Origin of the sequence: Pseudomonas sp. TKO26 (assembly GCF_003225665.1) — a bacterium.
GTDB lineage: Bacteria > Pseudomonadota > Gammaproteobacteria > Pseudomonadales > Pseudomonadaceae > Aquipseudomonas > Aquipseudomonas saponiphila.
Window position 1 is genome coordinate 55,880 of sequence record NZ_QKLN01000008.1, and the last position, 56,607, is coordinate 112,486.

The 56,607-nt window shown below is 65.1% G+C and carries 56 protein-coding genes (2 of these 56 only partly in view); 45 read left to right on the plus strand and 11 right to left on the minus strand.

Annotated elements, in window-relative coordinates:
• Together DNK59_RS13930 and DNK59_RS13935 are read right to left on the minus strand one after the other, a co-directional pair.
• Nucleotides 1-331, minus strand: partial view of a methyltransferase gene (locus DNK59_RS13930; protein ID WP_110723556.1) — the 5' end (the start) only. The gene continues 419 nt to the left of window position 1, outside the view; only the first 331 of its 750 coding nucleotides appear in the window; its start codon is at nucleotides 329-331; its stop codon lies off the left edge, out of view.
• Entirely contained in the window at nucleotides 328-633 is a 306-nt protein-coding gene (locus DNK59_RS13935; protein WP_022642072.1) for a MazG-like family protein, read from the minus strand. Before DNK59_RS13935 ends, DNK59_RS13930 begins: the two co-directional genes overlap by 4 nt.
• 184 nt (nucleotides 634-817) lie before the next feature.
• Here DNK59_RS13935 and DNK59_RS13940 point away from each other — a divergent pair, with 184 nt between their 5' ends.
• Complete coding sequence (locus tag DNK59_RS13940; RefSeq protein ID WP_110723557.1) at nucleotides 818-1,111, plus strand: hypothetical protein; 294 nt, start codon at nucleotides 818-820, stop codon at nucleotides 1,109-1,111.
• A 67-nt stretch (nucleotides 1,112-1,178) separates the two neighbouring features.
• Nucleotides 1,179-2,525 carry an MATE family efflux transporter gene (locus tag DNK59_RS13945; protein WP_092319256.1) on the plus strand — a complete coding sequence of 449 codons (1,347 nt, stop codon included), beginning with the start codon at nucleotides 1,179-1,181 and terminating at the stop codon, nucleotides 2,523-2,525.
• Here DNK59_RS13945 and DNK59_RS13950 read toward each other — a convergent pair.
• From DNK59_RS13950 to DNK59_RS13970, 5 genes are all read right to left on the minus strand, one after another.
• A complete protein-coding gene (locus DNK59_RS13950; protein ID WP_110723558.1) occupies nucleotides 2,519-3,388 on the minus strand; it encodes an alpha/beta hydrolase in 870 nt (289 codons plus the stop codon). The genes DNK59_RS13945 and DNK59_RS13950 overlap by 7 nt on opposite strands.
• A gap of 117 nt (nucleotides 3,389-3,505) precedes the next feature.
• Nucleotides 3,506-5,419 (minus strand): arginine decarboxylase, encoded by a 1,914-nt coding sequence (gene speA, locus DNK59_RS13955; protein WP_092319252.1) that lies wholly within the window; start codon nucleotides 5,417-5,419, stop codon nucleotides 3,506-3,508.
• A gap of 223 nt (nucleotides 5,420-5,642) precedes the next feature.
• Nucleotides 5,643-6,014 carry a translation initiation factor Sui1 gene (locus DNK59_RS13960; RefSeq protein WP_015634001.1) on the minus strand — a complete coding sequence of 124 codons (372 nt, stop codon included), beginning with the start codon at nucleotides 6,012-6,014 and terminating at the stop codon, nucleotides 5,643-5,645.
• Nucleotides 6,015-6,212: 198 nt separating this feature from the next.
• Complete coding sequence (locus DNK59_RS13965) at nucleotides 6,213-6,749, minus strand: NUDIX hydrolase (protein ID WP_092319250.1); 537 nt, start codon at nucleotides 6,747-6,749, stop codon at nucleotides 6,213-6,215.
• Nucleotides 6,750-6,752: 3 nt separating this feature from the next.
• On the minus strand, nucleotides 6,753-7,820 hold the full coding sequence (locus tag DNK59_RS13970; protein WP_092319248.1) for a DUF2333 family protein: 1,068 nt from the start codon (nucleotides 7,818-7,820) through the stop codon (nucleotides 6,753-6,755).
• A gap of 288 nt (nucleotides 7,821-8,108) precedes the next feature.
• Between DNK59_RS13970 and gcbA the strand changes: the two genes are divergently transcribed.
• From gcbA to DNK59_RS14050, 16 genes are all read left to right on the plus strand, one after another.
• Nucleotides 8,109-9,779, plus strand: coding sequence for a diguanylate cyclase GcbA (gene gcbA, locus DNK59_RS13975; protein WP_092319246.1), 1,671 nt, complete (start codon nucleotides 8,109-8,111; stop codon nucleotides 9,777-9,779).
• Between the two features lie 971 nt (nucleotides 9,780-10,750).
• Nucleotides 10,751-11,794, plus strand: coding sequence for a methyl-accepting chemotaxis protein (locus DNK59_RS32500; RefSeq protein WP_371920286.1), 1,044 nt, complete (start codon nucleotides 10,751-10,753; stop codon nucleotides 11,792-11,794).
• Between the two features lie 311 nt (nucleotides 11,795-12,105).
• Nucleotides 12,106-12,558: a type II 3-dehydroquinate dehydratase gene (gene aroQ, locus DNK59_RS13985; RefSeq protein WP_092319242.1), complete on the plus strand. Its 453-nt coding sequence runs from the start codon at nucleotides 12,106-12,108 to the stop codon at nucleotides 12,556-12,558.
• A 48-nt stretch (nucleotides 12,559-12,606) separates the two neighbouring features.
• A complete protein-coding gene (gene accB, locus DNK59_RS13990) occupies nucleotides 12,607-13,068 on the plus strand; it encodes an acetyl-CoA carboxylase biotin carboxyl carrier protein (RefSeq protein ID WP_060837344.1) in 462 nt (153 codons plus the stop codon).
• A 17-nt stretch (nucleotides 13,069-13,085) separates the two neighbouring features.
• Complete coding sequence (gene accC, locus DNK59_RS13995) at nucleotides 13,086-14,447, plus strand: acetyl-CoA carboxylase biotin carboxylase subunit (protein WP_060837343.1); 1,362 nt, start codon at nucleotides 13,086-13,088, stop codon at nucleotides 14,445-14,447.
• 241 nt (nucleotides 14,448-14,688) lie between these two features.
• Nucleotides 14,689-15,567 (plus strand): 50S ribosomal protein L11 methyltransferase, encoded by an 879-nt coding sequence (prmA, locus tag DNK59_RS14000; RefSeq protein ID WP_092319240.1) that lies wholly within the window; start codon nucleotides 14,689-14,691, stop codon nucleotides 15,565-15,567.
• Nucleotides 15,568-15,597: 30 nt separating this feature from the next.
• Nucleotides 15,598-16,902: a DUF3426 domain-containing protein gene (locus DNK59_RS14005; protein ID WP_110723560.1), complete on the plus strand. Its 1,305-nt coding sequence runs from the start codon at nucleotides 15,598-15,600 to the stop codon at nucleotides 16,900-16,902.
• Between the two features lie 196 nt (nucleotides 16,903-17,098).
• Nucleotides 17,099-18,112, plus strand: coding sequence for a tRNA dihydrouridine synthase DusB (dusB, locus tag DNK59_RS14010; protein ID WP_016968220.1), 1,014 nt, complete (start codon nucleotides 17,099-17,101; stop codon nucleotides 18,110-18,112).
• Nucleotides 18,109-18,429 (plus strand): DNA-binding transcriptional regulator Fis, encoded by a 321-nt coding sequence (gene fis, locus DNK59_RS14015; RefSeq protein ID WP_003186237.1) that lies wholly within the window; start codon nucleotides 18,109-18,111, stop codon nucleotides 18,427-18,429. The genes dusB and fis overlap by 4 nt, the downstream gene beginning before the upstream one ends.
• A gap of 81 nt (nucleotides 18,430-18,510) precedes the next feature.
• Nucleotides 18,511-20,118 (plus strand): bifunctional phosphoribosylaminoimidazolecarboxamide formyltransferase/IMP cyclohydrolase, encoded by a 1,608-nt coding sequence (gene purH, locus DNK59_RS14020; protein ID WP_092319234.1) that lies wholly within the window; start codon nucleotides 18,511-18,513, stop codon nucleotides 20,116-20,118.
• 169 nt (nucleotides 20,119-20,287) lie between these two features.
• Complete coding sequence (gene purD / locus DNK59_RS14025) at nucleotides 20,288-21,577, plus strand: phosphoribosylamine--glycine ligase (RefSeq protein WP_110723561.1); 1,290 nt, start codon at nucleotides 20,288-20,290, stop codon at nucleotides 21,575-21,577.
• Nucleotides 21,578-21,676: 99 nt separating this feature from the next.
• Entirely contained in the window at nucleotides 21,677-24,463 is a 2,787-nt protein-coding gene (locus DNK59_RS14030) for a hybrid sensor histidine kinase/response regulator (protein ID WP_110723562.1), read from the plus strand.
• Between the two features lie 63 nt (nucleotides 24,464-24,526).
• The gene (locus tag DNK59_RS14035) at nucleotides 24,527-25,123 is read left to right on the plus strand and encodes a MarC family protein (RefSeq protein WP_092319228.1); all 597 of its coding nucleotides are present in this window, start codon (nucleotides 24,527-24,529) and stop codon (nucleotides 25,121-25,123) included.
• A 33-nt stretch (nucleotides 25,124-25,156) separates the two neighbouring features.
• Entirely contained in the window at nucleotides 25,157-25,609 is a 453-nt protein-coding gene (locus DNK59_RS14040; protein ID WP_110723563.1) for a hypothetical protein, read from the plus strand.
• Between the two features lie 23 nt (nucleotides 25,610-25,632).
• On the plus strand, nucleotides 25,633-26,178 hold the full coding sequence (locus DNK59_RS14045; RefSeq protein ID WP_110723564.1) for a CPCC family cysteine-rich protein: 546 nt from the start codon (nucleotides 25,633-25,635) through the stop codon (nucleotides 26,176-26,178).
• Complete coding sequence (locus tag DNK59_RS14050; RefSeq protein WP_110723565.1) at nucleotides 26,175-26,624, plus strand: SMI1/KNR4 family protein; 450 nt, start codon at nucleotides 26,175-26,177, stop codon at nucleotides 26,622-26,624. The genes DNK59_RS14045 and DNK59_RS14050 overlap by 4 nt, the downstream gene beginning before the upstream one ends.
• Before the next feature lie 67 nt (nucleotides 26,625-26,691).
• Here the strand turns inward: DNK59_RS14050 and cobJ are convergent, their stop codons facing one another.
• Genes cobJ through cobG form a run of 4 tightly spaced genes read right to left on the minus strand, consistent with a single transcriptional unit; the run spans nucleotide 26,692 to nucleotide 31,076 of the window.
• Nucleotides 26,692-28,413, minus strand: coding sequence for a precorrin-3B C(17)-methyltransferase (gene cobJ / locus DNK59_RS14055; RefSeq protein WP_110723566.1), 1,722 nt, complete (start codon nucleotides 28,411-28,413; stop codon nucleotides 26,692-26,694).
• A complete protein-coding gene (locus DNK59_RS14060; protein ID WP_110723667.1) occupies nucleotides 28,413-29,144 on the minus strand; it encodes a precorrin-2 C(20)-methyltransferase in 732 nt (243 codons plus the stop codon). Before DNK59_RS14060 ends, cobJ begins: the two co-directional genes overlap by 1 nt.
• Nucleotides 29,144-29,770, minus strand: a complete 627-nt coding sequence (locus tag DNK59_RS14065) for a precorrin-8X methylmutase (protein ID WP_110723567.1) — start codon at nucleotides 29,768-29,770, stop codon at nucleotides 29,144-29,146. Before DNK59_RS14065 ends, DNK59_RS14060 begins: the two co-directional genes overlap by 1 nt.
• A complete protein-coding gene (cobG, locus tag DNK59_RS14070; protein ID WP_110723568.1) occupies nucleotides 29,763-31,076 on the minus strand; it encodes a precorrin-3B synthase in 1,314 nt (437 codons plus the stop codon). The genes DNK59_RS14065 and cobG overlap by 8 nt, the downstream gene beginning before the upstream one ends.
• 132 nt (nucleotides 31,077-31,208) lie before the next feature.
• Between cobG and cbiE the strand changes: the two genes are divergently transcribed.
• The 27 genes from cbiE to DNK59_RS14205 form a co-directional block, all read left to right on the plus strand.
• Nucleotides 31,209-32,423: a precorrin-6y C5,15-methyltransferase (decarboxylating) subunit CbiE gene (gene cbiE / locus DNK59_RS14075; RefSeq protein ID WP_110723569.1), complete on the plus strand. Its 1,215-nt coding sequence runs from the start codon at nucleotides 31,209-31,211 to the stop codon at nucleotides 32,421-32,423.
• 93 nt (nucleotides 32,424-32,516) lie between these two features.
• Nucleotides 32,517-33,614 (plus strand): cobalt-precorrin-5B (C(1))-methyltransferase, encoded by a 1,098-nt coding sequence (locus tag DNK59_RS14080; RefSeq protein WP_110723570.1) that lies wholly within the window; start codon nucleotides 32,517-32,519, stop codon nucleotides 33,612-33,614.
• Complete coding sequence (locus DNK59_RS14085) at nucleotides 33,611-34,339, plus strand: cobalt-precorrin-6A reductase (RefSeq protein ID WP_110723571.1); 729 nt, start codon at nucleotides 33,611-33,613, stop codon at nucleotides 34,337-34,339. Before DNK59_RS14080 ends, DNK59_RS14085 begins: the two co-directional genes overlap by 4 nt.
• A gap of 173 nt (nucleotides 34,340-34,512) precedes the next feature.
• A complete protein-coding gene (locus DNK59_RS14090; RefSeq protein WP_110723572.1) occupies nucleotides 34,513-34,815 on the plus strand; it encodes a type II toxin-antitoxin system RelE/ParE family toxin in 303 nt (100 codons plus the stop codon).
• Between the two features lie 3 nt (nucleotides 34,816-34,818).
• Nucleotides 34,819-35,109 (plus strand): addiction module antidote protein, encoded by a 291-nt coding sequence (locus DNK59_RS14095; protein ID WP_092319208.1) that lies wholly within the window; start codon nucleotides 34,819-34,821, stop codon nucleotides 35,107-35,109.
• A 99-nt stretch (nucleotides 35,110-35,208) separates the two neighbouring features.
• Nucleotides 35,209-35,607, plus strand: a complete 399-nt coding sequence (locus DNK59_RS14100; protein ID WP_110723573.1) for a DUF2946 domain-containing protein — start codon at nucleotides 35,209-35,211, stop codon at nucleotides 35,605-35,607.
• 49 nt (nucleotides 35,608-35,656) lie between these two features.
• The gene (locus tag DNK59_RS14105; protein WP_110723574.1) at nucleotides 35,657-36,151 is read left to right on the plus strand and encodes a copper chaperone PCu(A)C; all 495 of its coding nucleotides are present in this window, start codon (nucleotides 35,657-35,659) and stop codon (nucleotides 36,149-36,151) included.
• 57 nt (nucleotides 36,152-36,208) lie between these two features.
• The gene (locus DNK59_RS14110) at nucleotides 36,209-36,619 is read left to right on the plus strand and encodes a DUF2946 domain-containing protein (RefSeq protein ID WP_110723575.1); all 411 of its coding nucleotides are present in this window, start codon (nucleotides 36,209-36,211) and stop codon (nucleotides 36,617-36,619) included.
• An 88-nt stretch (nucleotides 36,620-36,707) separates the two neighbouring features.
• Nucleotides 36,708-38,840 (plus strand): TonB-dependent copper receptor, encoded by a 2,133-nt coding sequence (locus tag DNK59_RS14115; RefSeq protein WP_110723576.1) that lies wholly within the window; start codon nucleotides 36,708-36,710, stop codon nucleotides 38,838-38,840.
• Between the two features lie 99 nt (nucleotides 38,841-38,939).
• The gene (locus DNK59_RS14120; RefSeq protein WP_110723577.1) at nucleotides 38,940-40,322 is read left to right on the plus strand and encodes a PepSY domain-containing protein; all 1,383 of its coding nucleotides are present in this window, start codon (nucleotides 38,940-38,942) and stop codon (nucleotides 40,320-40,322) included.
• Between the two features lie 155 nt (nucleotides 40,323-40,477).
• On the plus strand, nucleotides 40,478-42,613 hold the full coding sequence (locus tag DNK59_RS14125; RefSeq protein ID WP_110723578.1) for a TonB-dependent siderophore receptor: 2,136 nt from the start codon (nucleotides 40,478-40,480) through the stop codon (nucleotides 42,611-42,613).
• 29 nt (nucleotides 42,614-42,642) lie between these two features.
• Entirely contained in the window at nucleotides 42,643-43,431 is a 789-nt protein-coding gene (locus DNK59_RS14130) for an ABC transporter ATP-binding protein (protein WP_092319196.1), read from the plus strand.
• Complete coding sequence (locus DNK59_RS14135) at nucleotides 43,428-44,387, plus strand: ABC transporter substrate-binding protein (RefSeq protein ID WP_110723579.1); 960 nt, start codon at nucleotides 43,428-43,430, stop codon at nucleotides 44,385-44,387. The genes DNK59_RS14130 and DNK59_RS14135 overlap by 4 nt, the downstream gene beginning before the upstream one ends.
• Nucleotides 44,384-45,394, plus strand: coding sequence for an iron ABC transporter permease (locus DNK59_RS14140; RefSeq protein ID WP_110723580.1), 1,011 nt, complete (start codon nucleotides 44,384-44,386; stop codon nucleotides 45,392-45,394). The genes DNK59_RS14135 and DNK59_RS14140 overlap by 4 nt, the downstream gene beginning before the upstream one ends.
• Nucleotides 45,395-45,486: 92 nt before the next feature.
• On the plus strand, nucleotides 45,487-45,786 hold the full coding sequence (locus DNK59_RS14145) for a hypothetical protein (protein ID WP_110723581.1): 300 nt from the start codon (nucleotides 45,487-45,489) through the stop codon (nucleotides 45,784-45,786).
• A 226-nt stretch (nucleotides 45,787-46,012) separates the two neighbouring features.
• Nucleotides 46,013-47,278 carry an urea ABC transporter substrate-binding protein gene (gene urtA, locus DNK59_RS14150; protein WP_110723582.1) on the plus strand — a complete coding sequence of 422 codons (1,266 nt, stop codon included), beginning with the start codon at nucleotides 46,013-46,015 and terminating at the stop codon, nucleotides 47,276-47,278.
• A 147-nt stretch (nucleotides 47,279-47,425) separates the two neighbouring features.
• Nucleotides 47,426-48,928, plus strand: a complete 1,503-nt coding sequence (urtB, locus tag DNK59_RS14155; protein WP_110723583.1) for an urea ABC transporter permease subunit UrtB — start codon at nucleotides 47,426-47,428, stop codon at nucleotides 48,926-48,928.
• On the plus strand, nucleotides 48,928-50,007 hold the full coding sequence (gene urtC / locus DNK59_RS14160) for an urea ABC transporter permease subunit UrtC (RefSeq protein WP_110723584.1): 1,080 nt from the start codon (nucleotides 48,928-48,930) through the stop codon (nucleotides 50,005-50,007). Before urtB ends, urtC begins: the two co-directional genes overlap by 1 nt.
• Nucleotides 50,004-50,864: an urea ABC transporter ATP-binding protein UrtD gene (gene urtD, locus DNK59_RS14165; protein WP_110723585.1), complete on the plus strand. Its 861-nt coding sequence runs from the start codon at nucleotides 50,004-50,006 to the stop codon at nucleotides 50,862-50,864. Before urtC ends, urtD begins: the two co-directional genes overlap by 4 nt.
• Before the next feature lie 125 nt (nucleotides 50,865-50,989).
• Complete coding sequence (urtE, locus tag DNK59_RS14170; protein ID WP_092319180.1) at nucleotides 50,990-51,688, plus strand: urea ABC transporter ATP-binding subunit UrtE; 699 nt, start codon at nucleotides 50,990-50,992, stop codon at nucleotides 51,686-51,688.
• A gap of 30 nt (nucleotides 51,689-51,718) precedes the next feature.
• Nucleotides 51,719-52,558 (plus strand): urease accessory protein UreD, encoded by an 840-nt coding sequence (locus tag DNK59_RS14175; protein WP_110723586.1) that lies wholly within the window; start codon nucleotides 51,719-51,721, stop codon nucleotides 52,556-52,558.
• Nucleotides 52,559-52,601: 43 nt separating this feature from the next.
• Nucleotides 52,602-52,904, plus strand: coding sequence for an urease subunit gamma (locus DNK59_RS14180; protein ID WP_060837311.1), 303 nt, complete (start codon nucleotides 52,602-52,604; stop codon nucleotides 52,902-52,904).
• A 9-nt stretch (nucleotides 52,905-52,913) separates the two neighbouring features.
• Entirely contained in the window at nucleotides 52,914-53,447 is a 534-nt protein-coding gene (locus DNK59_RS14185; RefSeq protein ID WP_110723587.1) for a GNAT family N-acetyltransferase, read from the plus strand.
• A 7-nt stretch (nucleotides 53,448-53,454) separates the two neighbouring features.
• On the plus strand, nucleotides 53,455-53,988 hold the full coding sequence (locus DNK59_RS14190; RefSeq protein WP_092319174.1) for a GNAT family N-acetyltransferase: 534 nt from the start codon (nucleotides 53,455-53,457) through the stop codon (nucleotides 53,986-53,988).
• Nucleotides 53,985-54,290, plus strand: coding sequence for an urease subunit beta (locus DNK59_RS14195; RefSeq protein WP_092319172.1), 306 nt, complete (start codon nucleotides 53,985-53,987; stop codon nucleotides 54,288-54,290). The genes DNK59_RS14190 and DNK59_RS14195 overlap by 4 nt, the downstream gene beginning before the upstream one ends.
• Before the next feature lie 123 nt (nucleotides 54,291-54,413).
• Nucleotides 54,414-56,114: an urease subunit alpha gene (gene ureC / locus DNK59_RS14200; RefSeq protein WP_110723588.1), complete on the plus strand. Its 1,701-nt coding sequence runs from the start codon at nucleotides 54,414-54,416 to the stop codon at nucleotides 56,112-56,114.
• A gap of 98 nt (nucleotides 56,115-56,212) precedes the next feature.
• On the plus strand, nucleotides 56,213-56,607 hold the 5' end (the start) of the coding sequence (locus DNK59_RS14205; RefSeq protein WP_110723589.1) for a sensor histidine kinase KdpD. It continues 739 nt past the right edge of the window; the window shows 395 of its 1,134 coding nt (coding positions 1-395); the start codon lies at nucleotides 56,213-56,215; its stop codon lies beyond the right edge, outside the window.

Consider the following 56,607-nt stretch of genomic DNA (forward strand, 5'->3'; position numbering starts at 1 on the left):
CCAGGTCGTAGGGCTCGGTCAGTTGCCCCAGCAGTTCCTGCCAGGGCGCCTGGATGAAGGTCGCCTGCTGCCCGGCCTCGGCAAAGCGCTGGCGGGCGCCTTCGAGCATCGGCGCGGCGGGCTCGGCCAGGGTCACCTGGTGCCCGTGTTCGGCCAGCCACAGGGACATGTGCCCCAGCCCCGCGCCGATATCCAGTACCCGCAACGGTCGCTCGGGCAGGCTTTCCTTGAGGTCGGCCTGCAGCACCGCGAGACGGATCGCGCCCTTGGCGCCGCCATAGATCTTCTCGGCGAAACGGGTCGCCAACTGGTCGAAATGCCGATCGCTCATGGGCAGAACCGCCGTTCGCTGTCCGCCAACTTGCTGCGCACCACCTGGTCCATGTCCAGCCCCAATTCGCTGCACAGCAACAGCAGGTAGAGGACGATGTCGCCCACTTCCTGGCCGGCATGGGCCAGCTTGTCAGCCGGCAGTTGCCGGGACTGGTCCTCGGTCAGCCACTGGAAGATTTCCACCAGTTCGGCCATCTCGACGCTGGCGGCCATGGCCAGGTTCTTCGGGCTGTGAAATTGCCGCCAGTCGTTGTGGTCACGGATGGCATGCAGGCGTTGGGTCAGTTGCTCTAGGTTCATCGGGGTCTCCTGAAGGGGTATAGCTTCCGGGGGATGGGCGTGGGACGCAAGAGCGCTTTCGCCGGCAAGTCGGCTCCTACAGAATGTGCCCGCCCTGGCAGCTTCTATGCTTGGCAGGGAACTCGCCACGGGCATCCATGGCCCAAGGCTCAGCTCAGGCCCCTTCTTTGATCAGGACGCATCCATGCAGGTAGAAAGCTTCTTCGAATGGCTTGGCCAGGCCATAGGTTCGGTCATCCGTTTCATCGTCGACCTGCTCAGCGGGTTGTTCAGCAGCCTGACCCACGCTGGCGGCAACTTCGTCGATGGGCTGGCCCGGGCCCTGGGCATGGATACTTCGATCGTCAGCCTCATCGGCCTGATCATCGGCCTGATGTTCCTTTACTGGGCGATCCGCGCCTTCATGCGCGCCTCGATCATCCTCGGCATCATCTGGCTGGTGCTGGGCCTCTGGCTGCTGAGCTGGCTCATCCACTGACGCGGCGCTAAACCCTCGGCGCATCCCGGCGCCGGGGCTACAATGCCGGCTCTCGCAAGGAGCCCGCATGTCCCCCCTGATCACCGATTGGCGTCATCGCCCCACCCATCGCCGCGTCTGGGCCCTGGCCGCGCCGATGATCCTGTCGAACATTTCCGTGCCGCTGGTGGCCCTGGTGGACAGCACCGTCATCGGCCACCTGCCCCACGCCCATCAACTGGGTGCGGTGGCAGTCGGCGCCAGCCTCTATACCTTTCTGGCCTGGGCCATGGGTTTCCTGCGCATGGGCGCCACCGGTTTCGCCGCCCAGGCCGCCGGACGCGGCGACGGTGCGGCGCTGCGCCAGATCCTGCTCCAGGGCCTGCTGCTGGCCCTGGGCCTGGCGCTGCTGCTGGGGGCGATTGGCGTGCCGCTGAGCGGTGCGGCCCTGCACCTGATGCAACCCTCGGCGGACCTGGACCAGATGACCCGGGCATTTTTCCACACCCGCCTGCTGGGCCTGCCCGCGGCCCTGGCCAGCTTCGCCCTGGTGGGCTGGTTCCTCGGTACGCAGAACGCCCGGGCACCGCTGAGCATCCTGCTCAGCACCAACCTGGTGAACATCGCCCTCAACCTGTGGTTCGTCCTCGGACTGGACTGGGGCGTGGTGGGTTCGGCGCGGGCCTCGGTGGTGGCCGAATGGACCGGCGCACTGATCGGCCTGGCCATGACCCGGCCAGCCCTGCGCGCCTACCCGGGGCAGATTGCCTGGGCCGCCCTGCGCCGCTGGCAGAGCTGGCGCCCGTTGCTGGCGGTGAATCGCGACATCTTCATCCGCAGCCTGGCCCTGCAATCGGTGTTTTTCCTGATCACCGTCCAGGGCGCGCGCCTGGGCGATGCCACGGTGGCGGCCAATGCCCTGCTGCTCAATGGTCTGTTGCTCACTGCCCACGCCCTGGACGGCCTGGCCCACGCGGTGGAAGCCCTGTGCGGCCACGCCATCGGCGCCCATGACCGCCAGGCCCTGCGCCGCTCGCTGGTGGTGGCCGGGGGCTGGTCGCTGCTGGCCAGCCTGGGTTTTGCCACGCTGTTCCTGCTCGGTGGCCACCTGTTCATCGAAATGCAGACCGACATCGCCGACGTGCGCCAGACCGCTTTCACCTACCTGCCCTACCTCGCCGTGCTGCCCTTGATCGCGGTCTGGAGCTACTTGCTCGATGGCCTGTTCATCGGCGCCACCCGGGCCCGGGAAATGCGCAACGGCATGCTCCTCACCGTGCTCCTGCTGCTGCCCTTTGCCTGGGCCCTGCAAGGCCTGGGGAACCACGGCCTGTGGCTGAGCTTCCTGCTCTTCATGCTCCTGCGCAGCCTGACCCTGGGCGCCTTCGCCTGGCAGCTGGAGCGGCGCGACGGCTGGTTCGCCGGCGCTCACTGAGTCGCTTCGACAAAACCGCTGACCCGCTCCAGCACCGGGGCCAGCCCGCGCAAAGGGCGGGACAAGGCGGCCACCAGGGTGGCGTGATTGGTGCGGGAGAAATAGAACTCCTGCACCGGCACCCCCGCCGCTCGCAGTTTGTTGGCCAGGCCTCCGGTATTGCGCTGCGGGTTGACCAGGGAATCCTCGTTGGAAGCAATCAACAGTGCCGGCGGCGCGCCCTGGCTGACGTGATTGATCGGTTGCGAGTCCGGTGGCGAATCGGGGTAGAAAAACACCGGGCGCACCTCCAGGTTGCGAATGGGTAGAAAGTCATAGGGCCCGGCCAGGCCGATCCAGCCCTTGATGATCCGTGGCGTCAGCCCGACTTGCCCCAGCAAGCGCGAGTCCAGGGCGAGCATGGCCGCGTTGTAGGCACCGGAACTGTGCCCCATCAGATACAGCCGCCGCGGGTCGGCGCCAAACTCGCCGATATGTTCATGAGTCCAGGCCACGGCGCGGGCCGCGTCTTCGAGAAAGGCCGGGTAACGCACCTGCGGATACAGCCGGTAGTCCGCCAGCACCGCCACCATGCCCCGGGAGGCCAGGGCCTCGCCGACAAAGTCGTAGTCCGAACGTGAGCCGCTGTTCCAACTGCCACCGTAGAAGAACACCACCACCGGCGCCCCAGGAGCCGCCTGCCGAGGCTGATAGACATCCAGCTTCTGCCGCGGATCGCTGCCGTAGGCAATGTCCCGGGTCTTGATGAAGGTGCTGCCGGGAGTCAGGGAGTTGAGCAGCTTGAGCGGCGAACAGGCCGCCAGCAGGCTCAGCACCAGGGCGCCACACAACAGGCGCCACGTGCCATGGGTTGTATCGCTCATCGCTCCCCCTTTGTATCGGCCACCACGGACAACTGTGTTCAGGCTAGCTGCAAAGGTTGAATCGCAGGCAAAAAAAACCCACCGCATGCGGTGGGTTTTCAGGGGTGGCGCTGAGCCTCAGGACGACAGGTAGGACGAGCGGGTCAGGCCCAGGCGCAGTGCGTCGAGGAACTGGGTGCGCTCGGCGGTGCTGATCTTGGCGCTGGCCACTTTGTCGCGGTAGTGAGTCATCAACTCCTCTGGCGACAAGTGCACGTAGCGCAGCATGTCCTCGATGGTGTCGTGAGTCTCGATCCCGGCGTGGTACACGCTGCCGTTGGCCCGCTGGTAGATGTTCACCGAGTCGGTGTCGCCGAACAGGTTGTGCATGTCGCCAAGGATTTCCTGGTAGGCACCCACCAGGAAGATCCCCAGCAGGTAGTCCTCGCCCTCGTTGAGGCCGTGCACCGGCAGACTGGTCTCGATGCTCTGCTCGTCGACGTATTGCTTGATCTTGCCGTCGGAGTCGCAGGTCAGGTCTTGCAGCACCGCGCGACGCAGCGGCTCTTCATCCAGACGGTGCAGCGGCAGGATCGGCAGCACCTGGCCGATGGCCCAGGTGTCCGGCAGGCTCTGGAATACCGAGAAGTTGCAGATGTACTTGTCCGCCAGCTTGTCGTTGAGTTCGTCCAGCACCTGGCGGTGGGAACGCTGACGGGCCTTCAACGAGTTGTGCAGGCGACGGCACACGGCGAAGTAGCACTGCTCGGCCAGGGCTTTCTCGGCCAGGGTCAGCTTGCCATCGGCGTACTGGGCGGCGACGTCGCTCATGTAGTGCGTGGCGCGCCAGTAGGTTTCGGTGACCATCTCGATGTCGGTCGGACCCAGCAGGTCCACCAGCCATTGCACGGTTTCCGGCAGCTCTTCCTTGTTGTCGATCTTCGGCACGTCGTCGTTGTGCTTCTCGACGTCGGTCACCTGCACCACCAGCATGGCGTGGTGGGCGGTCAGGGAACGACCGCTCTCGGAGAAGATGTGCGGGTGCGGCAGGCTCTGCGCGTCGCAGAATTCCTTGAGCATGCCCACCACCACGCCGGCGTAGTCGTCCATGTCGTAGTTGATCGAACTGGCGTTGCGCGAGTGGGTGCCGTCGTAGTCCACGCCCAGGCCGCCGCCGACGTCGATATGATCCACCGGCAAGCCAAGGTTGCGCAGTTCGCCGTAGTAGCGGATGGCTTCCTTGAAACCGTGCTGGTAGTCCGCCAGGTTGGCGATCTGCGAGCCCATGTGGAAGTGCAGCAGGCGGATGCCCTGATCCAGGCCGGCGGCGCGGAAGCGCTCCACCACCGACAGCAGTTGCGCCGCCGACAGGCCGAACTTGGATTTCTCGCCGCCGGTGTCGGCCCACTTGCTCGACGCCAGGGACGACAGGCGCACCCGCAGGCCCACCTGTGGCTTGACCTTGAGCGAGGCGGCTTCCTCGATCACCAGGCCCACCTCGGACTCTTTCTCGATGACGATGAACACGTTGTGGCCGAGCTTCTGGCCCATCAGCGCCAGGCGGATGAACTCACGGTCCTTGTAGCCGTTGCAGACGATGGTGCCGCCTTTCGGCGCCAGGGCCAGGACCGCCAGCAGCTCCGGCTTGGAACCGGCTTCCAGGCCGATGGAGACGTTCTGGGTGGCGATGATGTTCTCGATCACCGCTTCCTGCTGGTTGACCTTGATCGGGTACAGCGCGGTGTACTTGCTCTGATATTCCAGGCGCGCGATGTTGGCGTCGAAAGCGCCGGTCAGCTGACGCACGCGGTCCTGGAGAATGTCCGGAAAACGCACCAGCAACGGCAAGGACAAACCGCTCTTGCGCAGTTCGTCGACCTGCTCGAACAGATCGATGGGCAAGCTGCTCGGGCCGTTCGGGCGAACTTCGACGCGACCGGCGTCATTGATCGCGAAATACCCGGCCCCCCAATGGCGAATCCCGTAGACACTGCGGCTGTCCGCAACTGTCCATTGGCTGCCATCGTCTTTACGTGTGCGTCGTACGGACATCGAAGTCCCCTATAAAGAAGTCATAGAGCGCCGCCCCAATCCGGGGTCGGCGCAGTCTAAAGAATGAAAATGACGATTAGCCTGCAAGCGCAATAGACCGCGCCTGCCGTGCCGAGTTTAGAAACCGTTCATGAACAGGCTCTGTGAAAACCATGGGAGACGACGCCAGCGTCCTGAGCGAATCAAGACCGGGTCCAGTCAGAGGTGGTTTTCACAGAGGCTGCTAGCCGCCGGACTTCTTCGCCTTGAAACCGTGCTTGACCAGTTCGGCCAAGAGTAGCTCGACATGGTCGCCCTGGATTTCAATGACGCCGTCTTTCAGCGCGCCACCGGTGCCACAGCGCTTCTTCAAGGTGGTCGCCAGTTCCTTGAGGGCGTCTTCGGCCAGGGGCACGCCGGTGATGGTGGTCACCGTCTTGCCGCCACGGCCCTTGCTTTCGCGACGCACGCGAGCAATGCCGTCGCCGGCCGGAATCACGGTTTGTTTGCAGATACAGGCGGCCACCGGCTGGCTACAGTCCGGGCAATGTCGACCTGCGTCGGTGGAAAACACCAGGCCACCAAGGGCGGCGAAGGATGCGGCTTTTTTGGCCACCGGCAATCCTCTTGGGAGGACAAAGACTGGTCGAAGCACATGGCGGTGCCATCGACCGCGAAGCCCCACTCAGGCAGGGGCAGCGCTACTGAGCCGGCGCGCTTGCAACAAGCGCCGCCGGTTCAGCTTGAAAAGGCGCGCAGTGTAACGGCAAAAAGCCCGGTTGCTAAGAGCCAATCAGCGTCAATTTATGCAACTTTAACGACGGCGCGCCAGATAGCGTTGCAAGGCCGCCAGGGAGTCCGGGCAATAGGGCTTTTCATGGATTTCCCGCAGCACCTGGTCCAGGGGAATGAAGTGCGCTTCGAGGACTTCTTCCGGCTGCAGGCGCAGCGGACCGTCCCACACGGCAGAGAACGCCGAACACCAGAGACGATTGCCGGTGTCCTCGAAGAAAAAGTGATCGTGGGCGGTCAACTCGACCCCGCTTACCCCCAGTTCCTCTTCCAGCTCCCGAGCGGCGGACTCAGCATAGCTTTCCGTCGCCAGGACCATGCCGCCGGCGGCGACATCCCAGTAGCCCGGGTAGATGGCCTTGCTCAGGGTGCGCCGATGCACGCACAACTCACCGGCGGAATTGAACAGCATGATGTAGGTGCCACGGCCAATCAGGCCGCGCTCGCGCAGCTCGGAACGGACCATGGCACCCAGCAGCTGGTCTTCGCCATCGACCCAGGCAATCTCTTCAGCATCGGAGGCGGCGCGATGGGCCGCCTCATTGGTGGTCGCAACCATGGATCAGCCTTGATTGAGCAGTTGGCGCAAGTCGATGACCGCCGCGTTGGCCCGGGAAATATAGTTGGCCATCACCAGCGAGTGGTTGGCCAGCACGCCGAAGCCGCTGCCATTGAGGATCATCGGGCTCCAGACCGGCTCCTGGGAGGCCTCCAGTTCACGGATGATCTGGCGCACGCTGACGGTAGCGTTCTTCTTCGCCAGCACGTCGGCAAAGTCCACTTCGATGGCACGCAGCAGGTGGGACAGGGCCCAGGCCTGGCCACGGGCCTCGTAGAACACGTTGTCGATCTGCATCCATGGGGTTTCCTCAAGCTCTTCATCGACCTGAGGAACCTGGCCGGGAGCGACCACTTCGGTTTTCAGGGCAGTGTTGAGCTTGACGCGACCAACACTGGCCGACAGCCGTTGGGACAGTGAGCCCAGGCGCGTCCCCACGTCACCCAGCCAGTTGTTCAGGTTGTCGGCACGAGCATAGAACTGCGCGGTCTTCTGGTTCGGATCGGACAGGCGCGCCTGGTAGCGGCTCAGGGAGTTGATGCCATCCTGATATTCCGACTCGCTGGACGGCAGCACCCAGCTCTTGTTGTCGAAGTTGAAGCGCGGCTCGGCCTTGGCCAGGTCGGCATCCTCGGCGGACTGGGACTGGGAGCGGGCGAAGTCCTTGCGCAAGGCGCGGGTCAGGTCGCGAACCTGGACCAGCACGCCGTATTCCCAGCTCGGCATGTTGTCCATCCACAAGCCCGGCGGAAAACGGTCGTTGGAGATGTAGCCACCCGGTTTGTCGAGCAAGGTGCCAGCGACGGTCTTGAGGGTTTCCACGGTGGTGTAGCCCACCACCATCTGCCGGCCGGCCTTCTCGGCGGCAATCTGGGCATTCTGCTGGACCGGAAACAGCGCCGGCTCCTGGCTCCAGTACCAACCCAGGCCACCGGTCACCAACAGATACAGACCCAGCAAGGTGGCCAGGGCGCGACTGAACAGCAGGCCACCAAAATAGCTGCGTGTCGCCGACTTGGGTTCGGCAGCACGCTCCGGCGCGCTGCCTGCGCGATTCTTCCAATCCAGCATGGCTATGTCCTTTCAATCACTTGGGTTCATCGGTTCGACCACAACCCTACTCCATCGTGCCTTGCCTTGACGGGATAAATCTTCCGGCAAATGCGCGCCGCGCAATGATTGCGAATCAGGCGATCACTATAAATGAAGCACAGTCCCGAGCCTATGCGACCAGACGGTCAGGAACTGAATGGCCTCGCCTCGCACATTATTGACGCACGACACTCATGGGACGCAAAAGTGGTGCTAGCATAGAGCCACCAGTCGATCTCAGCATGCACCCTAACTAGTAGTCAGGATATGACCGAGCCAGAAGACCCCAGCCGTGAGCGCCTCAAGCACCACTTTGCCCAGCGGGTAATTCATCAGGCACGTCAGATTCTTGAGATATGGCAGCGTCTGCAACGCAGTGAATGGTCCACCAGCGACATGTCCGAACTGTGCGAGGCCAACCTGCGCCTGCTGCGCTTCGCCGAACGTTTCGAGCAGCCCGAACACACTCAACTGGCCCGCAGCATCAGCCAGTCTCTTGAGGCGGTGGATGCCAATCGCGGCCGCCTTAGCAGCACCCTGATCACCGATCTCAACCGCCTGATGCAGCGCCTGTCGCGCACCGGCCTGCGACACGGCGACCAGCTGGAACAGACCTTCCTGCCGCCTTTGCGCAAGCCGATCTACGTCATGCTGCAGGACCACGACCGCGCCGAACGCCTGGCCAAGCAGCTGGAGTTCTTTGGCCTCAGCGCCCAGTCCCTGGACAGCATTGCGGCCTTTCGCTCATCCATGGTCGAACGCCTGCCGGCCGCGATCGTCATCGATGTCGACTTTTGCGGCCCCGGCATGGGCCTGACACTGGCGGCCGAGGCCCAGGTCGGCCTGGAGCAGAAACTGCCGCTGCTGTTCTTCAGCCTGCATGAAACCGATACCCCGACCCGCCTGGCCGCCGTACGCGCCGGTGGCCAGGAGTTCCTCACCGGCACCCTGGAAGCCTCCAGCCTGCTGGAGAAGATCGAAGTACTGACCTGCGTGGCCCAGTACGAACCCTATAAAGTGCTGATCATCGATGACTCCCGGGCCCAGGCGCTGCACACCGAACGCCTGCTCAACAGCGCCGGGATCGTCACCCGCACCCTGATCGAGCCGATCCAGGCCATGGCCGAGCTGGCGGACTTCCAGCCGGACCTGATCATCCTCGACATGTACATGCCGGCCTGCACCGGCACCGAACTGGCCAAGGTGATCCGCCACAACGACCGCTACGTCAGCGTGCCGATCATCTACCTGTCCGCCGAAGACGACCTGGACAAGCAACTGGACGCCATGAGCGAAGGCGGCGACGACTTCCTGACCAAGCCGATCAAGCCGCGGCACCTGATCACCACCGTGCGCAACCGCGCGGCCCGGGCGCGCAACCTCAAGGCGCGGATGGTCCGCGACAGCCTCACCGGCCTGTACAACCACACCCATATCCTGCAACTGCTGGAAGACTGCAGCTTCCGCGCCCGCCGCGAGAACAAGCCGCTGAGCTTCGCCATGCTCGATATCGACCACTTCAAGCGGGTCAACGACAGCCACGGCCATCCCATGGGCGACCGGGTGATCAAGAGCCTGGCGCTGTTCCTCAAGCAGCGCCTGCGCAAGACCGATTTCATCGGCCGCTACGGCGGCGAGGAATTCGCCATCGTCATGCCCGACACCGATCAGGAAGCCGCCTGCAAGGTGCTCGATGAAATCCGCCAGCGCTTTGCCGAGATCCACTACCCGGCCCAACCCCAGGACCTGTGGTGCACCTTCAGCGCGGGGGTGGTGGAGATGCAGGAAGACTCCGACAGCCTGATGATGGCCAGCCAGGCCGACGAAGCCCTGTACCGCGCCAAGCACGGTGGCCGCAACCGGGTACAGGCCGCGCGGCAATCAAGTCAAAGTGCCACCTTTTCATCCGAATCCACTGATTCGGTCATAACCTTGTAATACAAACGCAATAAATTCAGGCGCTTACCATTTTCGCCGTTGGTAGAGCCCCGATGCGCCTGAAGCTGCTGACCAATCTCAATACCCTGTTGCTCGTTGCCGTTTGCCTTGCCCTGGGGGCAACGCTGTGGTGGTCGCAACGGGCCCTGGAACGCCCCTATCTATTGATGGAGCGTTACCTGGGGCTGTCCCAGCAGTTTCAGAATCAAGTGGCACGCAATATCGAAGACTACCTGGCCAGCGGCGATGCCCTGCGCCTGAGCGGCGCGACCCAGGCCCTGGAATCCCTGCAGGGCGAGCTTGGCGAACTGCCAGCCCCGCTGGCGCAGAGCCTGCGCCCGAGCCTGGCCAGCCTCGACACCTTCAGCAAGAGCGACCTGCTGGCGGCCGGCAAACTGGCAGGCGATCCCCAGGCGCTGCTGTTGCAGGCCGAGCGCGAACTGGGGGCCAACCTGGAGCAGCTCAGCCAGTACGCCAGCGGAGCCAAGAGCCCGGACGCGACCCATTACCTGCCGTTATTGCTCAGCGCCTCACAGCACCTGGGCAAACTCTCCCTGGCCCGCGACAAGCTGGTGAGCAGCGGCCGCAGCGAACTGGCCGCCGATGTCGAACGCGAACTCAACAGCATCCGTGCCCAGGCCGACCGGCTTGAAGCCCTGCCTTTATTGGGCGTGGCTGCCAGTAGTGACTCCGGCACCGATGATTTCGCCGCCATGATGGGCCTGGAAAACACCCAGAAAGCCGCCGCCGAAGACGCCGGCATCAGCCTCAAACGCGAGCTCAACAGCCTGCTCAACCGCTACCCGGCAGAACTTGAGCGCACCCGCGAACAGATCCAGAAACGCGCCGACCTCGCCGCCGCCACCCTGCTGAAAATCACCGCCGTGCGCCAGGCCATTGCCGAGCTGGAGCCAGCCGTACGGGCCCAGCACGGGCAGATCCAGGGCGAAGTGCGCTTGATGCAGGGGCTGATGATCGCCCTGATCCTGCTGATCGCCCTGGTCATCGACACCTTGCAGCGCAAGCTCGCCAGGGTCCTGACCAACCTGGCCCCGGCCCTGTCGACCTGGGCCGAAGGCGACTTCAGCCGACCGATCCAGCTAGGCAAGACCAACCGCGAACTGCACGCCATCGAAGAGTCCCTGAACCGTCTGCGCGCCTACCTGGTGGACCTGGTGGGCACCATCCGCCAGAACGCCGAGCAAGTGGCCGGCAGCAGCCGCGCCCTGGCCGACCTCAGCAGCGGCCTGCACAGCGGGGCCGAGCGCCAGGCCGGCGACACCGCGCAGATCCGCGATGCCCTGGGGGAGCTGGAAGCCACTATCCAGCAGGTCGCCGGCGACGCCAGCCAGGCCGCCGATGCCAGCCGTAGCGCCGGCCTCGCGGTGCAACAGGGGCAGAAAGTCATCGGCCTGAGCCTCACCGGCCTGCATGCCCTTGTAGGGGAAGTCCAGGGCAACGCGCAGATGATCGAGCATCTGGCCCAGGAATCGGCCACCATCGGCGGCGTGCTGACGGTGATCCGCTCCATCGCCGAACAGACCAACCTGCTGGCCCTCAACGCCGCCATCGAAGCTGCCCGCGCCGGAGAGATGGGCCGCGGCTTCGCCGTGGTCGCCGAAGAGGTGCGCTCCCTGGCCCAGCGCACCGCCGGTGCCACGGCAGAGATCCAGACCCTGATCGCCGGCCTGCAAAGCGCCGCGCAGCAATCGGTGCAAGGCATGCGTGCCCAGGTGGAACACGCCGAAGCCACCGCCAGCCAGGCCCAGGCCGCCGACGGCGCGCTGGATGAAATCGTCGGAGCGATCCAGACCATCGCCGACACGGCAGTGCGCATCGCCGATGTCACCGCCCAGCAAAGCGGCGCGGTCAGCGAGATCCGCGACCACAGCGAACGCATCCATCAACTGGGCGGCGACAACCTGCTGCGCATCGGCGAAGGCCGGGCCCAGGGCGAGAACCTGCTGGACCTGGGTGGTCAACTGCACACTGCGGTGCAAGCCTTCCGCGTCTGAGCCGGTTTCGCGCCCCGCGTCGCTGCCAACCGGACCAGGTCCTGGCGGCCTTCTGCGCTGCGGGACATTGCGGCTCATGGCGCAAGATCACAGCGCCCGCCCCCCATCTCAACCCAACATCGGCGAAATCGACGCCAGGCACTGCAGTGCTCCCTTCTTGCGGGCAAGTGACCGGATTTCATCAGTCAGTCACATATTTTGCGCAAACATCGCTCATCGTGCTGGCTATTGCCGAGAACTGGACAGTCATAAAGTCTTTCCGGCATAGTCGCCGGGTTCTGACAACAGCCCCCGATAACAAGGAACGACCGATGGCCACCCTACTGGTGCTTCACGGCCCCAACCTGAACCTGCTCGGCACCCGTGAACCGGGGGTCTACGGTGCAACCACCCTGGCCCAGATCAACCAGGATCTGGAGCAGCGGGCCCGTGATGCCGGGCACCATCTGCAGTACCTGCAGAGCAATGCCGAGTACGAATTGATCGAGCGCATCCATGCCGCCCGCGATGAAGGCGTGGACTTCATTTTGATCAATCCAGCAGCTTTTACGCATACAAGCGTCGCATTACGTGACGCGCTGCTGGCGGTGAGCATCCCATTCATCGAAGTGCATCTATCCAACGTGCACAAACGCGAAGCTTTCCGCCATCACTCCTACTTCTCCGATGTTGCGGTGGGAGTGATCTGCGGCCTTGGCGCCAGCGGTTACCGACTGGCCCTGGAGGCCGCCCTAGAACAGCTTGAACGACAGGCAAGTGCTTGAACGACAGGCAATAAACGCCCCTGACCGACCCTTGGGAGTTGATGATTCATGGATATCCGTAAAGTTAAGAAACTGATCGAGCTGCTGGAAGAGTCCGGCATCGACGAGTTGGAAATCAAGGAAGGCGAAGAGTCCGTACGCATCAGCCGTCACAGCAAGACTCCAGCCCAGCAGTACTACGCTCCAGCCCCAGTGGCCGCTCCCGCTGCTGCGCCTGCCGCTGCCGCCGCCCCGGCCGCTGCTGCTCCTGCCGCCCCGGCTGCACCTGCGCTGAACGGCACCGTGGCCCGTTCGCCAATGGTCGGTACGTTCTACCGCAAGTCTTCGCCTACCTCGCCAGCCTTCGTTGAAGTCGGCCAGAGCGTGAAGAAAGGCGACACCCTGTGCATCGTCGAAGCGATGAAGATGATGAACCACATCGAAGCTGAAACCAGCGGTGTGATCGAATCCATTCTTGTCGAAGACGGCCAGCCGGTTGAGTACGACCAACCGCTGTTCACCATCGTTTGAACCGCGGAGAGTCTTTGATGTTGAAGCCTGCGAAGTTGGAAAAAGTCCTGATCGCCAACCGCGGCGAAATCGCCCTGCGGATCCTGCGTGCCTGCAAGGAAATGGGGATCAAGACCGTCGCCGTCTACTCCAAGGCCGACAAGGAGCTGATGCACCTGGGCCTGGCGGACGAATCCGTTTGCATCGGGCCTGCGCAAGCCGCGCAGTCCTACCTGCACATCCCGGCCATCATCGCGGCCGCTGAAGTCACTGGCGCTACGGCGATCCACCCTGGCTACGGCTTCCTGGCGGAAAACGCCGACTTCGCCGAACAGGTGGAAAACTCCGGCTTCGCCTTCATCGGCCCGAAAGCTGAAACCATCCGCCTGATGGGCGACAAGGTTTCCGCCAAGCACGCGATGATCGCGGCCGGCGTTCCTACGGTTCCAGGTTCCGACGGCCCGCTGCCGGAAGACGAGGAAACCGCACTGCGCATCGGCCGTGAAGTCGGCTATCCAGTGATCATCAAGGCCGCTGGCGGCGGTGGTGGTCGCGGCATGCGCGTGGTGCACAAGGAAGAAGACCTGATCGCCTCGGCGAAGCTGACCCGCTCCGAAGCCGGCGCGGCGTTTGGCAACCCGATGGTCTACCTGGAAAAGTTCCTGACCAACCCACGTCACGTGGAAGTTCAGGTGCTGTCCGACGGCCAGGGCAATGCCGTCCACCTGGGCGATCGCGACTGCTCGCTGCAGCGCCGTCACCAGAAGGTCCTCGAAGAAGCCCCGGCACCGGACATCGACGAGACTGCGCGCCAGGAAGTCTTTGCCCGTTGCGTCAAGGCCTGTATCGACATCGGCTATCGCGGTGCCGGTACCTTCGAGTTCCTGTACGAGAACGGCCGCTTCTACTTCATCGAGATGAACACTCGTGTGCAGGTGGAGCACCCGGTATCGGAAATGGTCACCGGCATCGACATCGTCAAGGAGATGCTCAGCATCGCCGCCGGCAACAAGCTGTCGTTCACCCAGGATGACGTGGTCATCCGCGGTCACGCGCTGGAATGCCGGATCAACGCCGAAGACCCGAAAACCTTCATGCCAAGCCCAGGCACGGTCAAGCATTTCCATGCCCCGGGCGGCAACGGCGTGCGCGTCGACTCGCACCTGTACAGCGGCTACGCGGTTCCACCGAACTACGATTCGTTGATCGGCAAGCTGATCACTTACGGCAGCAGCCGTGACGAAGCCATGGCGCGCATGCGCAATGCGCTGGACGAAATCGTCGTCGACGGGATCAAGACCAACATCCCGCTGCACCGCGACCTGACCCGTGACGAAGGCTTCTGCAAAGGGGGCGTGAACATTCACTACCTCGAGCACAAGCTGGCCGAGCAACACTGATCGGCACCCGCCACACCGACAAGGCCGCTTTCGAGCGGCCTTGTCGTATCCGCCCCTGCGCCCCGTAGGAGCGAGCTTGCTCGCGAACCACCCAGCGGCCATTGCGCGCATCCCCCAATCAACCGCCACCGCAACCCAGCACTCGGCATCCCCCCTCGCTCCCACGGGGCGTCTCGCGTAAACTTGCGCGCTTCTCGCGGCCCGCTAGGCTGCACATCACATATTTTCAAAGGTGCCCGCCATGCCTTGGCTGCAAGTCCGTCTCGCCATCAGCCCAGAACAAGCCGAAACCTATGAAGACGCTTTTCTTGAAGTCGGTGCCGTTTCGGTCACCTTCATGGACGCCGAGGATCAGCCGATCTTCGAACCCGAACTGAACACCACCCCATTGTGGTCCCACACCCACCTGCTGGCCCTGTTCGAAGGCGGCACCGAGGCCGCCAGCGTGCTCGCCCACCTGGAACTGCTGACCGGCGCTCCACTGCCCGAGCACCACAGCGAAGTCATCGAAGACCAGGACTGGGAACGCAGCTGGATGGACAACTTCCAGCCGATGCGCTTCGGCCAGCGCCTGTGGATCGTCCCCAGCTGGCACGCCGCGCCGGAGCCGGATGCGGTCAACCTGCTGCTGGACCCGGGCCTGGCGTTCGGCACCGGTACCCACCCGACCACCGCCCTGTGCCTGCAATGGCTGGATAGCCAGGACCTCAAGGACTGCAACGTACTGGACTTCGGCTGCGGCTCGGGAATCCTGGCCATCGCCGCGCTGTTGCTGGGCGCCCGCCACGCGGTCGGCACCGACATCGACATACAGGCCCTGGAAGCCTCCCGGGACAACGCCGGACGCAACGGCATCGCCGACGAGCTGTTCCCGCTGTACCTGCCCGAGCAATTGCCGCAGGTCCAGGCCGACGTGCTGGTGGCCAACATCCTGGCCGGCCCGCTGGTGGCCCTGGCTCCGCAACTGTCGGGCCTGGTCAAGTCCGGCGGGCGCCTGGCGCTCTCCGGCATCCTTGCCGAGCAAGGTGAAGAAGTGGCCGCGGCCTATGCCCAGGACTTCGATCTGGATCCGATCGCCACCCTCGATGGCTGGGTGCGCATCACCGGCCGTCGGCGCTAGAATGGCCGCCTGCATAATCCGGATGGCCGCATGACCGACAGTTTCGTCACCCAATGCCCACATTGCCAAACCAGGTTCCGCGTCAGCCACGCTCAACTGAGCGTGGCCCGCGGGGTGGTGCGCTGTGGCTCCTGCCTGCAGGTGTTCAACGCCGCGCGGCAATTGCTGGAGCAGCGCGCCGCGAAGGAAAGCGCAGCGTCCAGGCCGGTGGCGAAAGCGGCGCCCGCGCCTGCAGCAGCGCCTCCCGTCGAGCCACCAGCCGAGCCCGCCGCCAGCCCCACGCCAGCGGCGCCCCCCATGCAACGCGCCATCAGCCAGAAACAATGGTCGGCTGCCGAAATGGACCTGGATCACCTGGACCTCGACGAGGAGCTGGCCAAGCTCGAACAGCGCGAGATCCAGCCGGCCAAGGCCTTTGGCCAGGAGCGGGAACACAAGGAAGGCAGCCTCAGCGCCCGCCGCGACCCGCAGGACGCCGATGATGCCCACTGGCCCGACGGCCTGTTTGGCAGCGCCGCTGAACACGACGAGCCGCAACCTGTCGCCCTCAAGGTCCAGGCACAGCCGGACGAGCCCGCCCCCGAGCCGCCCCGGCAGAGCCGTACCGAACCGTCGCTGTCCTTCAACCTGGCGGACCTGGAAGACGAACCGAAAGCCCCCAAGCTGCGCCTGGATGACGACCTGGAGCCGTTCGACGCCCGGATCTCGGCAGACGGCGCCGAGCAGGACGACGAAGCGGACGCGCCCCATGGCAAGAAACGCCGCGAACGCAGCGAACCCGCCGTGGCGGAAGACGTCCTCTTGGACCTGGTGGATGACCCCATCCACCTCGACTGGCAGAAACGCCGCTCGCCCTGGGGCCGGCGCCTGCTCTGGCTGCTGTTGATCCTGCTGGCCGCTGGCGGCCTGGCGGGCCAGTACATCGCCTACCATTTCGACGAACTGGCGCGCCAGGACCAGTACCGCCCCTGGTTCCAGCAACTGTGCCCGGAGTTCGGCTGCACGGTGCCATCCCGGGTGGACATCGCCCGGATCAAGAGCAGCAATCTGGTGGTGCGCAGCCATCCGGAGTTCAGTGGGGCGCTGGTGGTGGACGCCATCATCTACAACCGTGCGCCGTTCTCCCAACCCTTCCCGCTGCTGGAACTGCGCTTCGCCGACCTCAACGGCCACCTGATCGCCAGTCGCAGCTTCAAACCCGGGGAATACCTGGGCGGTGAGATGCAGGATGTGGCGGAAATGCCGCCGCAGACGCCGATTCACATCGCCCTGGACATTCTTGACCCCGGACCGAAAGCCGTGAACTACAGTCTCAGTTTCCACTCGCCCGAGTGAATCGGCTGAACGAGCTGGCGAACAACTCTGAATTGAAGACAGATTTATGACTGCATCGCTCAGATTGATCCCGGAGCGATAACGGAATAACTGTTCAGATTTTATCCAATTCAGCCTTTATCCGGTCATCGAGAGCGGGTATCATGCCAACCCTTTTTCGAACTCCCATGATCCGGCCCCACAACAGGGAAGTCCTATGTCGGCGGTACGCATCGGCCCATATACATTGCACAACGGCTTGATTCTCGCCCCGATGGCGGGGGTCACCGACCAGCCCTTTCGTCAGCTTTGCAAGCAGTTGGGCGCGGGCCTTGTAGTCTCGGAAATGGTCACCAGCGACATGAGCTTGTGGAACAGCCGCAAATCGCGGTTGCGCATGATCCACGAAGGCGATCCCGAGCCACGCTCGGTACAGATTGCCGGTGGCGATGCACAGATGCTGGCAGACGCCGCCCGCGCCAACGTCGAGCTGGGCGCACAGATTATTGATATCAACATGGGTTGTCCGGCGAAGAAGGTCTGCAACAAGGCCGCCGGCTCCGCGTTGCTGAAAGACGAAGCCCTGGTCAACGAGATTCTCCAGGCGGTGGTGGCCGCGGTGGATGTACCGGTCACCCTGAAGATCCGCACCGGCTGGGACCGGCAGAACAAGAACGGCCTGACGGTGGCGAAGATCGCCGAACAGGCAGGCATCACGGCGCTGGCGGTCCATGGTCGGACCCGGGCCGACCTGTACACCGGTGAAGCCGAGTACGACACCATTGCCGCGATCAAGCAGGCGGTGTCGATCCCGGTCTTTGCCAACGGCGATATCGACTCACCCGAAAAAGCCCGGCAGGTCTTGCATGCCACCGGCGCCGACGGGCTGTTGATTGGCCGGGCCGCTCAGGGGCGGCCGTGGATTTTTCGTGAGATCGAGCACTTCCTGCGTACCGGTGAAACCCTCCCGGCACCAGAGCTGTTCGAGGTGGAACGTATTCTGCTAGAGCACCTGGCCGCGCTGCATGCCTTCTATGGGGAGGTCATGGGCGTCCGCATCGCACGCAAGCATGTGGGCTGGTATCTCGCAACCCTGCCGGGCGCCAGGGAGTTTCGCGCCCACTTCAATCGTTTGGAAGATACGGAAGCACAATGCGCCAACGTTCGTGAGTTCTTTGCCGGACGTTACAAGAGCCTGGAAACAGGGGACGGAGAAGGGGTGGCCGCATGACGATGATGACCGAGACTTTAGTGAGTGGAACAACACCCGTGAGCGACAACGTGAATTTGAAACAGCACCTCAATACCCCCAGCGAAGAAGGCCAGACCCTTCGCGGGAGTGTCGAGAAGGCGCTGCACAATTATTTCGCCCACCTTGAGGGCGCTGCCGTCACGGACGTGTACAACCTGGTGCTCTCCGAAGTCGAGGCTCCGTTGCTCGAAAGCGTGATGAACTACGTCAAGGGCAATCAGACCAAGGCCAGCGAACTCCTGGGCCTGAACCGCGGCACCCTGCGCAAGAAACTCAAGCAGTACGATTTGTTGTAAGCATTCAATCAAACCAGAAAGGCGCCCGCGTAAAAACGGTCGCCTTTTTTGCTGACTCCTTTGCTTTTGATGGAAATTGAGATGACCGACCAGACTACCCGCCTGCCGATCCGCCGCGCCTTGATCAGTGTTTCCGACAAGACCGGGATCCTCGAATTCGCCAAGGAACTGGAAGCCCTTGGCGTGGAGATCCTCTCCACCGGCGGGACCTTCAAGCTGCTGCAGGACAACGGCGTGTCCGCAGTGGAAGTGGCGGACTACACCGGTTTCGCGGAAATGATGGATGGCCGGGTCAAAACCCTGCACCCGAAAATCCACGGCGGTATCCTCGGTCGTCGCGGCATCGACGACGCCATCATGAACGAGCACGGGATCAAGCCGATCGATCTGGTGGCGGTCAACCTCTACCCCTTCGAAGCCACCATTTCCAAGCCGGGCTGCGACCTGCCGACCGCCATCGAGAACATCGACATCGGCGGCCCGACCATGGTCCGCTCGGCGGCCAAGAACCATAAGGACGTGGCCATCGTGGTCAATGCCAGCGACTACGCCGGCGTCCTGGAAAGCCTCAAGGCCGGTGGCCTGACCTACGCCCAGCGCTTCGACCTGATGCTCAAGGCCTTCGAACACACTGCCGCCTACGACGGCATGATCGCCAACTACATGGGCACCGTGAACCAGGCCGCGCAAACCCTGAGCACAGAAGGCCGCAGCGAATTCCCGCGGACCTTCAACAGCCAGTTCATCAAGGCCCAGGAAATGCGCTATGGCGAGAACCCGCACCAGAGCGCGGCGTTCTACGTGGAAGCCAAGCCTGCCGAAGTCGGCATTGCCACCGCCACCCAGTTGCAAGGCAAGGAGCTGTCCTACAACAACGTAGCCGACACCGACGCCGCCCTGGAATGCGTGAAGAGCTTCGTCAAGCCAGCTTGCGTCATCGTCAAGCACGCCAACCCGTGCGGCGTGGCGGTCAGCCCGGACGCCGAAGGCGGCATTCGCCAGGCCTATGAGCTGGCCTACGCCACCGACACCGAGTCGGCCTTCGGCGGCATCATCGCCTTCAACCGCGAACTGGACGCCGACACCGCCAAGGCCATCGTCGAGCGGCAGTTCGTCGAAGTGATCATCGCCCCGTCGGTGAGCGAAGAAGCCCGCGCCATTGTCGCCGCCAAGGCCAATGTGCGCCTGCTGGCCTGCGGCCAGTGGTCGGCCGACCGGGTTCCGGCCTGGGACTACAAGCGCGTCAACGGCGGCCTGCTGGTGCAGAGCCGTGATATCGGCATGATCAGCGCCGATGACCTGAAAGTCGTGACCAAGCGCGCCCCCACCGAGCAGGAGATCAACGACCTGATCTTCGCCTGGAAAGTCGCCAAGTACGTCAAGTCCAACGCCATCGTCTACGCCAAGAACCGCCAGACCATCGGTGTCGGCGCCGGCCAGATGAGCCGTGTGAACTCGGCGCGGATCGCTGCGATCAAAGCCGAACACGCCGGTTTGCAGGTCGCGGGTTCGGTGATGGCCTCCGACGCGTTCTTCCCGTTCCGCGACGGCCTGGACAACGCCGCCAAGGTCGGCATCACCGCGGTGATCCAGCCCGGCGGTTCGATGCGTGATGCAGAAGTGATTGCCGCTGCCGACGAAGCCGGCATTGCCATGGTCTTCACCGGCATGCGCCACTTCCGTCACTAACAGCAGTCACAAGCATCAAGCTGCAAGCGACAAGCCAGAGCCGATCGCAATCGCCCTTGCTTGCACTTGCAGCCTTTCTCATTCAAAGCCGCACGCCGCACTTCAGAGCGACCCAGATTGCTCTTCACTTGCAGCTTGCGGCTTGTAGCTTCCTCCGAAGGAGTCTGACTTGAACGTTTTGATCATTGGTAGCGGCGGTCGCGAACACGCCCTGGCCTGGAAAGTCGCTCAGGACCCACGGGTCGAAAAAGTATTCGTCGCCCCCGGCAACGCCGGCACCGCCATCGAAGCCAAGTGCGAGAACGTCGCCATCGACGTCCTGGCCCTGGAACAGCTGGCCGATTTCGCCGAGAACAATGTGTCCCTGACCATCGTCGGTCCGGAAGTGCCGCTGGTGGCCGGCGTGGTGGATCTGTTCCGCTCCCGTGGCCTGGACTGCTTCGGTCCGACCGCCGGCGCCGCGCAGCTGGAAGGCTCGAAAGCCTTCACCAAGGATTTCCTCGCGCGTCACAAGATCCCGACCGCCGACTACCAGAACTTCACCGAAATCGAGCCGGCCCTGGCCTACTTGCAGGAAAAGGGTGCGCCGATCGTGATCAAGGCCGACGGCCTGGCCGCCGGCAAGGGCGTGATCGTCGCCATGACCCTGGCCGAAGCCGAAGAGGCCGTGCGCGACATGCTCGCCGGCAATGCCTTCGGCGAAGCCGGTTCCCGCGTGGTCATCGAGGAATTCCTCGACGGCGAGGAAGCCAGCTTCATCGTCATGGTCGACGGCAAGAACGTGCTGCCGATGGCCACCAGCCAGGACCACAAGCGCGTCGGCGACGGCGACACTGGCCCCAATACCGGTGGCATGGGCGCCTACTCGCCAGCACCGGTGGTCACCGCCGAAGTGCACCAGCGGGTGATGGATCAGGTGATCTGGCCCACCGTGCGCGGCATGGCCGAGGAAGGCAATGTCTACACCGGCTTCCTCTATGCCGGCTTGATGATCGACAAGGCCGGCAACCCGAAAGTCATCGAGTTCAACTGCCGCTTCGGCGATCCGGAAACCCAGCCGGTGATGCTGCGCCTGCAGTCGAGCCTGGTGCTGCTGGTCGAAGCCGCCCTGGCCCAGGCCCTGGACAAGGTCGAAGCGCAGTGGGATCCACGCCCGAGCCTGGGCATCGTCCTGGCAGCCGGCGGCTATCCTGGTGACTACGCCAAGGGCGCGGCCATCACCGGCCTGGACGCGGCGGCGGCCCTGGAAGGCAAGGTCTTCCACGCCGGCACCGCGCTCAAGGACGGTCAGATCGTGACCTCCGGCGGCCGGGTACTCTGCGCCACCGCCATGGGCGACAGCGTCGACGCGGCCCAGCAGCAAGCCTACCGCCTGGCGGCCAAGATCGACTGGCAAGGCTGCTTCTACCGCAAGGACATCGGCTACCGCGCCATTGCCCGTGAGCGCGGTCAGGAGTAAAGCCGTCCCTGTCCCCGGCAAGGGCCTGGCGCCCTTGCCGTGCGGTCATTACGCCGCGCATAGTTATAATCAGGCATCAACCAATGAAGGGATTTCGCCGTGCGCTGGCTCAGGATCGCCTTAGGCTTCACCGTCACATTGCTGACCCTGCTCTGCTTGAATCCGGCCCTGGCCGCTCAAGGCAGTGGCTGGGCGGTGTTGCTCGACGAACAGGCCGATCTGCAGCTCAGTGACATCCGCTCCCCGCGCTACACCAACCAGTTCAGCCCTATCGAGCTGGACAAGCTGACCGCAGCCGAACCCGATGGCGCGCTGTGGCTGCGCTTCAAGCTGCAACCCGGGCCCCACGAACAGATCCTGCGGATCTTCGCCCCCGACCTGTCCCACCTGAATCTCTACGTGCTCGACGGCGACAAGCTGATCGAGCAAGTGAACACCGGCTCCAGCCAGCCACAAACGGAAAAGCCCCTGCCCAGCAGCGACTTCATGCTGCCGCTGCCGCAAAGCGCCAAGCCGCTGGAGGTCTACCTGCGGCTGGTGTCCGAACACGAACTGCGCCCCTACATCACCCTGCAATCGGCGGTGATGAGCGCCGCCGACCAGAGCCAGACCCTGATCTACGGCCTGTTGTTCGGCTGCCTGGCGATGCTGATCCTGCATAACCTCACCCGCTTCGCCTACACCCGCTCACGCAGCAGCCTGTGGCTGGCGGCCTGTGAGGGACTGTTGACCCTCAGCCTGCTGATGCTGCTGAACCTGTTCGGCCCGTGGCTGCCGGACTGGCAAGCCTTGCAGACCCCGGGCGCCTACCTGGCGCTGCTACTGACTGCGCCCTGCGGGATGATGTTCGCCTACCGTTTCTTCGCCCCGCTGGGCCCTCACCCGCTGAACCGGTTGCTGCTGGGCAACATCCTGCTGATCAGCCTGTTCGGCCTGTTGCTGCTGTTCGTCAACACCCTGCCGCTGAACATCATCACCTACAGCCTGGTGGCCCTGGCCGGCCTGAGCATGTTGTTCGTCGGCGCCTATCACTGGCACAAGGGCTACCGCCCGGCACGGCTGTTCGTCACCGCCATGGTGATCTTCAACCTCGGCACCCTGGTGATTCTCCCGGCCCTGCTGGGCCTGACCCTGGTGGCCCCGCAAGGGCTGATCGTCACCCTGATGAGCGTGGTCTGCGTCGCCGGCCTGTTGATGAGCATTGCCCTGGGCGAACGCCAGCGCGACATCACCGAGAACCGCTTCAGCGTCAGCCGCGACCTGGCTGCCAGCACCGCCGAGGTCAACGCCAAGGCCGAGTTCCTGGCCAAGATCAGCCACGAGATCCGCACCCCGATGAACGGCGTGCTGGGCATGACCGAGCTGCTGCTGGGCACCCCGCTGTCGGTCAAGCAGCGCGACTACGTGCAAACCATCCACAGCGCCGGCAACGAGCTGCTGACCCTGATCAACGAGATCCTCGACATCTCCAAGCTGGAGTCCGGGCAGATCGAGCTGGACGATGTGCAGTTCGACCTCAATGCCCTGATCGAGGATTGCCTGAGCATCTTCCGGGCCAAGGCCGAACAGCAGAACGTCGAGCTGATCAGCTTTATCCAGCCCCAGGTGCCGCGCGTCATCAGCGGTGACCCGACGCGCCTGCGCCAGGCGCTGCTGAGCCTGCTGGAAAATGCCCTGAAGAAGACCGACGAGGGCGAAGTGCTGATCGTCGTCGCCATCGACGAGCGCAGCAGCAAACCGCGCCTGCGCATCGCCGTGCAGGACAGCGGCCAGCCCATGGACGCCGAGGAGCGCGAAGCGCTGCTGCACACCGAGCTGCACAGCAAGAACTTCCTCGCCACCACCCGCCTGGGGGGCAACCTGGGCCTGGTCATCGCCCGTCAGCTGATCCTGCTGATGCACGGCGAATTCGGCATCAAGAGCGGCACCAACCAGGGCAGCACCCTGTGGCTGACCCTGCCCCTGGACGCCGAGCGCCTGGAGCACCCGACCGCCGACCTCGATGGCCCGCTGCAGGGCGCGCGGGTGCTGGTGGTGGACGACAACGACACCTGCCGCAAGGTCCTGGTGCAGCAATGCAGCGCCTGGGGCCTGAACGTCAGCGCCGTGCCTTCGGGCAAGGAAGCCCTGGCCCTGCTGCGGACCAAGGCGCACCTGCGGGACTATTTCGATGTGGTGCTGCTGGACCAGAACATGCCCGGCATGACCGGCATGCAACTGGCGGCCAAGATCAAGGAAGACCCGAGCCTGAACCACGACATCCTGCTGATCATGCTCACCGGCATCAGCAATGCGCCGAGCAAGGTGATTGCGCGCAATGCCGGGATCAAGCGCATCCTCGCCAAGCCGGTGGCCGGCTACACCCTCAAGACTACCCTGGCCGACGAGCTCAATCAGCGCGACAAGGCCCCTGCCGCGCCCTACAACATGCCCCTGACCCCGGCCCCGGGGCCTGAGCCGGTCACGGTTCCCAGCGACTTCAGCATCCTGGTGGCCGAGGACAACAGCATCTCCACCAAGGTCATCCGCGGCATGCTGGGCAAGCTCAACCTGCAGCCCGACACCGCCAGCAACGGCGAGGAAGCGCTGCAGGCGATGAAGGCCAAGCGCTACGACCTGGTGCTGATGGACTGCGAGATGCCAGTGCTCGATGGTTTCTCCGCCACCCAGCAACTGCGTGCCTGGGAAGTGGGCAACCAGCGGGTGCGCACCCCGGTGGTGGCGCTGACCGCGCACATCCTCGCCGAGCACAAGGAGCGCGCGCGCCAGGCCGGCATGGACGGGCACATGGCCAAGCCGGTGGAACTCTCGCAACTGCGCGAGCTGGTGGAGCACTGGGTCACCCAGCGCGATCTGCGCGAACGCAGCGCCGCCCACACCAGTTGAGCCGACAGCCCGGGCGGCGCCTGTTAAACTCTCGCTCGCCCTCCCTAGTCGTGAGCTTCCACCATGCTCCACGTGCTGTTCAGCGTTTACCTGAAGATGCTGGTGCTCTATAGCCCATTCTTCGTCCTCTCGTGCTTCATCAGCCTGACCCGCGGCTACTCCTCCAAGGAGCGCCGGCGCCTGGCCTGGAAAGTCGCCCTCGCCACCCTGGTTTCCAGCGTCTTGCTGTACCTGTTCGGCCGAGTGATCTTCAGCGTGTTCGGCATTACCGTGGACGCCTTCCGCATCGGCGCCGGCAGCGTGCTGTTCATCTCCGCCCTGGGCATGGCCCAGGGCAAGTCGGCGGTGCAGAGCGACAACGTGCAGCAGGACGTGACCATAGTCCCGCTGACCATCCCCCTGACCGTGGGCCCGGGCACCATCGGCGCCCTGCTGGTGATGGGAGTCAGCCAGCCGCACTGGGACGACAAGCTCACCGCCATCCTCAGCATCGCCCTGGCCAGCCTCACCGTGGGCGTGGTGCTGTACCTGTCCAACCGCATCGAGCGCATCCTTGGCGACCAGGGCCTGCAGATCGTCAGCCGGCTGATGGGGCTGTTCGTCTGCGCCCTGGCGGCGCAGATCATCTTCACCGGGGTCAAAGGCTATCTGGTGCCCTAGCAGCAGCTCGACCCAGCGGACAAGGAATGTCACATGCCCAGCCATGAAGATCGCCAGCTCATCCAGCAAAGATGGCAGGACGAACGCTACCCCAGGGACAACTCCCTCGCCCTGGGCTCGGGCTTCTACTGCCTGTTCGAGCTGCCCCACGAACATCCCCGACTGATCAACAAGGTATGGATGCCGGCCTCGGACTACAGCGTTCAGCAGGACGGCGAGGGCCTCGCGACCCTGGCGTTGTGCGCCGCCGGCGACGGAGCTTTGCAGGCCCGGGCCGGCGAGTGTGCCGCCCACGGCGGGGATGGTTTCCTGGCATTGCAGGAGAAAGATTCTGAGGCCCTGATCTGGCTGCTGGTCCTGAGGGACACTCATCCCTTCAACCGGGTCGAGATCCAGGACCGGCACCTTTATGCCGAATCGACCTGCGGTGTCAGCGTGCGGATCCCTCTGCAGCGCCCGGATCAGTTGATCCTGACCTGGCCATGAACCGCCCACCCACACCGAGCCCGATGAAAAGACTGACCGCCAGCGCCGCCATCGACCTGCTGAGCCGCCAGCGGTTGCCCGGCCTCGACCCCGCCGCCCGCTCCTCCCACCTCCTGAACTGGTGGGGAATAGACAGCGACGACCTTGAGTTCGCCGCACTGTCACCCAGCCTGCAGCAACAGATCAGGGCGCAGCCGGAGCCCCCGGAAGAGGTGCAGGACCCGCGCTACGATGCCCTGCTGCTGATCGCCCTGCGCGCCGAATACCGCGGCGTGACCCACGGGTACCTGAGGCGCTGCCTGCGCGAAGCCGGCCTCGGCGACTACGCCGTCAGCGCGGACACCGAGTACCTGGAGGCCTGCCCCTGCTGCGGCTATCGAACCCTGTCGGCGCGGGGCGAATACCAGATCTGCGACCTGTGCCACTGGGAAGACGACGGCAGCCAGGCGCTGGACGTGCTGAGCGGACCCAACCACAAAACCCTGGGCCAGGCCCGGGAACACTTTGCCCAGCAGCAGGGCCGCCTGCCCCTGGACAAATGGCCACACATCAGCAAGGAGCACCCATGATTCCCCCGCAGTTGACCGCCCTGATCGAAGCCCAGCCCCGCTTCCGCGCGCCCCCCGACACCGCCGAGGTCAGCCGAGCGCTGGCAACATTGGGGATTGCCCTGGACAGCGAGTTCGCGCAGATCTACCTGACCTGTCACCCCGCCAACTTCTTGGACCGAGTGAGCTACGGAGTGCTGATGAATATCGACGGGCCCAGTGATGAAATCCTGATGTGCACCGAGTTCATTCATGAAGTCTGGGAGTTGCCCAAGAACTTCATCGCCTTCACCTCACTGCAAGGTCAAGGCGGCTACTTGCTGGACAAGATCAGCGGCGGCGTCTGGGATTTCGACCTGGGCGACCGGGAAGCTTTCGTCGCCGGCCGCCTCCCGGCCAGATGGGCCAGCTTCTTCGAATTCATCACCTGGCTGCTGACCGCCACGGACAAGGATGAGGATGAGTGACCCTGTGCGCTAGAAGCCGCTGCCGGCGATGGCGATCTTGCGAGCGCCTTCGCCGGCAAGCCGGCTCCTACAAGGGTTTTTGACCGTACCAGCGCGGGGTGTACACCCACTCGCCGCCCTCGGCGCGGGGGAACACGCAGGTGGTGGAAGAACCCACCAGCACCATGGTGCGCATGTCCACCTGCTCCGGGGTCAGCTCGCCCAGGGTGATGACCCGCAAGGTCTGCCCCGGACGGCCGATATCCCGCCCCAGCACCACCGGGGTGTGCGGCGTGCGGTGCTGGCGCACGATCTCCAGGGCCCGCCCCAGTTGCCAGGGCCGCGAGCGGGAAATCGGGTTGTAGAAAGCCAGGGCCAGATCGGCCTGGGAGGCGAGGTCCAGGCGCTTCTCGATGATCTCCCAGGGCTTGAGGTTGTCCGACAGCGACAGCACGCAGAAGTCATGGCCCAGCGGCGCACCGGCCTGGGCGGCAGTCGCCAGGGACGCGGAAACCCCGGGGAGAATCTCCAGCTCGACCCGGTGCCAGGCCGGGTCGCTGGATTCGTGCAGGGCTTCGAGCACCGCCGCGGCCATGGCGAACACGCCGGGATCGCCAGACGACACCACCACCACCGAACGGCCCTGGGCCGCCAGCTCGAAGGCGTGCCGGGCACGCTGCATCTCTTCACGGTTGTCGGTGCAATGCATGACCTGATCGGCGCGGAACGGACCGGCCATGCGCACGTAGGTTTCATAACCCAGGATGTCGTTGGCCCGAGCCAGTTCGGCTTTTACCGCCGGCACCATGAGTTCGGCGGCACCAGGGCCAAGGCCGATCACCGCCAGGCGCCCGCGGGGTCGGCCGATCTGTTCGGGGTCCAGGGGCTGGTTGGCCACGGCGATGGCGATGTCGTCACCCACCTTCAGCGGCGGCAGCAATTGCGGCACCGCCTGTTGTGCCAGTTCGGCGACACTGCCAGTGGCCGGCAGAAAGCGCAGCGGCACCCCCAGTTCGGCAGCCGCCTGGTGCAGGCTGCGCTCGGCCATGTCGCTGTCGGCGGCCAGCAGGCAGGCTACGGACTGCATGGCGATCCGCGCCTGATGCAGGGCCTCGCGGATTTGCGTGGCGAGGCCGATATCGCTGTCGCCAGCCGGCTGGCTCCTACGGCAGGCAACCAGGACGCTGCGGGGGTAGATCAGCAGTTCGTTGGCCGCCGGTTCGCGTTCGGCGGAACCGACGCGAATGGTCAGGCGGGCCTGATCGCTCTCGGGCAGCTTGGCCGCCGCCAGCCAGGGCGCGGCGCCTTCGATGCGCACGCTCTCGCCACCCAGCAGATCGGAGACAAAACGCTTGCCCAGTTCCAGGTCGCCCAGGGCATAACCGCTGGGCGGGTTCAGCAGGCAGGTGCCAAAGCGCAGCTCACCGCTGGTGGTAATGGCCGCCGCCACCCCGAGGCCGGCAGCGATTTCCCGGGCCATGACGTTGACCCCACCCAGGCCACCCAGCAACGGCACCACGGCGCTGCCGTCTTCGGCAACGGCCAGAACCGGCGGCTCGGCGCCCTTTTCCAGCAGCAGCGGGGCCAGGGTGCGGATGACGATGCCGGCCGCGCACAGGGCGATGATCGGCGTGTCCTGTTGATACAACTGGCGCAACGTCGCGCCGAATTCGTGATAGATCCGGTCGGCGCCTTCGACCCGTTCCGCCAGACCGTGGATCAACGAGTCGGGGTACAGGCGCTGGATCTGCCGCGCGGTGTCGAGGCTGCCTTGGCCCAGGATGACGATGGCCGGAGTTGAACGGGCCATCAGCCTTGCCACCTTTCGCCAGGCACGATGATCAGCGAGAAGTACGGCGAGGACATCGGCTCCACTTCATCCAGCGGCACGATCTTCTGGTTGGCCATGGTGGCGCGCTCGACATACAGCGCCCGCTGCGCCAGTCCCAGTTCTTCCAGGACCTGACGCACCTTGGGGAAGTTGCGCCCCAGCTTCATCACCACCGCCGCATCGGCGTCTGCCAGGCGGCGCTTGAGTTCGTCATGGGGCAGCACGCCCGAGAGCACCGACAGGCTCTGGTTGCGATACACCAGGGGCGCACCCAGCACCGAGGCGCCGCCCAGCATCGAACACACACCCGGCACCACTTCGGCCTGGTAACGCTCGGCCAGGCGATCGTGCAGGTACATGTAGGAGCCGTAGAAGAACGGGTCGCCTTCGCAGATCACCGCCACATCCCGACCGGCATCCAGGTGCAGCGCCAGCTCCTGGCTGGCGCCGTCGTAGAAGTCGCTGATCACTTGCTCGTAGGACAGCGGCGCCGGCAGCACTTCGGTAGTCACCGGGTACACCAGGGGCAACAGGGTCTGGGCCTGTTGCAGGTGCGCTTCGATGATGCCGAAGGCGTTGCCTTTCTTGCCCTTGGCCACGAAGTAGGCCACCACCGGCGACTCGCGCAGCAGGCGCAGGGCCTTCACGGTAATCAGTTCCGGATCACCGGGGCCCACGCCAAGGCCGATCAAACGTCCAGGTTGCTGCATCATTCGATCTCCGTGGCCAGGGCATTGACGGCGGCGGCGGCCATGGCGCTACCGCCCAGGCGACCCTGCATGATCACGAAGGGCACGCCACGGCTGTCGGCGGCGAGCATGGCCTTGGATTCGGCGGCGCCGACGAAGCCCACCGGGAAGCCAAGGATCAGCGCCGGTTTCGGCGCGCCGGCGTCGAGCATTTCCAACAGGTAGAAGAGCGCGGTAGGGGCATTGCCGATCACCACCACGCTGCCCTCCAGGTGCGGGCGCCACAGTTCCAGGGCCGCTGCCGAGCGGGTGTTGCCCAGCTCCCGGGCCAGCTCCGGCACGCGCTCGTCGCGCAGGGTGCAGATCACCGGGTTGTTGGCCGGCAGGCGCGCCCGGGTGATGCCTTCGGACACCATCCGCGCATCGCAGAGAATCGGCGCCCCGGCGGCCAGGGCCTCACGCCCGGCCTTGCCTGCGCCCGCCGAGAACTGCAGGCCGTCGATGGCCTCCACCATGCCGCAGGCGTGGATCACCCGAACCGCGAGTTTTTCCAGGTCGGCCGGAATGCGATCCAGCTTGGCTTCTTCGCGAATGATCGCGAAGGAGTTGCGATAGATCTCCTGACCGTCGCGGATGTAATCAATCATCTAGGGAGCTCCGTAGGCGGGCATCAAGCAGGGCCTCTGCCGCTGCAATAGAAAGGTTGCGTGCGTGCAGCGTGCCGAAACCCGGCTGCGCAGCGTCGCGTAAATACAAGTCGTAGCGCCCTGGGGCCTGCGCCAGCAGCGTGGCCGGCGCCACGTGGGCGGCAGCGCAGGAACGCGGGCAGCCCGACAGGTGCACGGCCGCCTGCCGGCCGTGACGCTGCAACAGCTGCGCCAGCTCAAGCGCGTCGCCCTTGGTATCGGCCAGGGCCTTGCCACAGCCACTGGAGCCGGTGCAGGCAATCAGGTGGGCCAGGGATTGTCGAGCACGGCACAACAGGCCCAATTGCTCCAGGAGGGCGGTGACTGTGGCGGCCTCCGCCGGGGCAACGCCCGGCAGCAACAGGCTCTGCCAGGGCGTGAAACGCAGGCTGGCGTCGCCGTATTGCTCGGCCAGTTGGGCGGCGCCGCGCAGCATGGCGGGGTCCAGGCGCCCCAGGGGCGCGACCGCACCGACATAGACCCGGTCGCGTTCACGCTGTGGATAAGTTCCCAGGTGCAAGCCGGCCACCGCGGCCGGGCGCTGCCAGTGGTCAATGCTCAGCAAGGGGCGGCTCAGGCGCAGGTTCAGTCGGGCCAGGAAATCCGCCACCGGCACTCGCTCCAGCAAGTGCCGCATCCGCGTCTGCTCGGGCGTGGCCAGCTCGAGAAACAGCTCCAACACGGCCACCAGCAGCTCATGCCCCTGTGCCTCGGGCACCGCCGCCAGGGGCTTATCCACAGGGCTGCCGGCCAGGCCGAAGGCCAGCAGCAACTGCCCTTCATGCATAACCGCCGCCAGCCACAGATCGTGGTGATGTTCGAGCATGGCCAGGGCTTCGCCGCCATCGAGCTGCACGGCGAACTTGGCCGACAGTTCATGAAAGCGCGGGTGACTCTGCAAGGTCGCCAGGATCTGCCCGGCCAGGGCACGGGTGTCCATCAGCATTTGCCGGTCGATGCCGGCGCTGGGGCTGAGCATCAGGTTGCGCACATCGTCGCCGGCGGCGGTGGTCGGCCCCAGGCCCGCCGCCAGGAGTGCATCGATCAGGGCCTGATGCTCGACACCGATCCCGCGAATCTGCAGGTTGGCGCGGTTGGTGGCCTCGATCACACCGCCGGCATAGGCCTGCGCCGCCTCGGCCACCGCCCTGGCCTGGGCGGCACTGATGACTCCGCCCGCCAGCTTGATCCGGCAGATGCCGCCGTCCAGCGCCGGGACGATGCGCAGCAATCCCGGGCAGGCCGAGGGGCGGATGGCGGTGGACATAGGGCGTTCGTTCAAAGGGGCAACCGGCAGTGTGGGAAAAGCGCTTCGTCAACGAAGGCGCGGTATTATGCCTGCTTTGTCCGAAGGCATGAAAATGCCTGCCGGTCGGAACCTTAGGTTTGAGGAAGATAGATGTCGCCCTGGCTGACAGTAGTGGGAATCGGTGAAGACGGCTTCAAGGGGCTGGGCAGGAATGCCCGCCACGCCCTGCTGGGCGCTTCGCGGATCATCGGCGCCCAGCGTCAGCTGGATCTGCTGCCGGCCTGCATCCGCGGCGAACGCCAGTTGTGGCCCAGTCCGTTCTCGCTGGAGCCGGTGCTGAGCCAGCGCGGGACGCCAGTCTGCGTGCTGGCCAGCGGCGATCCGATGCTGTTCGGCGTCGGTGCCAGCCTAGCCCGGCAACTGCCGGCCGACGAGTTGCAGGTAGTGTCTTTCCCCTCTTCCTATTCCCTGGCCGCTGCTCGCCTGGGCTGGGCGCTGCAGGACGTGGTCACGCTGTCGGTGGTGGCCCGGCCGATTGCCGCGCTCAATGCCCAGCTGTCCAGCGGCGTGCGCCTGCTGGTGCTGAGCAATGACCGCCACAGCCCGGCGGCGATTGCCGGCCTGCTGCGTGAACGCGGTTTCGGCCCGAGCCGCCTGACGGTGCTGGAGCACCTGGGTGGCCCTCTGGAACGGCGCCTGGACAGCAGCGCCGATGACTGGAGCGATCCGGCGCTGGCTGACCTCAATCTGCTGGCCATCGAATGCCGGGCGGCAGCCGATACGCCGCAACTGTCCCGATTGGCCGGCCTGCCGGACTCGGCCTTCCGCCACGACGGCCAGTTGACCAAGCGTGACGTGCGCGCCATCACCCTGGCCCGCCTGGCCCCGGTGCCCGGCCAACTGCTCTGGGATGTGGGCGCCGGCAGCGGCTCCATCGGCATCGAATGGATGCGCGCGCACCCCAGCTGCCGGGCCCTGGCCATCGAAGCCGACGACGGCCGCCAGCAGTTGATCGAATACAACCGTGACGTGCTCGGCGTGCCCGGGCTGCAACTGATTCGCGGCAGCGCGCCCCAGGCCCTGGCCGGGCTGGAGCGCCCCGATGCGGTGTTCATCGGCGGCGGGGTAACCCGCGAGGGCGTGCTGCACACCTGCTGGGAACGGCTCAAGCCCGGCGGACGCCTGGTGGCCAACGCCGTGACCCTGCAAAGTGAAATGACCCTGATGAACTGGCGCCAAGCCCATGGCGGCGAGCTGACCCGCATCCATATCGCCCAGGCCCAGCCCCTGGGGGAATTCGATACCTGGCGCCAGGCCCTGCCGATCACCCTGCTGGATCTGCACAAACCCCTGGACCGGCCATGAACCTTGCAGGAGCGGGCTTGCCCGCGAAAGCGTCCGCCCCAAACACCGCCGTGCGCCCTTCGCGAGCAAGCTCGCTCCTACGGGGGCCAGGGCATGCGTGAGGAGACGGCCGAACAGCCCGCGCCCCTGCGCAGTGGCCTGACCACCGGCAGCTGCGCCACCGCCACCAGCCTGGCCGCCGCGCGCCTGTTGCTGGGGGGCATCAACGCCGACGCAGTGCAGATCGTCCTGCCCAAGGGCAAGCAGGTGCAGATGCGCCTGGAGTTCTGCCGACGCACCGCCGAGGGCGCCGAAGCCGGGACCCTCAAGGATGCCGGCGACGACCCGGACGTGACCCATGGCGCCCTGCTCTACACCCAGGTGCGCCTGACCCGCGAGCCGGGAATCCGCTTCATCGCCGGCCAGGGCGTGGGCACCGTGACCCGACCCGGCCTGGTGCTGGCAGTGGGCGAGCCGGCGATCAATCCCGTGCCACGCCGGATGATCAGCGAGCACCTGCAACGGCTTGCCGAGGAGCACGCCTACACCGGCGGTTTCGAAGTCACGGTGAATGTCGAGGGCGGCGCCGAGCTGGCCCTGAAAACCATGAACCCGCGCCTGGGGATTCTCGGCGGACTGTCGATCCTGGGCACCAGCGGCATTGTCCGGCCCTTCTCCTGCGCGGCCTATATCGCCTCGATCCACCAAGGCATCGACGTGGCCAAAACCAACGGCTACCTGCACATTGCCGCCTGCACCGGCAACGCCAGCGAGGACACCATGCGCCGGGTCTACAACCTGCCGGAAATCGCCCTGATCGAAATGGGCGACTTCGTCGGCGCGGTGCTCAAGCACCTGCGCAAAGTGCCTGTGGATAAACTCAGCCTGTGCGGTGGCTTCGGCAAGATCAGCAAGCTGGCCGCCGGACACATGGCCCTGCACAGCCGCCATTCCAGCATCGACCTGCCGCAACTGGCGCAATGGGCCGCCGCGGTGGGCGCCGGAGCGGACCTGCAACAGGCCATCCGCGAGGCCAATACCAGCCAGCAGGCGCTGGCCATGGCCAGCGCCGCCGGGATCGCCCTGGGCGACGCGGTGTGCCAGCACGCCCTGAACTTCGCCCGTAGCGTGGTGCCGGCCCAGGTTCAGGTGGAAGTCTTCGCCATCGACCGCCAGGGCGGCATCGTTGGCCACGCCGGAGTCTTGTCATGAGCCGCATCCTGCTGCTGGGCGGGGTCACCGAGGCACTGGCCATCGCCCGTACCCTGGGCCCTGAACACATCTACAGCCTGGCCGGGGTCGGCCGGGTGCCTACGGACCTGAAGTGCCAGGTCCGGGTGGGCGGCTACGGCGGCGCCGAGGGCTTGGCGCACTTTATCCGTGAACAACGCATTGGCCTCCTGCTGGATGCCACCCACCCCTACGCGGCGCAGATCAGCGCCAATGCCGTGGCCGCAGCAAAGCACGCAGCCGTGCCTTGCTGGGCCTTGCGCCGCCCGGCCTGGCAGCCGCAACCGGGCGATGACTGGCGGGAGATCGCCGGTTGGGAGCAACTGATGGAAGCCCTGGGACCGTTCAAGCGGCCGCTGTTCACCCTGGGCCGCGAGCCGTTGCAGCATCTGGATGAAATTCCTCCGGGGCAGTTCTGGACCCTGCGCGCCCTGGAATCCTGCCCCGGCAATGAGCGTTGCGAAGTGATTGGCGCCCGAGGGCCCTTCCTGATCGAAGACGAGCGCCAACTGTTCGCACGTCGGCACATCGACGTGCTGATCAGCAAGAACAGCGGCAGCAGCGCCACCGAGCCCAAGCTGGAGGTGGCACGTGAGCGGGGCATACCGGTGCTGGTGCTCAAGCGCCCCGAACTGCCCGAAGCCGACCGCCACTTTGCCAGCGTGGCCGAGTTGCTGCAGGCCCTGAGCTCGCCGGAAAAAACCTGACAGGCAAAACCGCCGCGCCCCACAAACACTTGGGAAGCCCCTGGCAGCGCGCTGCCAACCCCATGCTTTAGCCTCCTTGGACAGCCTCAATGGCGCCGGCTCCGCTCGTCGCCTGATTGAGCTGCACGCGGGCAAATGGGTTGCCACGCCGTATCCCAAGGAATACATTCGCCATGTACGTCTTCGAGCAGACCCTGGAGTTCAGCCGCTGGCTCCTGCACCTGAAGGACCCGCAGGGCAAAACCCGTGTACTGGCCAGGATCCGCGCCGCCCAGCTGGGCCGTTTCGGCGACTGCGAACCGCTGGGTGGAGGCGTCTACGAGATGCGCATCCACCGTGGCCCCGGCTATCGGGTGTACTTCTCGCGCCGGGGCACAGTGATCTACCTGTTGTTGATCGGCGGTGACAAGCGCACCCAGAGACGCGATATCCAACGCGCCAGGCAACTGGCCCACGACCTCAAGAGCGAGGGTTGAAACATGCACACCCCAGTCACCCGCTTCGACGCGGCGGAGTACCTCAAGTCCCCTGAAGACATGGTCGCCTACCTCGACGCCTGCTTCGAGGAAGACACCGGCGATGGCAAGCTGATCCGTGCCGCCCTCAACGATATCGCTCGCGCCCGCGGCATGACCCAGATCGCCCGCGATACCGGCCTGGGCCGCGAGAGTCTGTACAAGGCCCTGGGCAGCCAGGGCAATCCCGAGTTCGCGACCATCATCAAGGTCATGAAAGCGCTCGGGCTCAAGCTCCACGTCAGCCCAGCCTGAACTGGCACTGCGACACCACACCGCATACGCTGCTTTTTTACTTATCCACGGCGATCAGGCTAAATACCCGCCTGATCGCTCAACCGACGGATCGTCCCCATGTCCCGACAACGGCTCGCATTTGCCTGGATCGCCTGCTTCGCAGTGCTGTTCAACATGCTTGCCATGCCGCTTTCCGGGGCCATGCAGCGCAGCGATCCGGGGCTGAACGAACAACTGCTGTGGGGCAGTTTCTGCTCGTCCACCGGCACCAAGTTGGTGGCCATCTCCCTGGGCAAGCTCGAGCAGAAGGCCCCGCAGAACGACGATCATTCGACCATGCAGCACTGTTGGTGCTGCTCCGGCTCGCCACCACTGGTGGCCCTGCCCGGGCACGTTCCCCAGCTGTACTTCACCCGCTTCGCCGCCCGGCCGGGCGCGCCGCAACCGCAGATTGAAATGCTCTCCCTGCGCCAGCAATGGCCCAGCCTGAACCCCGGTGCACCGCCTCTGGCATGATTCCCTTTCGCAAGTGATCTGCGTCTTTGAATCGTTCTGGAGAACCGTCATGTCTACACCATCCCTGGTCAAGCAATCCCTGCTCCTCGCCGCTCTGTTGCTGCCCGCCTGTTTCGCCACCGCCCACGACTACAAGGCCGGCGAGCTGCAAATCGCCCATCCCTGGTCACAGGAGCTGCCACCGAACGCGCCGACCGTGGCCGCGTACTTCGTGGTGCACAACCCGGGCAAGAGCGCCGACACCCTGCTCAGTGTCGACTCGCCGATCGCCGGGCGGGCCGAGCTGCATGAGCACGTCAAGCAAGGCGACATGATGAAGATGCAGCAAGTGCCCAAGGTCGCGGTGCCCGCCGGTGGCGAGGTGGCCTTCGCGCCCATGGGCTACCACGTGATGCTGATGGAGCTCAAGGATCGCAGCCTGCTCAGCGACGGCAAGCGCTTCCCGCTGACCCTGCACTTCGAGAAGTCCGGCAATGTCACCGTCGAGGTTGCCGTGCAGAAGCAGGCTCCCGACGCCATGCAAGGGCATATGCACGACCAGTAAGCCCTGACCGGCCCTTCGACCGTGAACGCCCCGCACGCGCCTGGCCGCAGGCGGTCCGTGCCGCGTCGCAACTCCCAGCGAGTTCGACGCGGCAGCTGGATCAGCCTGTTCGCCATGCTGATGATCTTTATCGGTCCGCTGATTTCCCAGTCGATGCCGATGGATCACGCGATGCCGATGAACATGTCCGCTGCCATGGACATGGGCGACGGCGCGCCCGGCTGTCACGGTGAAAGCCCGCATCACGCCAGGCTGGGCAAGTCCCAGGGCCAACAGCATGTGCTCTGGGAAAAGTGCGGCTACTGCAGCCTGCTGTTCAATTGCCCGGCCCTGCCTTCGGGGCTGACGTTCGCCGCGCTGGCGGCGTCGCCTACTCATTCGTTCCTGATCCCCGCCACGCGCCTGGGCCACGCCCGGCAGACCGTGTTCCCTGGCGCCCTGACCCGCGCCCCACCGATCCGCGCCTGAGTCTTCTGCTCATCTCACACGGCCGGCTGTCAACGCGACAGACGCGAACCTGCGGCCGTGTCATTCAAGACTGATCGATGGAACATCTATGTTTTCTGCTGACTCTCGTCTGGGCGCTGCCCAGCCATTCAGGCCCTTTGCCTTGAACCCTGCCCGCCAGTCCTTCAATCGTGCCCTCGCGGTGCTCTGCGGCGTCCTGCTCACGCCCCTGGCACTGGCCGACGATGCGGCACAGGAGCACGCCCAGCACAGCACCGAACTGAGCCCGACGGTGATCACCGCCATCGCCCCCAGTTCGCCCCTGACCGTGGTCACCAACCCCAAGGACCCGCGCCAGCCGGTCCCGGCCAGTGACGGCGGCGACTACCTCAAGACCATTCCCGGCTTCGCCCCGGTGCGCAACGGTGGCACCAACGGCGACCCGGTACTGCGCGGCATGTTCGGCTCGCGCCTGAACATCCTCACCAATGGCGGCATGATGCTCGGCGCCTGCCCCGGCCGCATGGACGCACCGACCTCCTATATCTCCCCGGAAACCTACGACCGGCTGACCGTGATCAAAGGCCCGCAAACCGTGCTCTGGGGCCCGGGCGCCTCGGCCGGCACCGTGCTGTTCGAGCGCGAACCGGAACATTTCGGCGAGCTCGGCACCCGGGTCAACGCCAGCCTGCTGGCCGGTTCCAACGGTCGTTTCGACAAGACCCTGGACGCCGCCGCCGGTGGCCCCCTGGGCTACTTGCGGGTGATCGGCAACACCGCCCATTCCGACGACTACAAGGACGGCAACAACGACACCGTGGCCTCGCGCTACGACAAGTGGAACGGCGACGTGGCCCTGGGCTGGACCCCGGACGCCGACACCCTGCTGGAACTCACCGCCGGCAAGGGCGACGGTGAAGCCCGCTACGCCGGGCGCGGCATGGACGGCTCGCAGTTCAAGCGCGAAAGCCTGGGCCTGCGTTTCGAAAAATCCAACATCGGCGAGGTGCTGGACAAGGTCGAGGCCCAGGTCTACTACAACTACGCCGACCACGTGATGGACAACTACAGCCTGCGGACCCCGTCCGGCACCGGGATGATGGCCGGTCCCATGGCCTCCAACGTCGACCGTCGCACCCTCGGCGCACGGATCAAGGCCACCTGGCGCTGGGCCGACCTGCAACTGATCAGCGGCCTGGATGCCCAGACCAACGAGCATCGTGCCCGGGCCAGCAGCGGTATCGATACCTACAAGCAACTGCCCCGCACCAAGGATGCCGACTTCCACAACTACGGCGCCTTCGGCGAGCTGACCTGGTACGCCGCCGAGCGTGACCGCCTGATCACTGGCGCCCGCCTGGACCGCGCCTCGGCCAAGGATTATCGCCAGCGCATCGGCTCGGGCATGATGAGCAGCGCCAACCCCACGGCCGGCGATACCCGCGCCGACACCCTGCCCAGCGGCTTCGTGCGCTACGAGCACGACCTGGCCGACAGCCCGACCACACTCTACGTCGGCCTTGGTCACACCCAGCGTTTCCCCGACTACTGGGAACTGTTCTCGCCGAAAATGGGCCCGGCCGGCTCGGTGAATGCCTTCGACTCGATCAAGCCGGAAAAGACCACCCAGCTGGACTTCGGCCTGCAATACCAGGGCGAAGACCTTGAAGCCTGGGCCTCGGGCTACATCGGCCAGGTGCGTGACTACATCCTGTTCGACTACAACACCCAGATGATGAACATGAGCACCTCGCGGGCCGACAACATTGACGCCCGGATCATGGGCGGCGAACTGGGCGCGGCCTACAAGCTGACCTCCAACTGGAAAGCCGATGCGACCCTGGCCTACGCCTGGGGCAAGAACAGCAGCGACGGCAAGGCCCTGCCACAGATGCCACCGCTGGATGCGCGCTTCGGCCTGACCTACAGCGAGGATGACTGGAGCGCCGGGGCCTTGTGGCGGGTGGTGGCGGCGCAAAACCGCGTCGACCTGAACAAGGGCAACGTGGTCGGCAAGGACTTCGGCAAGAGCGGCGGCTTTGGTGTGTTCTCCCTCAACGGCGCCTACCGGGTGACCAAGAACCTCAAGCTCAGCACTGGCGTCGACAACCTGTTCGGCAAGGCCTACGCCGAGCACCTGAACCTGGCAGGCAACGCCGGCTTCGGCTACCCGGCCAATGATCCCCAGGCCATCAAGGAACCAGGGCGCACGCTCTGGACCAAGGTCGACCTGAGCTTCTGATCCCCCCTTCAGCGGTCAGCCGGCCCTGCTCTGCGCAGTTGGCTGACCGCTGAACAGAGCCCATAAAAACAGATCCACAGCCCTGCGGAGCGTTCCCCGATGAACCGACCCAAAGTGTCTTTCTACAACCTGGCCTGGCGCTGGCATTTCTACGCCGGGCTGTTCGTTGCGCCATTCATGGTGATGCTGGCCCTGACCGGCATCGTCTACCTGTTCAAGCCACAACTGGACCCGTTGCTGTACTCCAGCCTGCTCACCGTACCGGCCGGCCATCACAGCCTGAGCGCCGATGAACTGCAGCAGCGGGTACAGACGGCCTACCCCCAGGGCCATATCAAGCAATACCTGCCGCCCATCGATGCCCAGCGCAGTGCGCAGTTCGTGGTGCAGAACAGCGGCCAGGAACTCAATGTGTTCATCGACCCCTACCACGGCGACGTGCTCGGCGAGCAGGATGCCAAGCGCAACCTGCAGGCCGTGGCCCGAGCCATTCACGGTGAACTGATGATCGGCACCGTCGGTGATCGTCTGGTGGAACTGGCCGCCGGCTGGGGCATCGTCCTGGTGGTGTCCGGCCTGTACCTGTGGTGGCCACGGGGCAAGTCGTCGGCCGGCGTGCTGTGGCCGCGCTTCAGTGCCCGTGGCCGCCTGTTCTGGCGCGACCTGCACAGCGTGCTGGGTTTCTGGGGCGCGCTCTTCCTGCTGCTGATGCTGCTCAGCGGCATGACCTGGACCGGCTTCTGGGGCAAGCAGTACGCCGAGCTGTGGAACCGCTTCCCGGCGGCCATGTGGAACGACGTGCCGACCTCCGACCAGCAGGCCCGGGCACTCAATAGTGCCACGCGCCAGACCGTGCCCTGGGCGCTGGAGAACACGCCAATGCCGATGTCCGGCGACCACGCCGAGCACATGGTCCACAACCAGGCTGACGCGGCACCGGCAGCCCCGACCATCAGCCTGCAAGCAGTGCAGGACATCGCCCGCGAGCGCCAGGTCGAGCCGGGCTACAGCATCACCCTGCCGAAGACGGCCAGCGGCGTGTTCACCATCGCCGTGTTCGCCGACGACCCGCGCAACGACGCCACCCTGCATGTCGACCAATACACCGGCCAGGTCCTGGCCGACGTGCGCTGGCAGCAATACAGCAACGTGGCCCGGGCCACCGAGCTTGGGGTGATGCTGCACGAGGGCAAGATGTTCGGCCGCTTCAACCAGATCGTGGTGCTGGTGGTGTGCCTGATGATTCTACTCAGCGCCGTGAGCGGCATCGTCATGTGGTGGAAGCGTCGCCCTCAGGGCGGTCTTGGCGTGCCGCCGCTGCGGCACGACCTGCCGAGGTGGAAGACCGCGACCGTGATCATGCTGTTGCTGGCCGTGGCGTTCCCCCTGGTCGGCGCCTCGCTGATAGTCGTCTGGCTGCTGGACCGGCTGTTGCTTTCACGCTTCAACCGCGGACCTGAATCGGCTTCATCTTCAACATGAATCAGCCGAGATGCGCATTCCAGAGGGCTCTGTAGAATCTCGGCGCTTTAGCCGCGCACAGTTATAATGTTACTTTATAACGCTAAAGCGTAAGATCCCTGCCCGCAGTCCACCACTGCGGGCAACCCCCTCGAAGAAGTGATTCACCGTCCCCGATGAACAAGTTCCTGTTGCCCAGCCTTTGCCTGATCGCCTTGCCCTCCCTGGCCCAGGCGGATGATTCACCCTCCGCCCTGACCCTGCCTACCGGCACTGTTTCCGCGCCAGCCAGCGAGGCCGACGACAGCGTCAGCCTGAACACCCCCACCAGCGCCGGTTCGCGCCTGGGCCTGAGCGCCCTCGACACCCCGGCCAGCACCGACAGCCTGAGCGGTGAACGGATCCGCGCCCGGGGCGAGCGCAGCGTTCAGGACGCGGTATCGCGCAGCACCGGCATCAGCCGCACCGGTACGCCGGGGGACGGCGGCACCTCGCTGTCGGCACGTGGCTTTAGCGGACAGAACTCGGTGATGCAGCTGTACGACGGCAACCGCCTGTACACCGGCATGGGCACCGTGACCTTCCCGGTGGACACCTGGGCGGTGGAGCAGGTCGAGGTGCTGCGCGGCCCGGCCTCGGTGCTGTACGGCGAAGGCGCCACCGGCGCGGTGATCAACACGCTGCCGAAAAAGCCTTTCAGCGGCGAAATCGAAAATCACCTGCGCCTGGGCTACGGCTCCTATGACCGCCAGCAACAGGCCCTGGACAGCGGCGGCTCCCTGAGCGACAGCCTGAGCTACCGGCTCAACCTCAACCGCGAGCGCAGCCATGGCTGGATCGACCGCGGCGACTCGTCCGCCGATTTCGTCAGCGCCGCCCTGCGCTGGCAGGCCCGTGACGACCTGGCCTTCACCCTGGCCCACGACTACGGCGACCAGCAGCCGATGAACTACTTCGGCACGCCGTTGATCGACGGGCGTTTCCACCAACGCCTGCGGGACAAGAACTACAACGTCGGCAATGACCAGCAGCACTACAACGACCAGTGGACCCGCCTGACCAGCGAATGGCAGATTTCCGATCAGGTCAGTGCCAGCAACGAGCTGTATTACCTCAAGGCCCAACGCCGTTGGCAGAACGCCGAGAACTACAACTTCAACCCGGCCACCGGCCAACTGAGCCGCAGCGGTTACTACGGTATCGGCCACCAGCAGGAACAGCTCGGCGACCGCCAGACCTTCACCTTCAAGCACAGCTTGTTCGGCCTCGATAGCCAGACCCTGGCCGGCATGGACTACAACCGCATCCGCTTCCACCTGAAAAGCAATTCACCCTTCACCGACGCCTTGGCCAATGGCCAAGTGGTAGATCCGTACCACCCGGCTCCGGGCGAGTTCGCCAGCGCCAGCCCTTACCGCGACCAGTTCAAGACCACCACCCGGCAGATGTCGCTGTTCGCCGAAAACCGCCTGCAACTCAGCGAACGCTGGTCCCTGGTGACCGGTGTGCGCCGCGACTACGCGCATATCGGTCGCGATGACTTGAACGACGACAGCCGCAGCGACAAGACCCTGACCGGCAACAACTGGAAAGCCGGGCTGGTGTTCGCCGTCACTGCGGATACGTCCGTGTACGGCCAGTACTCCACCAGTACCGACGGCGTCGGCGGGCTGATTTCCCTGAGCAAGAGCCAGCAGCAGTTCGACCTGTCCCGCGCCAAGCAGACCGAGATCGGCCTCAAGCAGGCGTTCTGGGACCAACGTGGCGAGTGGACCCTGGCCGCCTACCACATCGTCAAGAACAAGCTGCTGACCGATGTGCCCGGCGAACCGAACCGCAAACAGCAAGTGGGCCAGCAATCGTCCAACGGCCTGGAAGCCAGCCTCGACCTGCAACTGCCCCACGCCTGGCAACTGCAGGCCAACGCCGCCATCGTTCGCGCCCAGTACGATGACTTCAAGCGGGACGTCGACGGTGTGCAGGTGTCCTACGACGGCAAGCGCCCGGTGGACGTGCCCCGGCGCACGGCCAACCTGTGGCTGAGCAAGGCCCTCAACGATGACCTGCGGGCCGGTGCCGGGGTGCGCTACGTGGATGCGCGCTACGCCGACCTGGCCAACCGCAACGAGCTGCCCAGCTACACCGTGGTCGATGCCAACCTGGCGTGGAAAGCCCTGCCCAATACCACCCTGGGCCTGCAATTGAACAACCTGTTTGACCGCCAGTACGCACAAAGCCAATACAATGACGGCCAGCAATGGATACTCGGCGAGCCGCGCTCGTTGTTCGTCACCGCTGACTACACCTTTTAACCGCCCCGGCTGGCCCCTACGGACACCGCATGACCTCGCTGAACCTCACCCACCTGGCCTGGACACCCCTGGGCCAGGGCCACTGCCATCACCAGTTCCAACTGCGTGAGGCCAGCCTGCACGTGGCGGCCGGCGAATTCGTCGGCCTGATCGGCCCCAACGGCAGCGGCAAGACCAGCCTGCTGCGCTGCGCCTACCGCTTCAGCAAGCCGCAGCAGGGCGAGGTGCAACTGGCCCAGCACAACGTCTGGAAACAATCGCCACGCTGGTGCGCGCAGCGCATTGCCGTGGTGCTTCAGGAGTTTCCCGATGCCTTCGGCCTGAGCGTGGCAGAAGTGGTCGCCATGGGCCGCACGCCACACAAGGGCCTGTTCGACGGTGATACCGAGGAAGACCGGCGCATCGCCCGCGAGGCCCTGGAATCGGTGGGCCTGCTGGGCTTCGAGGATCACGCCTTCGCCACCCTGTCCGGCGGGGAAAAACAGCGGGTGATCCTGGCCCGGGCCCTGGCCCAGCGCCCGCAACTGCTGATCCTCGATGAACCGACCAACCACCTCGACCCGCGCTACCAGCTGGAGCTGTTGCAACGGGTCAAGCGCCTGGGCATCGGCACCCTGGCGAGCATCCATGACCTGAACCTGGCCGCAGCGTTCTGCGACCGCCTGTATGTCCTCGACCACGGGCGCATCGTCGCCAGCGGCACGCCCAGCGAAGTGCTCACCGTCGAGCTGCTGCGCAAGGTGTTCGGCGTCGAGGCGCTGATCGACGCCCATCCCCTGTCCGGCTACCCACGAATCACCTGGATCACCCAACCATGACCTTGCGCTCCCTGCTCCGCCGCAGTCTGTTTCTGGCCCTGTCACTGGGCACCGCCCAGGCCTTCGCCGCAGCCACCCACTACCCGCTGACGATCAACAGCTGCGACCGCCAAGTGACCTTCAAGCAGGCGCCGCAACACGCCCTCAGCCACGACATCAACATGACCCAGATGATGCTCGCCCTCGGGCTCAAGCCGCGCATGGTGGGCTACAGCGGGGTCAGCGGCTGGAAGGCCGTGACCCCAGAGATGAGCAGCCTGCTCGACGGTCTGCCGGAGCTGGCGGCCAAGTACCCTTCGGTGGAAACCCTGCTCAACGCCAACGTCGATTTCCTGTTCGCCGGCTGGGACTACGGCATGCGCATCGGCGGCGACCTCACGCCGCAGACCCTGGCGCCACTGGGGATCAACGTCTACGAGCTGACCGAGTCCTGCGCCTTCGTGATGAAGCGCCCGGCGGCCAGCCTCGACGACACCTACAACGACCTGCGCAACCTGGGCCGGATCTTCGACGTGCAGGACCGGGCCAACGCGCTGATCACGCAGATGCAGGAGCAGGTCGCCGAGGTCCAGAAGGACCTGCCCAAGGACAAGCCCCGGGTGTTCCTCTACGACAGCGGCGAAGACCGGGCCATGACCTCGGGTCGCCTGGGCATGCCCCAGGCCCTGATCGATGCCGCAGGCGGGCGCAACATTCTCGATGACGTCGAGGCCAGCTGGACCCGGATCAACTGGGAAACCGTGGTCGAGCGCAACCCGCAGGTGATCGTCATCGTCGACTACAGCGAAGTCAGCGCCGAGCAGAAGCAGCAGTTCCTGCTGAACAATCAGGCCCTGCAAGGGGTCGATGCGATCAAGAACCAGCGCTTCATCGTCATTCCCTACGTGCAAGCCACCCCGGGGATCGACAACGTGCTGGCGGTGGAAACCCTGGCCAAGGGTTTCCACGGCGAATGATCAAGGGTCGTTATGCCTGGCTGTTGTTGACCCTCGGCGCCCTGCTGCTGGTGTCCTGCGTACTGTCCCTGGGATTTGGCCCGGCGCGGGTGCCGGTGGAGGTGGTCGGGCGGATTCTCCTGTACAAGGTTCTGGGCCTGGGCACGGTGGACTGGAGCCCGGGCCAGGAGCATATCGTCTGGCTGATCCGCGTGCCGCGCATGCTCCTCGGCGCGCTGGTCGGCGCCGGGCTGGCGCTGATCGGCGCGGTGCTGCAGGCGGTGACCCGCAATCCCCTGGCCGACCCGCACCTGCTGGGGGTGACCTCCGGCGCCACCCTCGGCGCGGTGATCGTGGTGCTGCACCTGGGCCAGGTCATCGGCCTCTTGACCCTGCCGCTGGCGGCCTTTATCGGCGCCCTGGCGAGCATGCTCCTGGTGCTGGGCATCGCCGCGCGCAACGGCCGCCTGGACAGCGACCGCCTGCTGCTGTGCGGGGTGGCGGTGTCCTTCGTGATGATGGCGGTGGCCAACCTGCTGCTGTTCATGGGCGATCACCGGGCCAGCTCGGCGGTGATGTTCTGGATGCTCGGCGGCCTGGGCCTGGCGCGCTGGGAACTGCTGGCAGTGCCCGCTGCCAGCGTGCTGCTGGGGCTGGGATTGCTACTGGGCATGGCGCGGCCGCTGAATGCCCTGATGGCCGGCGAACAGACCGCCGTGACCCTGGGCCTGAACGCGCGCAACGTGCGCCTGAAGGTGTTCCTGATCGCCTCGCTGATGACCGGAGTGCTGGTGTCCATCAGCGGCTCCATCGGCTTTGTCGGGCTGATGGTGCCGCACATCGCCCGGCGCCTGGTGGGCGCCGAACATCGCCGCTTGCTGCCGGTGTGCGTGCTGCTGGGCAGCCTGTTCCTGGTTTGGGTCGACGTCGCCGCCCGCACCCTGATCGCCCCCGAGGACCTGCCGATCGGCGTGGCCACGGCGGCCATTGGCGGGCTGTTCTTCATCGGCCTGATGCGTCGCCGCTGAACCACCCGCCGCTGTAGGAGCCGGCTTGCCAGCTCCTACAATCGTCGTCAGTGCTTTAAGATCGCGCGCTTGGATCTCTCAGGATGAGTCTCATGTTCAGAACTGCACTCTTGGCCGTGCTGCTCGGCACCGCCCTTGGCGCCCAGGCCGGCACTTCGGTCGACGTCTCGAAAATCTACGGCAACATCCAGATCGTCAACAGCTTCCCCGACTACAAGGTCAAGGTGGTGAACTCGTTTCCCGACCTGAAGGTCAAGCAGGTCAACTCCTTTGCCGACGCGCCGGGCAAATGGAAGATCGTCAACAGCTACCCCGACTACAAGATCCAGATCGTCGACTCCTTTCCCGATTTCACCATCAAATACGTCGACTCCTTCCCTGGGGTGAACTGAAGCCCCTGGCCGACCCCGGCTGCCGCTGTGCGGCAGCACCACAATGACGCATCCCTGCGCACCATCCTCAGATCCAGGCCTCCTCTTGGGGCATCGATCGCCCTGCCCCAGCGCCTGAAGCGACATTTTCATGCCCCGCGGCGACTCGGCACACCCCTTGCAAAACAGCCCTTCAGCAGTCCGCATCTACCACCTGAAAAAATCAAAAGTTCATGGAGATCGCACAATGAAGCGTCGTAGTTTGCTCAAGGCTTTCACCCTCTCGGCCTCGATTGCCGCGATGGGCCTGACCTGGACCGTCCAGGCCGCCGAGACCATCAAGGTGGGGATCCTGCATTCGCTGTCGGGGACCATGGCGATCTCGGAAACCTCGCTCAAAGACATGGCGCTGATGACCATCGACGAGATCAACGCCAAGGGCGGAGTCAACGGCAAGCTGCTGGAACCGGTGGTGGTGGACCCGGCGTCCAACTGGCCACTGTTCGCCGAGAAGGGCCGCCAGTTGCTGACCCAGGACAAGGTGGCGGTGGTGTTCGGCTGCTGGACTTCGGTGTCGCGCAAATCGGTGCTGCCGGTGTTCGAGGAACTCAACGGCCTGCTGTTCTACCCGGTGCAGTACGAAGGCGAAGAAATGTCGCCCAACGTCTTCTACACCGGCGCCGCGCCGAACCAGCAGGCGATCCCGGCCGTGGAATACCTGATGAGCGAAGACGGCGGCAGCGCCAAGCGCTTCTTCCTGCTGGGCACCGACTACGTCTACCCGCGCACCACCAACAAGATCCTGCGCTCGTTCCTGCATTCCAAGGGTGTGGCCGACAAGGACATCGAAGAGGTCTATACCCCGTTCGGTCACAGCGACTATCAAACCATCGTCGCCAACATCAAGAAGTTCTCCGCCGGCGGCAAGACCGCGGTGATCTCCACGGTCAACGGCGACTCCAACGTGCCTTTCTACAAGGAACTGGCCAACCAGGGCCTGAAAGCCACCGAGGTGCCGGTGGTGGCGTTCTCGGTGGGCGAGGAAGAACTGCGCGGCATCGACACCAAGCCGCTGGTGGGCAACCTCGCGGCGTGGAACTACTTCGAGTCGGTGGATAACCCGGTGAACCAGAAGTTCGTCGCCGCCTGGAAGGCCTACGCCAAGGCCAAGAACCTGCCGGGCGCGGACAAGGCGGTGACCAACGACCCGATGGAAGCCACCTACGTCGGCATCCACATGTGGGCCCAGGCAGTGGAGAAAGCCAAGTCCACCGAGGTCGACAAGGTCCGTGAGGCCCTGGCCGGGCAGACCTTCGCCGCGCCGTCGGGCTACACCCTGACCATGGACAAGACCAACCACCACCTGCACAAGCCGGTGATGATCGGCGAGATCCAGCCGGACGGTCAGTTCAACGTGGTGTGGCAGACCGAAGGGCCGATCCGTGCCCAGCCCTGGAGCCCGTTCATTCCGGGCAACGACAAGAAGCCTGACTACGCGGTCAAGAGCAACTGATCCGAACCTGACGCCGTCCCTGTAGGAGCGAGCTTGCTCGCGATGAGGTCCACAGGACCTGCAACGAAAACCGCGCGGCTGGCCGCTGCGCGGATCGCGAGCCAGCTCGCTCCCACAGGTTACCCAGGCGCTTTCAAGGACATCGATATGCCCACTGCCCTTTACCGTTTCATCCTCGCCTGCCTGCTATTGCTGCCCTGGGTGGCCCAGGCCGGTGAAGCCGAAGACTTTGTCGCGGCCAACTCCAACCAACAGGCGCAGCTACTGGAAACCTGGGCCGCGCAGCCGGATCCGGCGCGCCTGGAACTGCTCAAGGCCCTGCAACAAGGCCAGTTGAGCATCGCCGGTGAAAACAAGACCCTGCGCCTGAACAACCGCCTGCGGGGCCTGATCGACACCACGCTGGCCAGTCATCAATTGCTCGCCGCCGAGGCCAGCACCCGGCTCGATGCCGCCCGGCAGCTGCAAAAAAGCGCCAAGCCGGCGCAACTGAAATTCCTCGATGCCCGGCTCGCCACCGAGCAGGACCCAGGCGTGCACGCCGCCCTGAGCCTGGCCCTGGCCAACCTGCAACTGGTGGACGGCGATCCGGCGGTGCGCCTGGCCGCCGTGCGCCTGCTGGGGGAAACCGGCGACCCGCTGGCCCGCACCCGCCTTGAAGGCTTGCTGGAGCCGGGCGTCGAAGCCGATGCCGCGGTACGCACCGCGGCGCAGACCAGCCTGGCCCAGGTCAAACGCCAGTTGCTGCTGGGCGAGGTACTGGGACAGGCCTTCAGCGGCTTGTCCCTGGGTTCGATCCTGCTGCTGGCGGCCCTGGGGCTGGCCATCACCTTCGGCCTGCTGGGGGTGATCAACATGGCCCACGGCGAGATGCTGATGCTCGGCGCCTACTCCACCTACGTGGTGCAGTGGCTGTTCCAGCGTTTTGCCCCGCAGGCCATCGAGTTCTACCCATTGCTGGCCCTGCCGGTGGCGTTTTTTGTCACCGCCGCCATCGGCATGGCCCTGGAGCGCACGGTGATCCGCCATCTCTACGGCCGCCCACTGGAAACCCTGCTGGCCACCTGGGGCATCAGCCTGATGCTGATCCAGTTGGTGCGCCTGCTGTTCGGCGCGCAGAACGTCGAGGTGGCCAATCCGGCCTGGCTGTCGGGCGGCATCCAGGTCCTGCCCAACCTGGTGCTGCCCTACAACCGCATCGTGATCATCGCCTTCGCCCTGTTTGTGGTGCTGCTCACCTGGCTGCTGCTGAACAGGACCCGCCTGGGCCTGAACGTGCGCGCGGTGACCCAGAACCGCAACATGGCCGCCTGCTGCGGCGTGCCCACCGGCCGGGTGGACATGCTCGCCTTCGGCCTCGGCTCGGGGATCGCTGGCCTGGGCGGCGTGGCCCTGAGCCAGATCGGCAACGTTGGCCCGGACCTGGGCCAGAGCTACATCATCGACTCGTTCCTGGTGGTAGTGCTCGGCGGCGTCGGCCAGTTGGCCGGCAGCGTGCTGGCGGCCTTCGGCCTGGGGATCGCCAACAAGATCCTCGAACCGCAGATCGGCGCCGTGCTGGGCAAGATCCTGATCCTCGCGCTGATCATTCTGTTTATCCAGAAACGCCCGCAGGGACTCTTTGCATTGAAAGGACGGGTGATCGACTGATGAACCAACCACTGCTGATTACCGCCAGCCAGAAAGCCGGGCCCAGGGTCACGCTCGGCGTCGGCGCACTGCTGCTCCTGGTGTTGCTGGCGTTGCCGCTGTTGTCGCTGCTGGCAGCCGACCACCCGCTGCACGTCTCGGCCTACACCCTGACCCTGGTGGGCAAGATCCTCTGCTACGCCATCGTCGCCCTGGCCCTGGACCTGGTCTGGGGCTACGCCGGGTTGCTGTCTCTGGGGCACGGGCTGTTCTTCGCCCTGGGCGGCTACGCCATGGGCATGTACCTGATGCGCCAGGCCGCCGGAGACGGCCTGCCGGCATTCATGACCTTTCTCTCGTGGACCGAGCTGCCCTGGTACTGGACCGGCACCAGCCACTTCCTCTGGGCCCTGTGCCTGGTGGTGTTGGCCCCGGGTCTGCTGGCCCTGGTGTTCGGTTTCTTCGCCTTCCGCTCGCGGATCAAGGGCGTGTACTTCTCGATCATGACCCAGGCCCTGACCTTCGCCGGGATGCTGCTGTTCTTCCGCAACGAGACGGGCTTTGGCGGCAACAACGGTTTCACCAACTTCCGCAGCATCCTGGGCTTCGGCATCACCGAGCCCGGCACCCGGGCGGTGCTGTTCCTGGCCACGGTGCTGTTGCTGGTGGGCAGCCTGTACCTGGGCTGGCGCCTGGCCCGGAGCAAGTTCGGGCGAGTGCTGACCGCCCTGCGCGACGCCGAGAACCGCCTGATGTTCTGCGGCTACGACCCGCGCGGCTTCAAGCTGTTCGTCTGGGTCCTGAGCGCGGTGCTCTGTGGCCTGGCCGGAGCCTTGTACGTACCCCAGGTGGGCATCATCAACCCCAGCGAAATGTCCCCCACCAACTCCATCGAGGCCGCGGTGTGGGTGGCCCTGGGCGGGCGCGGCACGCTGATAGGCCCGCTGCTGGGCGCCGGGCTGGTGAACGGCATGAAGAGCTGGTTCACCGTGGCCTTCCCCGAATACTGGCTGTTCTTCCTCGGCGCCCTGTTCATCGTGGTGACCCTGTACCTGCCCAAGGGCGTGATCGGCCTGCTGAACAAACGAGGTGCACAATGAGAGTCACGGCCACGGCGGACTTCATGCTCGAACCCATACTCGAACCCAACAAGGACCAGGGCAGCAGCCGCGACGCCATCGGCCTCGGCCAGGCCGCCGGCAAGGGCCTGAACACCCGTCACGGCACCCTCCTGACCCTGGAGGACATCAGCGTCAGCTTCGATGGCTTCAAGGCCCTCAACAACCTCAACCTGTACATCGGCGTTGGCGAGCTGCGCTGCATCATCGGCCCCAACGGCGCGGGCAAGACCACCCTGATGGACGTGATCACCGGCAAGACCCGGCCGACCCGGGGCAAGGCCTGGTTCGGCGAAACCCTGGACCTGACCCGGATGAGCGAAGTGCAGATCGCCCAGGCCGGGATCGGCCGCAAGTTCCAGAAGCCCACGGTGTTCGAGGCCCTGAGCGTGTTCGAAAACCTGGAACTGGCGCAGAAGACCGACAAATCGGTGTGGGCCAGCCTCGGCGCGCGCCTGAGTGGCGAACAGCAGGACCGTATCGCCCAGGTACTGGAGACGATTCGCCTGAGCCCCTCGGCCCGGCGCCAGGCCGGCCTGTTGTCCCACGGCCAGAAGCAGTTCCTGGAGATCGGCATGCTGCTGATGCAGGACCCGCAATTGCTGTTGCTGGACGAGCCGGTGGCGGGCATGACCGATGCCGAAACCGAGTTCACCGCCGAGCTGTTCAAGAGCCTGGCCGGCAAGCACTCGCTGATGGTGGTGGAGCATGACATGAGCTTTGTCGGCTCGATTGCCGATCACGTCACCGTGCTGCATCAGGGCAGCGTGCTGGCCGAAGGCTCGCTGGATCAGGTGCAGGAAAACGAGCGAGTGATCGAGGTGTACCTCGGACGATAGGAGCAGCGGCAAGTTGCAAGCTTCAAGCGGCAAGCGAGAAGCCAAAGCGCATCGGTCCCGCTCTTACTTGCAGCTTGAAGCTTGCAACTAATCACTGATTTTCTGCCATTTCCCGGAGAGTGCCCATGCTACAGGTCCAACAGCTTCATCAGTTTTATGGCGGTAGCCACATCCTCCGGGGCCTGAGCTTCGAGGCCCGGATCGGCGAAGTGACCTGCCTGCTCGGGCGCAACGGCGTGGGCAAGACCACCCTGCTCAAGTGCCTGATGGGCCTGCTGCCGGCCAGGGAGGGCGCGGTCCACTGGGAGGGCCGGGCCATCACCGGCTACAAGCCACACCAACGGGTCCAGGCCGGCATCGCCTACGTGCCCCAGGGGCGGGAGATCTTTGCTCGCCTGACCGTGGAGGAAAACCTGCTGATGGGGCTTTCGCGCTTCGGCGCGCAAGAAGCCAAGGCCGTCCCGGCCTTCATCTACGAGCTGTTCCCGGTGCTGCTGCAGATGAAGCAGCGCCGCGGCGGCGACCTCTCCGGCGGCCAGCAGCAACAACTGGCCATCGGCCGGGCCCTGGCCAGTCGGCCCCGGCTGCTGATCCTCGATGAGCCCACCGAAGGCATCCAGCCCTCGGTGATCAAGGAGATCGGCGCGGTGATCAAGCAACTCGCGGCCCGGGGCGACATGGCGATTGTGCTGGTGGAGCAGTTCTACGACTTTGCCGCCGAACTGGCCGACCAGTACCTGGTGATGTCCCGGGGGGAAATCATCCAGCAGGGTCGTGGGGAAAATATGCAGGCCGACGGTGTACGCGGCCTGGTTACGATCTAATCTGTAGCCTCCTAACGATAATCACACAGCATGAACTCACCTGCCGCCACCGCCCTGTTCACCCCCAACTGGCACGCCGAGCTGGAACTGGCCTACGCCCGCTTCGGCGCCGGCACGCGCCCGGTCCTGCGCCGCCACCTGGGCCCGCTGCGGGTGCAGAAGCACCTGTATGCCGAAGGCCCCGAGGTCTGCCAGCACATCATCGTCCACCCGCCCGGTGGCATCGCCGGCGGCGACCGGCTGGCCATCAGTGCCCGGGTCGAGCGCGACGCCTGGGCCCAGTTGACCAGCCCTGGCGCCGCCAAGTGGTATCGCGCCAACAGCCCGGCCGGGCAGACCCTGGACCTGCAGGTAGCGCCGGGGGCGACCCTGGAATGGCTGCCCCAGGAAACCATCGTCTTCAGCGCCGCCCAGGCCGAACTGACGACCCGGATCGACCTGCAAGGCGATGCGCGGCTGTTCTATTGGGACATCGTCGCCCTCGGCCGCCCGGCCAGCGGCGAGCGCTTCGAGCACGGACATTTCCAGGCCCACCTGGATATCCGCCGCGACGGCCGGCCGCTGTGGCATGAGCGCCAGCGCATCAGCGGCGACGACGGCCTGCTGGATTCGCCCATCGGCCTGGACGGCCAGCCGGTGTTCGCCACCTTGCTGGTGACCGGTGACATCGACAGCCCACTGCTGGAGCGCTGCCGCTCTCTGCAGCATCCGGTACGCGGCGACCTGAGCCAGCTGCCGGGGCTGCTGGTGGCCCGCTGCCTGGCCGGCGAGGCGCTACTGGCCCGCGCCTGGCTCATCGACCTGTGGCGCCTGCTGCGCCCGGCGCTGCTGGGCCGCGAGGCCGTGCCACCGAGAATCTGGAACACATGAAACACCTGCCCTTTTCAAACTGCCCAACGACGGATCGATCACGATGGACCTGACCCCACGCGAAAAAGACAAGCTGCTGATCTTCACCGCCGGCCTGGTGGCCGAGCGGCGACTGGCCCGCGGCCTCAAGCTCAACTACCCGGAAGCCATGGCCTATATCTCCGCCGCGCTGCTCGAAGGCGCCCGGGACGGCCAGAGCGTGGCCGACCTGATGCACTACGGCACCACCCTGCTCAGCCGCGAACAGGTAATGGAAGGCATCCCGGAGATGATCCCGGAGATCCAGGTGGAGGCCACCTTCCCCGACGGCACCAAGCTGGTCACTGTCCACCAACCCATCGCCTGAGGCCGCGTCATGACCTATCGCATCCGTGATGCGCTGCACGCCGACCTGCCGGCGATCCGCGACATCTACAACGACGCCGTGCTCAATACCACGGCGATCTGGAACGACACCCCGGTTGACCTGGGCAACCGCCAGGCCTGGTTCAGCGCGCGCCAGGGCCAGGGCTATCCGATCCTGGTGATTGTCAACGCCGAGGAGCAGGTGCTCGGCTACGCTTCCTTCGGCGACTGGCGGCCCTTCGACGGCTTTCGCCACACCGTGGAACACTCGGTCTACGTGCGTCGCGACCAGCGCGGCAATGGCCTGGGTCCACAACTGATGGCGGTGCTGCTGGAACGCGCCCGTGGCTGTGACAAGCACGTGATGGTGGCCGCCATCGAGAGCGCCAACAGCGCCTCGATCCGTCTGCATGAGCGCCTCGGTTTCATCAGTACCGGGCAGATGCCCCAGGTGGGCACCAAGTTCGGGCGCTGGCTGGACCTGACCTTCATGCAACTGACTCTCAACCCCGGGGCACTGCCGCCCGCCCCTCACCAGGAGTGACCTCTCGATGAACGCCGCCCAACTGCGCCGAGTCCATGGAGAAAGCTTTGCCCATTACCGTCAGGGACTTATCGACCTGCTGCTGGACTCGGTGCAACACGGCGCGTCCGTCGGCTTCATGGCCGACCTGGATGACAGCCAGGCCCGGGCCTACCTCAGCAGCGTGCAGGCCGGGGTCGAGGACGGCAGCCTGCTGCTGTGGGTGGTGGTGCATGACGAGAGGGTCCTGGCCAGCGTGCAATTGGCGCTGTGCATGAAGGCCAACGGGCGCAACCGCGCCGAAGTGCAAAAGCTCATGGTGCTGCACAGCGCCCGGCGGCGCGGCCTGGGCCAGCAACTGATGAACGCCCTGGAACAGGTCGCCCGCCAGCACCGACGCGGGCTGCTGTACCTGGACACCGAGGCCGGCTCGGCGGCGGAGGAGTTCTACCGTGCCCTGGGGTACACCCGGGTCGGCGAACTGCCCAACTACTGCCAGAGCCCGGACGGCACCTACACCCCTACCGCCATCTACTACAAGACCCTGGGACAACCGCTATGATTCCTGGCCAATACCAGATCCAGCCCGGCGAGATCGAACTCAACGTCGGGCGCCGCACCTTGAGCCTGAAGGTGTCCAACAGCGGCGACCGGCCGATCCAGGTCGGCTCGCACTATCACTTTTTCGAAACCAACGACGCCCTGACCTTCGACCGCGCCGCCAGCCGCGGCATGCGCCTGAACATCGCCGCCGGCACCGCGGTGCGCTTCGAACCGGGCCAGACCCGGGAAGTGGAACTGGTGGAGCTGGCCGGCAAGCGCCGGGTGTTCGGCTTTGCCGGACGCATCATGGGTGAGCTCTGAACGCAGCTCTGAGCGGCAAGCTTCAAGCAGCAAGCAGCTGCGGCCTGAAGCGCTATCGATGTCTTTTGATTTTTCTTGCAGCTGGCAGCTTGAAGCTTGCCGCTCATTTCCGAGGAACGAGGAATGCGCATTTCCCGTGAGGCCTACGCCGACATGTTCGGCCCCACCGTGGGTGACAAGGTACGCCTGGCCGACACCGAGTTGTGGATCGAAGTGGAAAAGGACTTCACCACCTACGGTGAAGAAGTGAAGTTCGGCGGCGGCAAGGTGATCCGCGATGGCATGGGCCAGAGCCAACTGCTGGCGTGCGATGTGGTGGATACCCTGATCACCAACGCGCTGATCATCGATCACTGGGGCATCGTCAAGGCCGATGTCGGCTTGAAGGACGGGCGCATCGCCGCCATCGGCAAGGCCGGCAATCCGGATATCCAGCCCGACGTGACCATCGCCATCGGCGCCAGCACCGAGGTGATCGCCGGCGAGGGCATGATCCTCACCGCCGGCGGCATCGACACCCACATCCACTTCATCTGCCCGCAGCAGATCGAAGAAGCGCTGATGAGCGGCGTCACCACCATGATCGGCGGCGGCACCGGACCGGCCACCGGAACCAACGCCACCACCTGCACCTCGGGCCCCTGGCACATGGCGCGCATGCTCCAGGCCGCGGACGCCTTCCCGATGAACATCGGCTTTACCGGCAAGGGCAACGCCAGCCTGCCGGAGCCCTTGATCGAGCAAGTCAAGGCCGGGGCCATCGGCCTCAAGCTGCACGAGGACTGGGGCAGCACCCCGGCCAGCATCGACAACTGCCTGAACGTGGCCGATGAGTACGACGTGCAGGTGGCGATCCACACCGACACCCTCAACGAATCCGGCTTCGTCGAAACCACCCTCGGCGCCTTCAAGGGCCGCACCATCCACACCTACCACACCGAAGGCGCCGGCGGCGGCCACGCCCCGGACATCATCAAGGCCTGTGGGTTTGCCAACGTGCTGCCCAGCTCCACCAACCCGACCCGGCCCTTCACCCGCAACACCATCGACGAACACCTGGACATGCTGATGGTCTGCCATCACCTGGACCCGAGCATCGCCGAGGACGTGGCCTTCGCCGAGAGCCGCATCCGCCGCGAAACCATCGCCGCCGAGGACATCCTCCACGACCTGGGGGCGTTCTCGATGATCAGCTCCGACAGCCAGGCCATGGGCCGGGTCGGCGAGGTGGTGACCCGCACCTGGCAGACCGCCGACAAGATGCACCGCCAGCGCGGCCCGCTGCCGGGCGATGGCCCGGGCAACAGCAACTTCCGGGTCAAGCGCTACATCGCCAAGTACACCATCAACCCGGCGATCACCCACGGCATCAGCCATGAAGTGGGCTCCATCGAAGTCGGCAAGTGGGCCGACCTGGTGCTCTGGCGCCCGGCGTTCTTCGGGGTCAAGCCGACCCTGATCCTCAAGGGCGGGGCGATTGCCGCGAGCCTGATGGGCGATGCCAACGCCTCGATCCCGACCCCGCAACCAGTGCATTACCGGCCGATGTTCGCCAGTTACGGCGGCAGCCGCCACGCCACCAGCCTGACCTTTATCAGCCAGGCGGCGCTGGACGCCGGCGTGCCGCAACAGTTGGGCCTGAAAAAACGCATCGCCGTGGTCAAGGGCTGTCGCACGGTGCAAAAGAGCGACCTGATCCATAACGACTACCTGCCGAACATCGAGGTCGACCCGCAGACCTATCAGGTCAAGGCCGATGGCGTTTTGCTGTGGTGCGAACCGGCGGATGTGCTGCCCATGGCCCAGCGCTATTTCCTCTTCTGAACCCCAACCGGCCGCTGGGCAGGGACAGTGTTGAAGCGATGGATATGGCGCTAAGATGCGTCTCGCTTTCCACTCTCTGCCCACTAAGGTGCCCGGCTATGCGCCTGTCCGATTTCATCGTCCAGCACGTTGAGCAAATCGTTGATGAATGGGAACAATTTGCCAGGACCCTGGCCCCTGGCAACCTGACCCGCAGTGACCTGCGGGATCACTCGCGGTCGATTCTGCTGGCCGCCGCCCGAGACATGCGCACCAGCCAGAGCCCGGGGGAACAATTGGCCAAGGCCAAGGGCGAAGGCCCGGACAAGTCGCCGAGCCTGGATGCGGCCGCCGCCTGCCATGGCGAACTGCGCCATCACGTGGGTTTCGATCTGGTGCAGATGACGTCGGAGTTCCGCCACCTGCGGGCCTGTGTGATCCGCCTGTGGGTCGCCAGCCTGGTAACCCCGGACCTGGAACACCTGCAGGACATGATCCGTTTCAACGAGGCGAT

Coding starts and splice junctions, on each gene's coding strand:
- DNK59_RS14175 (WP_110723586.1), top strand. CDS start 51,719: ATGAACTCACCTGCCGCCACCGCCCTGTTCACCCCCAACTGGCACGCC.
- fis (WP_003186237.1), top strand. CDS start 18,109: ATGACGATGATGACCGAGACTTTAGTGAGTGGAACAACACCCGTGAGC.
- DNK59_RS14105 (WP_110723574.1), top strand. CDS start 35,657: ATGTCTACACCATCCCTGGTCAAGCAATCCCTGCTCCTCGCCGCTCTG.
- urtE (WP_092319180.1), top strand. CDS start 50,990: ATGCTACAGGTCCAACAGCTTCATCAGTTTTATGGCGGTAGCCACATC.
- urtC (WP_110723584.1), top strand. CDS start 48,928: ATGAACCAACCACTGCTGATTACCGCCAGCCAGAAAGCCGGGCCCAGG.
- DNK59_RS13935 (WP_022642072.1), bottom strand. CDS start 633: ATGAACCTAGAGCAACTGACCCAACGCCTGCATGCCATCCGTGACCAC.
- urtA (WP_110723582.1), top strand. CDS start 46,013: ATGAAGCGTCGTAGTTTGCTCAAGGCTTTCACCCTCTCGGCCTCGATT.
- DNK59_RS14085 (WP_110723571.1), top strand. CDS start 33,611: ATGAGCCGCATCCTGCTGCTGGGCGGGGTCACCGAGGCACTGGCCATC.
- DNK59_RS14065 (WP_110723567.1), bottom strand. CDS start 29,770: ATGATTGATTACATCCGCGACGGTCAGGAGATCTATCGCAACTCCTTC.
- DNK59_RS14185 (WP_110723587.1), top strand. CDS start 52,914: ATGACCTATCGCATCCGTGATGCGCTGCACGCCGACCTGCCGGCGATC.
- DNK59_RS13965 (WP_092319250.1), bottom strand. CDS start 6,749: ATGGTTGCGACCACCAATGAGGCGGCCCATCGCGCCGCCTCCGATGCT.
- DNK59_RS14090 (WP_110723572.1), top strand. CDS start 34,513: ATGTACGTCTTCGAGCAGACCCTGGAGTTCAGCCGCTGGCTCCTGCAC.
- prmA (WP_092319240.1), top strand. CDS start 14,689: ATGCCTTGGCTGCAAGTCCGTCTCGCCATCAGCCCAGAACAAGCCGAA.
- DNK59_RS14005 (WP_110723560.1), top strand. CDS start 15,598: ATGACCGACAGTTTCGTCACCCAATGCCCACATTGCCAAACCAGGTTC.
- DNK59_RS14140 (WP_110723580.1), top strand. CDS start 44,384: ATGATCAAGGGTCGTTATGCCTGGCTGTTGTTGACCCTCGGCGCCCTG.
- DNK59_RS13940 (WP_110723557.1), top strand. CDS start 818: ATGCAGGTAGAAAGCTTCTTCGAATGGCTTGGCCAGGCCATAGGTTCG.
- DNK59_RS14130 (WP_092319196.1), top strand. CDS start 42,643: ATGACCTCGCTGAACCTCACCCACCTGGCCTGGACACCCCTGGGCCAG.
- DNK59_RS14180 (WP_060837311.1), top strand. CDS start 52,602: ATGGACCTGACCCCACGCGAAAAAGACAAGCTGCTGATCTTCACCGCC.
- DNK59_RS14035 (WP_092319228.1), top strand. CDS start 24,527: ATGCTCCACGTGCTGTTCAGCGTTTACCTGAAGATGCTGGTGCTCTAT.
- DNK59_RS14135 (WP_110723579.1), top strand. CDS start 43,428: ATGACCTTGCGCTCCCTGCTCCGCCGCAGTCTGTTTCTGGCCCTGTCA.
- DNK59_RS14195 (WP_092319172.1), top strand. CDS start 53,985: ATGATTCCTGGCCAATACCAGATCCAGCCCGGCGAGATCGAACTCAAC.
- DNK59_RS14190 (WP_092319174.1), top strand. CDS start 53,455: ATGAACGCCGCCCAACTGCGCCGAGTCCATGGAGAAAGCTTTGCCCAT.
- DNK59_RS14050 (WP_110723565.1), top strand. CDS start 26,175: ATGATTCCCCCGCAGTTGACCGCCCTGATCGAAGCCCAGCCCCGCTTC.
- cobJ (WP_110723566.1), bottom strand. CDS start 28,413: ATGGCCCGTTCAACTCCGGCCATCGTCATCCTGGGCCAAGGCAGCCTC.
- ureC (WP_110723588.1), top strand. CDS start 54,414: ATGCGCATTTCCCGTGAGGCCTACGCCGACATGTTCGGCCCCACCGTG.
- DNK59_RS14080 (WP_110723570.1), top strand. CDS start 32,517: ATGCGTGAGGAGACGGCCGAACAGCCCGCGCCCCTGCGCAGTGGCCTG.
- accC (WP_060837343.1), top strand. CDS start 13,086: ATGTTGAAGCCTGCGAAGTTGGAAAAAGTCCTGATCGCCAACCGCGGC.
- speA (WP_092319252.1), bottom strand. CDS start 5,419: ATGTCCGTACGACGCACACGTAAAGACGATGGCAGCCAATGGACAGTT.
- gcbA (WP_092319246.1), top strand. CDS start 8,109: ATGACCGAGCCAGAAGACCCCAGCCGTGAGCGCCTCAAGCACCACTTT.
- DNK59_RS14115 (WP_110723576.1), top strand. CDS start 36,708: ATGTTTTCTGCTGACTCTCGTCTGGGCGCTGCCCAGCCATTCAGGCCC.
- DNK59_RS14100 (WP_110723573.1), top strand. CDS start 35,209: ATGTCCCGACAACGGCTCGCATTTGCCTGGATCGCCTGCTTCGCAGTG.
- accB (WP_060837344.1), top strand. CDS start 12,607: ATGGATATCCGTAAAGTTAAGAAACTGATCGAGCTGCTGGAAGAGTCC.
- DNK59_RS14095 (WP_092319208.1), top strand. CDS start 34,819: ATGCACACCCCAGTCACCCGCTTCGACGCGGCGGAGTACCTCAAGTCC.
- cobG (WP_110723568.1), bottom strand. CDS start 31,076: ATGTCCACCGCCATCCGCCCCTCGGCCTGCCCGGGATTGCTGCGCATC.
- DNK59_RS14145 (WP_110723581.1), top strand. CDS start 45,487: ATGTTCAGAACTGCACTCTTGGCCGTGCTGCTCGGCACCGCCCTTGGC.
- purH (WP_092319234.1), top strand. CDS start 18,511: ATGACCGACCAGACTACCCGCCTGCCGATCCGCCGCGCCTTGATCAGT.
- DNK59_RS13945 (WP_092319256.1), top strand. CDS start 1,179: ATGTCCCCCCTGATCACCGATTGGCGTCATCGCCCCACCCATCGCCGC.
- DNK59_RS14120 (WP_110723577.1), top strand. CDS start 38,940: ATGAACCGACCCAAAGTGTCTTTCTACAACCTGGCCTGGCGCTGGCAT.
- urtD (WP_110723585.1), top strand. CDS start 50,004: ATGAGAGTCACGGCCACGGCGGACTTCATGCTCGAACCCATACTCGAA.
- cbiE (WP_110723569.1), top strand. CDS start 31,209: ATGTCGCCCTGGCTGACAGTAGTGGGAATCGGTGAAGACGGCTTCAAG.
- DNK59_RS13950 (WP_110723558.1), bottom strand. CDS start 3,388: ATGAGCGATACAACCCATGGCACGTGGCGCCTGTTGTGTGGCGCCCTG.
- DNK59_RS14060 (WP_110723667.1), bottom strand. CDS start 29,144: ATGCAGCAACCTGGACGTTTGATCGGCCTTGGCGTGGGCCCCGGTGAT.
- aroQ (WP_092319242.1), top strand. CDS start 12,106: ATGGCCACCCTACTGGTGCTTCACGGCCCCAACCTGAACCTGCTCGGC.
- DNK59_RS14045 (WP_110723564.1), top strand. CDS start 25,633: ATGAAAAGACTGACCGCCAGCGCCGCCATCGACCTGCTGAGCCGCCAG.
- DNK59_RS14125 (WP_110723578.1), top strand. CDS start 40,478: ATGAACAAGTTCCTGTTGCCCAGCCTTTGCCTGATCGCCTTGCCCTCC.
- dusB (WP_016968220.1), top strand. CDS start 17,099: ATGTCGGCGGTACGCATCGGCCCATATACATTGCACAACGGCTTGATT.
- DNK59_RS14040 (WP_110723563.1), top strand. CDS start 25,157: ATGCCCAGCCATGAAGATCGCCAGCTCATCCAGCAAAGATGGCAGGAC.
- DNK59_RS32500 (WP_371920286.1), top strand. CDS start 10,751: ATGATCGCCCTGATCCTGCTGATCGCCCTGGTCATCGACACCTTGCAG.
- DNK59_RS13970 (WP_092319248.1), bottom strand. CDS start 7,820: ATGCTGGATTGGAAGAATCGCGCAGGCAGCGCGCCGGAGCGTGCTGCC.
- urtB (WP_110723583.1), top strand. CDS start 47,426: ATGCCCACTGCCCTTTACCGTTTCATCCTCGCCTGCCTGCTATTGCTG.